This window comes from Actinoplanes regularis (assembly GCF_900188005.1).
Taxonomy (GTDB): Bacteria; Actinomycetota; Actinomycetes; order Mycobacteriales; family Micromonosporaceae; genus Actinoplanes; species Actinoplanes regularis.
Genome location: NZ_FZNR01000007.1, coordinates 57,672 through 113,343, shown reverse-complemented (window position 1 = coordinate 113,343; position 55,672 = coordinate 57,672). Strand labels below are relative to the sequence as shown.

The 55,672-nt window shown below is 71.8% G+C and carries 57 protein-coding genes (2 of these 57 only partly in view); 25 read left to right on the top strand and 32 right to left on the bottom strand.

The features are described from left to right. Positions 1-842, top strand: the final stretch of a protein-coding gene (locus tag CHC09_RS47680) for an ATP-binding cassette domain-containing protein (RefSeq protein ID WP_239138386.1). It extends 3,490 nt beyond the left edge of the window; only the last 842 of its 4,332 coding nucleotides appear in the window; its start codon lies beyond the left edge, outside the window; it ends in the stop codon at positions 840-842. 9 nt (positions 843-851) lie between these two features. After that, the gene (locus CHC09_RS20070) at positions 852-1,394 is read left to right on the top strand and encodes a TetR/AcrR family transcriptional regulator (RefSeq protein ID WP_089294689.1); all 543 of its coding nucleotides are present in this window, start codon (positions 852-854) and stop codon (positions 1,392-1,394) included. On the opposite strand, the gene CHC09_RS20065 is transcribed toward CHC09_RS20070, so the two are convergent. Both CHC09_RS20065 and CHC09_RS20060 read right to left on the bottom strand, forming a co-directional pair. Further along, positions 1,384-1,923: a GNAT family N-acetyltransferase gene (locus tag CHC09_RS20065; protein ID WP_179277197.1), complete on the bottom strand. Its 540-nt coding sequence runs from the start codon at positions 1,921-1,923 to the stop codon at positions 1,384-1,386. The two genes, CHC09_RS20070 and CHC09_RS20065, sit on opposite strands and share 11 nt — an antisense overlap. Positions 1,924-1,931: 8 nt before the next feature. Then, positions 1,932-2,471: a hypothetical protein gene (locus CHC09_RS20060; RefSeq protein WP_089294687.1), complete on the bottom strand. Its 540-nt coding sequence runs from the start codon at positions 2,469-2,471 to the stop codon at positions 1,932-1,934. 38 nt (positions 2,472-2,509) lie between these two features. On the opposite strand from CHC09_RS20060, the gene folP reads away from it, so the two are divergent. Together folP and CHC09_RS20050 are read left to right on the top strand one after the other, a co-directional pair. Next, entirely contained in the window at positions 2,510-3,376 is an 867-nt protein-coding gene (gene folP, locus CHC09_RS20055) for a dihydropteroate synthase (protein WP_089294686.1), read from the top strand. A gap of 156 nt (positions 3,377-3,532) precedes the next feature. After that, positions 3,533-4,492, top strand: coding sequence for a hypothetical protein (locus CHC09_RS20050; RefSeq protein ID WP_089294685.1), 960 nt, complete (start codon positions 3,533-3,535; stop codon positions 4,490-4,492). A 65-nt stretch (positions 4,493-4,557) separates the two neighbouring features. Here the strand turns inward: CHC09_RS20050 and CHC09_RS20045 are convergent, their stop codons facing one another. The 3 genes from CHC09_RS20045 to CHC09_RS20035 all read right to left on the bottom strand — a co-directional run bounded on the left by CHC09_RS20045 (position 4,558) and on the right by CHC09_RS20035 (position 6,891). Further along, entirely contained in the window at positions 4,558-5,199 is a 642-nt protein-coding gene (locus CHC09_RS20045; RefSeq protein ID WP_239138381.1) for a carbonic anhydrase, read from the bottom strand. 181 nt (positions 5,200-5,380) lie between these two features. After that, complete coding sequence (locus CHC09_RS20040) at positions 5,381-5,908, bottom strand: RICIN domain-containing protein (protein WP_089294683.1); 528 nt, start codon at positions 5,906-5,908, stop codon at positions 5,381-5,383. A gap of 416 nt (positions 5,909-6,324) precedes the next feature. Next, a complete protein-coding gene (locus CHC09_RS20035; protein ID WP_089294682.1) occupies positions 6,325-6,891 on the bottom strand; it encodes a TetR/AcrR family transcriptional regulator in 567 nt (188 codons plus the stop codon). A gap of 71 nt (positions 6,892-6,962) precedes the next feature. Between CHC09_RS20035 and CHC09_RS20030 the strand changes: the two genes are divergently transcribed. Then, positions 6,963-8,357 carry a DHA2 family efflux MFS transporter permease subunit gene (locus tag CHC09_RS20030; protein WP_089294681.1) on the top strand — a complete coding sequence of 465 codons (1,395 nt, stop codon included), beginning with the start codon at positions 6,963-6,965 and terminating at the stop codon, positions 8,355-8,357. 243 nt (positions 8,358-8,600) lie between these two features. Here the strand turns inward: CHC09_RS20030 and CHC09_RS20025 are convergent, their stop codons facing one another. Beyond that, a complete protein-coding gene (locus CHC09_RS20025) occupies positions 8,601-9,230 on the bottom strand; it encodes a DUF4241 domain-containing protein (RefSeq protein ID WP_089294680.1) in 630 nt (209 codons plus the stop codon). 29 nt (positions 9,231-9,259) lie between these two features. Further along, positions 9,260-11,056 (bottom strand): LamG-like jellyroll fold domain-containing protein, encoded by a 1,797-nt coding sequence (locus CHC09_RS20020; RefSeq protein WP_239138382.1) that lies wholly within the window; start codon positions 11,054-11,056, stop codon positions 9,260-9,262. Between the two features lie 110 nt (positions 11,057-11,166). Here CHC09_RS20020 and CHC09_RS20015 point away from each other — a divergent pair, with 110 nt between their 5' ends. Further along, entirely contained in the window at positions 11,167-11,598 is a 432-nt protein-coding gene (locus tag CHC09_RS20015; RefSeq protein ID WP_089294936.1) for a hypothetical protein, read from the top strand. A gap of 142 nt (positions 11,599-11,740) precedes the next feature. After that, positions 11,741-14,923: an FxSxx-COOH system tetratricopeptide repeat protein gene (gene fxsT / locus CHC09_RS20010; RefSeq protein WP_143232433.1), complete on the top strand. Its 3,183-nt coding sequence runs from the start codon at positions 11,741-11,743 to the stop codon at positions 14,921-14,923. On the opposite strand, the gene CHC09_RS20005 is transcribed toward fxsT (CHC09_RS20010), so the two are convergent. From CHC09_RS20005 to fxsT (CHC09_RS19990), 4 genes are all read right to left on the bottom strand, one after another. Continuing rightward, entirely contained in the window at positions 14,924-16,210 is a 1,287-nt protein-coding gene (locus CHC09_RS20005) for an HEXXH motif domain-containing protein (RefSeq protein ID WP_089294677.1), read from the bottom strand. It abuts the gene before it with no gap. Continuing rightward, positions 16,207-17,424 carry an FxsB family cyclophane-forming radical SAM/SPASM peptide maturase gene (locus CHC09_RS20000; RefSeq protein ID WP_239138383.1) on the bottom strand — a complete coding sequence of 406 codons (1,218 nt, stop codon included), beginning with the start codon at positions 17,422-17,424 and terminating at the stop codon, positions 16,207-16,209. The genes CHC09_RS20005 and CHC09_RS20000 overlap by 4 nt, the downstream gene beginning before the upstream one ends. After that, positions 17,424-17,627 (bottom strand): hypothetical protein, encoded by a 204-nt coding sequence (locus CHC09_RS19995; RefSeq protein WP_089294676.1) that lies wholly within the window; start codon positions 17,625-17,627, stop codon positions 17,424-17,426. The genes CHC09_RS20000 and CHC09_RS19995 overlap by 1 nt, the downstream gene beginning before the upstream one ends. 159 nt (positions 17,628-17,786) lie before the next feature. Next, positions 17,787-20,684: an FxSxx-COOH system tetratricopeptide repeat protein gene (gene fxsT / locus CHC09_RS19990; RefSeq protein ID WP_143232432.1), complete on the bottom strand. Its 2,898-nt coding sequence runs from the start codon at positions 20,682-20,684 to the stop codon at positions 17,787-17,789. A gap of 331 nt (positions 20,685-21,015) precedes the next feature. On the opposite strand from fxsT (CHC09_RS19990), the gene CHC09_RS46395 reads away from it, so the two are divergent. Both CHC09_RS46395 and CHC09_RS19985 read left to right on the top strand, forming a co-directional pair. Continuing rightward, complete coding sequence (locus tag CHC09_RS46395; protein WP_179277196.1) at positions 21,016-21,192, top strand: hypothetical protein; 177 nt, start codon at positions 21,016-21,018, stop codon at positions 21,190-21,192. 134 nt (positions 21,193-21,326) lie between these two features. Next, complete coding sequence (locus CHC09_RS19985; protein ID WP_089294674.1) at positions 21,327-22,115, top strand: LLM class F420-dependent oxidoreductase; 789 nt, start codon at positions 21,327-21,329, stop codon at positions 22,113-22,115. Positions 22,116-22,346: 231 nt separating this feature from the next. Here the strand turns inward: CHC09_RS19985 and CHC09_RS46390 are convergent, their stop codons facing one another. Continuing rightward, positions 22,347-22,505, bottom strand: a complete 159-nt coding sequence (locus tag CHC09_RS46390; RefSeq protein WP_179277195.1) for a hypothetical protein — start codon at positions 22,503-22,505, stop codon at positions 22,347-22,349. 710 nt (positions 22,506-23,215) lie between these two features. Here CHC09_RS46390 and CHC09_RS19980 point away from each other — a divergent pair. From CHC09_RS19980 to CHC09_RS19965, 4 genes are all read left to right on the top strand, one after another. Continuing rightward, complete coding sequence (locus tag CHC09_RS19980; RefSeq protein WP_089294673.1) at positions 23,216-23,740, top strand: hypothetical protein; 525 nt, start codon at positions 23,216-23,218, stop codon at positions 23,738-23,740. Positions 23,741-23,860: 120 nt separating this feature from the next. Continuing rightward, positions 23,861-24,610, top strand: a complete 750-nt coding sequence (locus CHC09_RS19975) for an SDR family NAD(P)-dependent oxidoreductase (RefSeq protein WP_089294672.1) — start codon at positions 23,861-23,863, stop codon at positions 24,608-24,610. Between the two features lie 195 nt (positions 24,611-24,805). Next, positions 24,806-25,528: a hypothetical protein gene (locus CHC09_RS19970; protein WP_143232431.1), complete on the top strand. Its 723-nt coding sequence runs from the start codon at positions 24,806-24,808 to the stop codon at positions 25,526-25,528. Positions 25,529-25,582: 54 nt separating this feature from the next. Then, positions 25,583-26,908 carry a serine/threonine-protein kinase gene (locus CHC09_RS19965; protein WP_089294670.1) on the top strand — a complete coding sequence of 442 codons (1,326 nt, stop codon included), beginning with the start codon at positions 25,583-25,585 and terminating at the stop codon, positions 26,906-26,908. Here CHC09_RS19965 and CHC09_RS19960 read toward each other — a convergent pair. After that, entirely contained in the window at positions 26,905-27,417 is a 513-nt protein-coding gene (locus tag CHC09_RS19960) for a hypothetical protein (protein ID WP_089294669.1), read from the bottom strand. The genes CHC09_RS19965 and CHC09_RS19960 overlap by 4 nt on opposite strands. After that, positions 27,402-27,968 carry an RNA polymerase sigma factor gene (locus CHC09_RS19955; RefSeq protein WP_089294668.1) on the bottom strand — a complete coding sequence of 189 codons (567 nt, stop codon included), beginning with the start codon at positions 27,966-27,968 and terminating at the stop codon, positions 27,402-27,404. The genes CHC09_RS19960 and CHC09_RS19955 overlap by 16 nt, the downstream gene beginning before the upstream one ends. Before the next feature lie 62 nt (positions 27,969-28,030). Here CHC09_RS19955 and CHC09_RS19950 point away from each other — a divergent pair, with 62 nt between their 5' ends. Further along, entirely contained in the window at positions 28,031-29,320 is a 1,290-nt protein-coding gene (locus CHC09_RS19950) for a hypothetical protein (protein WP_089294667.1), read from the top strand. A gap of 57 nt (positions 29,321-29,377) precedes the next feature. Here CHC09_RS19950 and CHC09_RS19945 read toward each other — a convergent pair whose 3' ends face one another. Genes CHC09_RS19945 through CHC09_RS19925 form a run of 5 tightly spaced genes read right to left on the bottom strand, consistent with a single transcriptional unit; the run spans position 29,378 to position 35,497 of the window. After that, positions 29,378-31,027, bottom strand: a complete 1,650-nt coding sequence (locus CHC09_RS19945) for an AMP-binding protein (protein WP_179277194.1) — start codon at positions 31,025-31,027, stop codon at positions 29,378-29,380. Between the two features lie 59 nt (positions 31,028-31,086). After that, positions 31,087-32,055: a phosphotransferase family protein gene (locus CHC09_RS19940; RefSeq protein WP_089294665.1), complete on the bottom strand. Its 969-nt coding sequence runs from the start codon at positions 32,053-32,055 to the stop codon at positions 31,087-31,089. Between the two features lie 9 nt (positions 32,056-32,064). Next, positions 32,065-33,264, bottom strand: a complete 1,200-nt coding sequence (locus tag CHC09_RS19935) for a BUD32 family EKC/KEOPS complex subunit (RefSeq protein ID WP_089294664.1) — start codon at positions 33,262-33,264, stop codon at positions 32,065-32,067. Next, positions 33,261-34,196: an inositol monophosphatase family protein gene (locus tag CHC09_RS19930; RefSeq protein ID WP_203833154.1), complete on the bottom strand. Its 936-nt coding sequence runs from the start codon at positions 34,194-34,196 to the stop codon at positions 33,261-33,263. The genes CHC09_RS19935 and CHC09_RS19930 overlap by 4 nt, the downstream gene beginning before the upstream one ends. Then, positions 34,193-35,497, bottom strand: a complete 1,305-nt coding sequence (locus tag CHC09_RS19925) for an aspartate aminotransferase family protein (RefSeq protein ID WP_089294663.1) — start codon at positions 35,495-35,497, stop codon at positions 34,193-34,195. The genes CHC09_RS19930 and CHC09_RS19925 overlap by 4 nt, the downstream gene beginning before the upstream one ends. Positions 35,498-35,617: 120 nt before the next feature. On the opposite strand from CHC09_RS19925, the gene CHC09_RS19920 reads away from it, so the two are divergent. Genes CHC09_RS19920 through CHC09_RS19910 form a run of 3 tightly spaced genes read left to right on the top strand, consistent with a single transcriptional unit; the run spans position 35,618 to position 38,141 of the window. Continuing rightward, positions 35,618-36,628 (top strand): glycosyltransferase family 2 protein, encoded by a 1,011-nt coding sequence (locus tag CHC09_RS19920; RefSeq protein ID WP_179277193.1) that lies wholly within the window; start codon positions 35,618-35,620, stop codon positions 36,626-36,628. Continuing rightward, positions 36,628-37,284 (top strand): HAD family hydrolase, encoded by a 657-nt coding sequence (locus tag CHC09_RS19915; RefSeq protein ID WP_089294661.1) that lies wholly within the window; start codon positions 36,628-36,630, stop codon positions 37,282-37,284. Before CHC09_RS19920 ends, CHC09_RS19915 begins: the two co-directional genes overlap by 1 nt. Further along, positions 37,281-38,141, top strand: a complete 861-nt coding sequence (locus CHC09_RS19910; protein ID WP_179277192.1) for a glycosyltransferase family 8 protein — start codon at positions 37,281-37,283, stop codon at positions 38,139-38,141. The genes CHC09_RS19915 and CHC09_RS19910 overlap by 4 nt, the downstream gene beginning before the upstream one ends. Positions 38,142-38,185: 44 nt before the next feature. Here the strand turns inward: CHC09_RS19910 and CHC09_RS19905 are convergent, their stop codons facing one another. After that, a complete protein-coding gene (locus CHC09_RS19905) occupies positions 38,186-38,617 on the bottom strand; it encodes a nitroreductase/quinone reductase family protein (RefSeq protein WP_179277191.1) in 432 nt (143 codons plus the stop codon). 31 nt (positions 38,618-38,648) lie between these two features. Next, the gene (locus CHC09_RS19900) at positions 38,649-39,629 is read right to left on the bottom strand and encodes an ROK family protein (RefSeq protein ID WP_089294659.1); all 981 of its coding nucleotides are present in this window, start codon (positions 39,627-39,629) and stop codon (positions 38,649-38,651) included. A gap of 50 nt (positions 39,630-39,679) precedes the next feature. Between CHC09_RS19900 and CHC09_RS19895 the strand changes: the two genes are divergently transcribed. From CHC09_RS19895 to CHC09_RS19885, 3 genes are all read left to right on the top strand, one after another. Continuing rightward, positions 39,680-41,401 carry a carbamoyltransferase family protein gene (locus CHC09_RS19895; protein ID WP_179277190.1) on the top strand — a complete coding sequence of 574 codons (1,722 nt, stop codon included), beginning with the start codon at positions 39,680-39,682 and terminating at the stop codon, positions 41,399-41,401. Then, the gene (locus CHC09_RS19890; protein ID WP_089294657.1) at positions 41,401-42,216 is read left to right on the top strand and encodes a PfkB family carbohydrate kinase; all 816 of its coding nucleotides are present in this window, start codon (positions 41,401-41,403) and stop codon (positions 42,214-42,216) included. The genes CHC09_RS19895 and CHC09_RS19890 overlap by 1 nt, the downstream gene beginning before the upstream one ends. Positions 42,217-42,379: 163 nt before the next feature. Beyond that, complete coding sequence (locus tag CHC09_RS19885) at positions 42,380-42,796, top strand: ImmA/IrrE family metallo-endopeptidase (protein ID WP_089294656.1); 417 nt, start codon at positions 42,380-42,382, stop codon at positions 42,794-42,796. Here CHC09_RS19885 and CHC09_RS19880 read toward each other — a convergent pair. The 4 genes from CHC09_RS19880 to CHC09_RS19865 are packed head-to-tail and all read right to left on the bottom strand — an operon-like array spanning position 42,793 to position 47,193. Further along, positions 42,793-43,659, bottom strand: a complete 867-nt coding sequence (locus tag CHC09_RS19880) for a glycosyltransferase family 2 protein (protein ID WP_089294655.1) — start codon at positions 43,657-43,659, stop codon at positions 42,793-42,795. The two genes, CHC09_RS19885 and CHC09_RS19880, sit on opposite strands and share 4 nt — an antisense overlap. Continuing rightward, a complete protein-coding gene (locus CHC09_RS19875) occupies positions 43,649-44,698 on the bottom strand; it encodes an ROK family protein (protein WP_089294654.1) in 1,050 nt (349 codons plus the stop codon). Before CHC09_RS19875 ends, CHC09_RS19880 begins: the two co-directional genes overlap by 11 nt. Beyond that, positions 44,695-46,134, bottom strand: a complete 1,440-nt coding sequence (locus CHC09_RS19870) for a beta-galactosidase (RefSeq protein ID WP_089294653.1) — start codon at positions 46,132-46,134, stop codon at positions 44,695-44,697. Before CHC09_RS19870 ends, CHC09_RS19875 begins: the two co-directional genes overlap by 4 nt. 33 nt (positions 46,135-46,167) lie before the next feature. Then, positions 46,168-47,193, bottom strand: a complete 1,026-nt coding sequence (locus CHC09_RS19865) for a zinc-dependent alcohol dehydrogenase (RefSeq protein WP_089294652.1) — start codon at positions 47,191-47,193, stop codon at positions 46,168-46,170. Between the two features lie 141 nt (positions 47,194-47,334). Here CHC09_RS19865 and CHC09_RS46385 point away from each other — a divergent pair, with 141 nt between their 5' ends. Continuing rightward, positions 47,335-47,496, top strand: a complete 162-nt coding sequence (locus CHC09_RS46385) for a hypothetical protein (RefSeq protein ID WP_179277189.1) — start codon at positions 47,335-47,337, stop codon at positions 47,494-47,496. Between the two features lie 20 nt (positions 47,497-47,516). Further along, entirely contained in the window at positions 47,517-47,642 is a 126-nt protein-coding gene (locus CHC09_RS48445; protein ID WP_275407877.1) for a hypothetical protein, read from the top strand. Positions 47,643-47,696: 54 nt separating this feature from the next. Here CHC09_RS48445 and CHC09_RS19860 read toward each other — a convergent pair whose 3' ends face one another. From CHC09_RS19860 to CHC09_RS19850, 3 genes are all read right to left on the bottom strand, one after another. Then, a complete protein-coding gene (locus CHC09_RS19860; protein ID WP_179277188.1) occupies positions 47,697-48,833 on the bottom strand; it encodes an SGNH/GDSL hydrolase family protein in 1,137 nt (378 codons plus the stop codon). A gap of 99 nt (positions 48,834-48,932) precedes the next feature. Then, a complete protein-coding gene (locus CHC09_RS19855) occupies positions 48,933-49,574 on the bottom strand; it encodes a response regulator (protein ID WP_089294932.1) in 642 nt (213 codons plus the stop codon). A 40-nt stretch (positions 49,575-49,614) separates the two neighbouring features. Continuing rightward, positions 49,615-50,796, bottom strand: a complete 1,182-nt coding sequence (locus CHC09_RS19850) for a sensor histidine kinase (RefSeq protein ID WP_089294650.1) — start codon at positions 50,794-50,796, stop codon at positions 49,615-49,617. A gap of 117 nt (positions 50,797-50,913) precedes the next feature. On the opposite strand from CHC09_RS19850, the gene CHC09_RS19845 reads away from it, so the two are divergent. After that, positions 50,914-51,609 (top strand): GAP family protein, encoded by a 696-nt coding sequence (locus CHC09_RS19845; protein ID WP_089294649.1) that lies wholly within the window; start codon positions 50,914-50,916, stop codon positions 51,607-51,609. Between the two features lie 8 nt (positions 51,610-51,617). Here CHC09_RS19845 and CHC09_RS19840 read toward each other — a convergent pair whose 3' ends face one another. Together CHC09_RS19840 and CHC09_RS19835 are read right to left on the bottom strand one after the other, a co-directional pair. Then, positions 51,618-52,223, bottom strand: coding sequence for an acyl-CoA-like ligand-binding transcription factor (locus CHC09_RS19840; protein WP_089294648.1), 606 nt, complete (start codon positions 52,221-52,223; stop codon positions 51,618-51,620). Beyond that, positions 52,220-53,731 (bottom strand): MFS transporter, encoded by a 1,512-nt coding sequence (locus CHC09_RS19835; protein WP_089294647.1) that lies wholly within the window; start codon positions 53,729-53,731, stop codon positions 52,220-52,222. The genes CHC09_RS19840 and CHC09_RS19835 overlap by 4 nt, the downstream gene beginning before the upstream one ends. Positions 53,732-53,862: 131 nt before the next feature. Here CHC09_RS19835 and CHC09_RS46380 point away from each other — a divergent pair, with 131 nt between their 5' ends. After that, entirely contained in the window at positions 53,863-54,021 is a 159-nt protein-coding gene (locus CHC09_RS46380) for a hypothetical protein (RefSeq protein ID WP_179277186.1), read from the top strand. 55 nt (positions 54,022-54,076) lie between these two features. Next, positions 54,077-54,289 (top strand): hypothetical protein, encoded by a 213-nt coding sequence (locus CHC09_RS19830; RefSeq protein WP_089294646.1) that lies wholly within the window; start codon positions 54,077-54,079, stop codon positions 54,287-54,289. A gap of 445 nt (positions 54,290-54,734) precedes the next feature. Here CHC09_RS19830 and CHC09_RS19825 read toward each other — a convergent pair whose 3' ends face one another. Beyond that, a complete protein-coding gene (locus CHC09_RS19825) occupies positions 54,735-55,442 on the bottom strand; it encodes a DUF4386 domain-containing protein (RefSeq protein WP_089294645.1) in 708 nt (235 codons plus the stop codon). 110 nt (positions 55,443-55,552) lie between these two features. Then, positions 55,553-55,672: the end of a helix-turn-helix transcriptional regulator gene (locus CHC09_RS48855; protein ID WP_373871919.1), read on the bottom strand. 207 nt of this gene lie beyond the right edge of the window; 120 of the gene's 327 nt are visible here — the last part of the coding sequence; its start codon lies off the right edge, out of view; its stop codon occupies positions 55,553-55,555.

The window sequence follows — 55,672 nt, the reverse complement described above, 5'->3', positions numbered from 1 at the left end:
GCGCGGTCCTGCTGCTCGGTGTGATCGCGCTGGGTGAGCCGGTGGTGGCCCTGCCGGAGGCGGCGATCGCTCGCCGCCGGGCAGCGGGCGCCGAACGCCGGGTCGCAGCCCTGACCGCGGATATGCCGGCCGCCGGACCGGCGACGCGGAGCACGGCGAGTCTCCCGGCAGTGGACGGGTCCGCCGCAGAGTGCGATCCCGGGTCGGTGGTGCTGTCCGGGCTGGTCGCGGGGTGGGATCCGGCGGCCGGACCGGCGCTCGACGGCGTCGACCTGGTGCTCCCGCCCGGGGCGAAGGTCGCGATCACCGGACGTTCCGGCTCGGGAAAGTCGACCCTGGGGGCGGTGCTCGGCGGCCTGCTTCCGGCGCGCGCCGGCGAGGTCCGGGTCGGCGGGAAGGCCGTGCTGGTCGGCGACGAAACCGGGCACGTCTTCGCTTCGACCGTACGGGAAAATCTCCGTCTCGCCGCACCGGCCTCGAGCGACCCGCAGCTTCTCGCCGCCCTGCGCCGCGTCGGTCTCGGGTCGTGGCTGGCCACGCTGCCGAGCGGCCTGGACTCCTGGCTGGGAACCGGCGGCGGCACGATGTCCGGCGGCCAGCGGCGACGGTTCGCGACCGCCCGGGCCCTACTGGCCGAGCCCGCGCTCCTGATTCTGGACGAGCCGACCGAGGGGATCGACGAGGCCGGAGCGCGGGACCTGATGGCGGATCTGCTGGACGCGGCTTCCGGGCGCACCGTGCTGATCTTCGCCCACCGGGTGGAGGGCCTCGACCTGGTCGACCAGGTCTACGAACTGTCCCGCGGACGCCTAAATGTCGGGTTGGACCGATCGGTCCTCTAGGCTGGGATCATGGCACGCACGCCGGTGACGGGGACCCCCGACACCATCCTGACCGCGGCCGCCGGGCTGTTCTACCAGTACGGCATCCACGCGGTCGGGATGGCGCAGGTCGCCGAGGTCGCCGGCTGCGGCAAGAACCTGCTCTACCGGCACTTCCCGAGCAAGGCGGAGCTGGTCACGGCCTATCTGCGGCTGGCCCGCCGGGAGCGGGAGCAGGCGACCGCGGAGGCGCTGCACTGGGCACGCGGGCCGACCGAGCAGCTGATCGCACTGGTCACCGAGATCGCCGAGTCGACCCGGCGGCCGGGGTACCGGGGCTGCACGTTCCGCAACTATCTGATCGAGTTCCCGGCCGCGGACGACGAGCCGGCGCGGATGGCGCGGGCCTACCTGACGGACAGCCGGGCCCTGGTGGACCGGCTGGTCGCCGAGCTCGGTGGCGACGAGCTGCTGGCGGACCGGATCTGGCTGATCGTGGACGGGCTGCACAGCGGGCCGCCGGAGCAGGCGCAGGTCGCCGTGGACTGGGTGACCGAGCTGGTCAGACGGTGACGCCGCGCAGGTCCAGGGCGTAGAACAGCTTGTCGTACCGGGCGGGCCCGCGCGCGACGAAGTTCTCCAGGGTGCCGTACCTGCGGAAGCCCAGCGACTCGTAGAGCGCCACGGCTCGCGCGTTGTCGCCGCGCAGGTCCAGGGTGAGCACCTCGATCGAGTGCTGGACCGCCGCCGCGATCAGCACGGTCGTCAGCGTCCTGCCCAGGCCCGCGCCCTGATGCTCCGGGGCGACGGCGATCTTCTCGAGGTCGGCGTTGACCCGGTGGGTCGGCCGCTCGTACCGCCGCCAGTATCCGAACCCGACCGGGGCCTCCTCCACGTACGCCACCGCCAGCGCCGCGTCGCCCGGCCCGATCCCGGCGGTCACGTCGGCGAGCAGCACCGCCACCTCGTCCGGTGCGGGTGGCGAGACCCAGCCCAGGGCCGCTCCCCCGGCGACCAGCCCGTGCAGCAGTTCAGCGACGGTCTCGGTCTCGGACCTGGTCAGGCCGCCCGTACCGATCAGCCGTACCTCGGAATACCCCACCGCGGAATTCAATCAGGTTCGGCGGACCGCGACTCCCGAACACGGAAGCCGTCCCGGGTGCATTCGAGGCTTTTCCGGGAGAACTCACCCCGGTCCCGCCGGTAGCGGGCGCGGCCGGACGGGGTGCGGAACGCCGACCGGGGCACCACGTACCGCCGCAGGACCGGTCCGCGCCGGACGAAAAGGAGCACCTCGTCGATGGCCGCCGCGGCCCGTGCCCCGTCCTCGGCCGCGAACCGGTCGGCGACCAGCATCCACTGCCCCGGGTCGAGCAGCTGGGAGGGCGTGACGCCGTCACCCCAGCGGAAAATCTCACCCGCCCGGGTGATCGGGCCGGGCTCGCCGGGGGTACGGAAGTCGTACTCCCGGCGCTGCCCGCAACCGGGGCAGTCCCAGGCGTACCGGACGGTGTTCTCCGCGCCGACGGCCAGCACCGAGGTGCTCCACGGCAGGCCGTGACCAGGGAAGGCACCGTCGCCGCAGGGGCACGGATGCAGCTCGAGAAAGAGGTTGGTCTCCGCGGCCGTCCGCGCGAGTGGGATGGGCATGACCGCAAGCTAACCAGCCGCTGTTAGGGTCGCCGGTTGTGAGCGAGTTCAGCGGCACCCGGATCATCGGCGGCCGGACCTTCGATTTCTCCCGCCAGGTCGCCGTGATGGCGATCGTGAACCGGACACCCGACTCGTTCCACGACAAGGGTCGCACCTTCGCCCTGGACAAGGCCGTCGAGGCGGTCCGCGCCGCGGCGTCCGAGGGCGCCGACTGGATCGACATCGGCGGGGTACCGTTCGCACCCGGTCCCGAGGTGTCCGCCGCCGAGGAGCTTGACCGGGTCCTCCCGGTCGTCGAGGCCGCCCGGGACCTGGCCGTCATCTCGGTCGACACGTTCCGTCCCGAGGTCGCCGCCGAGGTGATCCGGCACGGTGCCGCCGTCATCAACGACACGTCCGGCCTGCGGGACCCGGCGATGGCCGACGCGGTCGCGGGCACCGACGCTCAGCTGGTGATCTGTCACAGCCTGGCCGCCCCGCGCACGCTCTACCCCAGCCCTCAGTACCGGGACGTGACCATCGAGGTCGCCGACTTCCTGCGGGAGAAGGTCGCGCTGGCCCTCTCCCGCGGCGTGCGCCACGATCAAATCATCATCGATCCCGGTCACGACCTGAACAAGAACACCCTGCACTCGCTGGAGCTGACCCGCCGCCTGGACGAGATCGCCGCGATCGGCTATCCGCTGCTCGCGGCGCTGAGCAACAAGGATTTCATCGGCGAGACGCTGGACCGCCCGCAGCAGGAGCGCCTGGCCGGCACCCTGGCCACGGTCGTCTTCAGCATGCTGCGCGGCGCCCGGATCATGCGCGTCCACGACGTCCGCGCCGCGTACGACGCGATCCGGATGACCGAGGCCATGCTCGGCTGGCGCGAGCCCGCCTATCTCAAGCACAACATCTGACCGGGACGGCGCGGGCTTTCCGGGCCCGCTCAATTCAAGATCAAATCCGCTTGCCGGTACGGCCCGAGCCCGCGCCTGACAGCGCATCCGGCAGGCCGGCGACATCGAGCGATCAATGATCTTGTCGATCGAGGTCGATACCGGCATGCTCAGGTCGTGGAGTGGACCGACGACCTGAGTGTGCGCCTGGCTCGCGGAACGACGACGCGCTCGCTTGTCCTGTTCCTACGAGCAGCGGACAGCGAGGGGACGAGCCGCCGCGACGTCCTGACTGTTCTGACCGAGCGGTTCGCGCTGCCGTTCGATGACGCGCGGCTCGCGATGGACCGGGTCACGGGCGGAGTCGTTCGCGCCGCTTCCGGCATCCCCGAGAACGAGCCGGACCCCGTCAAGGATCCGGTCGCCTGGACGTCGTACCGGCTCGAACTCGGACTGCCCACCGCTGACGAGGCGCCCGGACCCTCGCCCGAGGAACGGGCGGCCGCGGCGGCGCTCCTGGCGGGCGCACGGCCCGGCGAGCCCAGCCGGGGCACCGAGGACGTCGCCGTGGCACTCGAGGTCGCACGTCTGGCGGTCGCCTCGCGGGAGCGGGATTCGGCGCGCTCCCGCCTGCTGGTCCAGGCCGCGACGTCACTGTCGGTGGCGGCCGAAGCGTGCATCGCGCGGTTGGGAGAGCAGCCTTGTGCCCCGGAGGGCTCCCAGGAGTGGGTCGACGGCGTCGCGCTCGCCGCGGCCGCCCGGCAGGTCACCGCGGGGTTCGCCGATCTGCCCGACCCGCAGCTCGAGGAGCGGGGTCTCGGGCTGGTAGGTCGCATCGTCACGCGGCTGCTGGGCCAATGTCACGCCTTCGTCGGCCGAGCGATGATCGAATCGGCCCGGTGCATCCAGCGCAACGGCGATCCCAGCCAGGCCGCCGGTCATGCCGAGGCGGTCCTGGCCGACTTCAAGGTTCTGCTCGATCAGTTCGAGTCCGAGGATCCGGCCGACGAGTACGTCATCGCCCTGGAGTACCTGCTGGCCGCCATCGAGCTGCTCATCGAGGTGAGAGGCGGTTCCGCCGAGCTGACCGCCCTCGCCGACCGGACCAAGGGAGTGCTCGCCCGCTCATTGAACTGAGGCCGGCGATGCCGCGGATTCCGTGCCCTTCTCGGCGCTTGATCTCCGACGAACGCTCGCGGGAACTACAGCATCTCGATGTGACCGCTTTCCAGTCGGTAGAACCCGCCGACGACGTCGATTCGGCGGGCCGCAAGCGCCTCTTTCAGGTAGTCGGCCTGTCTGAGAGTGGCCACCGTCCGGCGGATGTGGCTGCGCGTGGCCGCATCGAGGCTGTGGTCGGCCGATCCGGCCGTCGGGATCGCGGGCGCGATCTGGTCGATCAGGAACCGGCGGGCGCCGGCGGGCCGGCGTCCGGTGCGGACCGCCTCGTCCGCGGCCGCCACCGCACGGCAGTCGTCGTGGCCGAGCACGACCACCAGCGACACCCGCAGGTCGGTGACCGCGAACTCGACCGAACCCGTCACGGCACGGTCCAGTACGTGACCGGCGGAACGGACGACACAGATCGCTCCGACGCCCTGCCCGAAGACCGCTTCCACCGGCACCCGGGCGTCGATGCAGCCGACGACGACCGCGAAGGGCCGCGAGTCGACGCCACCGCGCGGGGCACCGCCGGGATCCGGGGTGCCTGAGGTGAATCGGGCGTTGCCCGCGCGCAGGCGGGCCAGCGCCTCGACCGGGTCCGGCCGGCCGAGGAACCACGCCACCCGCTGCGACGGGATCGGCGCAGCTGTCGGATCGGAGAACAATCGTCCCGGCTCCACAGGAGGAGGATGACACGCCATCCCATGGTCGGGGAATCGGCCGGAGACGTTACGGCATCACGACGTTCCGCGATGGCTGTCAGGCCGTGATCGGCGAGTGGCCACCGGAATGCCGCGAACCCGGGACGATGTTCGCGGCATTGCGGTGGCTGGTGAGCGTTTCTCGTCAGGAACGGGGTTGTCAGAAGTAGAGGGTGCGCCACGACTGCTGCGACTGGGAGTTGCAGTCCCAGAGTTGGACGACGGTGCCGTTGCGGCCGATGGTGTTCAGATCGGCGTCGACGCAGCGTCCGCTGTAGTTGCTGAGGACGCGGTGGGACGAGGCGGTGCTGGGGCCCGTGATCGTCCACTTCTGCTGCAGAGAGCCGTTGCATTTCCAGAGCTGGACGCGGGTGCCGTTGCCGCCGATGGTGCCGGTGTCGGCGTCGAGGCACCGGCCACTCCTGCTGCTGCGGATCGTCCCGTCCGAATACCTGCGCCAGTTCTGCTGGGACTGGTGGTTGCACCCCCAGAGCTGAACCCGGGTGCCGTTGCCGCCGATCGTGTTGAGATCGGCGTCGACACAGCCACTGCTGCGGAGGCTGATCCAGACGAACGTGCCCTGACTGGTGGCGGCCGCCGCGGGGGAAGCCCAGCCGGCGACGAGGACGCCGGCCGTCGCGAGGGTTACTGCCGCCGCTTTCGCGAGTCCGCGTTTTCCGGTAACCACGAGAGTCCCTGCCTCCGATCTACCGCTGCCCGCCGGGACAGCGTGCTGTCACCGATACGACGAATGCCCTAAATCTTCACAATGGCGACTCGTTCGGCGAAACCCCCTTTTGCTCCAGCACTTCGAGTCAGGAGGGTGGTCAGCCAAGGATGATCGACTTAACCCGGTAGCAGTACGCTTGGCACCTTTTGCGGCCGATCGCCGGGAGGCGCGCCGCGGCCCGGGCTCGGCCGCGGCGTCGCGCGCGAGTCTCACGGGGCTCGGCCGGGCTCGGCCGCGGCGTCGCGCGCGAGTCTCACGGGGCTCGGCCGGGCTCGGCCGCGGCGTCGCGCGCGAGTCTCACGGGGCTCGGCCGCGAGGCCTGGGCACGGGGCTCCATCGGTCGTACCGCCGAAGAATTTGATCGGGTTTTGGCCTTACGCCGGACCGGCGGCGTCCGGGTGGTCGTGGAAGGTGTTGAGCAGGGACGTCATCCAGGGCTGCGGGGGTACGGGGTCGGGGCCGAGGACGCGCATGGCGCCGAGGACGGTGATCAGCATGCCCATCGCGAAGAAGTCGCGGGCCTCTTCGGGGCTGGCGCCGGTCAGGTCCCGGACGGTCTGGTAGAGGTTCCCGTAGCAGGCGCGGACCGCGTCGCCGACGACCGGATCCTCGCTGGCGGCGAAGCCGTGCAGCAGGACGACGAGCAGTTCACGCTCGGCGAGCAGGTCCTTGTACGCGGCGCCGAGGCTGGCGAGGGTCGGCTCGCGTTCGGCGGCGACCCGCCACAGGGCCTGGACGCGGTCGCCCGCGTAGCGGACGGTCGCCAGGAAGAGTTCCTGCTTCGAGCCGAAGATCCGGATGACGTACGGCTGTGACACACCGGACAGCCGGGCCACCTGGTCGGTGCTCGTGCCGGCGTATCCGCCCTGCGCAAAGGCGATCAGGGCGGCGCCGACGATCTGTTCCTGGCGTTCCGTGGCGGTGAGGCGGGTCCGAGTCACGTTGACAGGTTATCAGTTGATGCTTACCTTCCTTAGTTATCAGCGGATAACAACTTACGGCAGGGGAAGTCGTGACCACTCTCGTCTCGGAAAGGCCCGTAACCAGGGCTACCAGGCCGCTCGCGGCCGTGCTCGCCGCCGTCGGCATCCCGACCTTCATGGTCGCGCTGGACAACCTGGTGGTCAGCACCGCGCTGCCGGTGATCCGCACCGAACTGCACGCCTCGATCGCCGACCTGCAGTGGTTCGTCAACGCGTACACGCTGCCGTTCGCGGCGTTCCTGCTCACCGCCGCCGCCCTCGGTGACCGGCTCGGCCGGCGGCGGATGTTCCTGGGCGGCATCATCGTCTTCACGCTCGCCTCCGCGGCGGCCGCGCTCGCCACCGAGGCCTGGCAGCTCACCACCGCCCGCGCGGTGCAGGGCCTGGGCGGCGCCGCGATCACCCCACTGGCGCTGACCCTGCTGGCCCGGGCGGTGCCGCCACGACTGCGCAACGCGGCGGTCGGCATCTGGGGTGGCATCACCGGCCTCGGCGTCGCGGTCGGACCGGTCGTCGGCGGCGCGGTCGTCGACGGTCTGCACTGGTCCTGGATCTTCTGGCTGAACGTGCCGGTCGGCGTGCTCGCGGTGGTCCTGGCGGCCACGGCGCTCGACGAGTCCCGCGGCGACGGCCGCCGCCTCGACCCGCTCGGCCTGGTGCTCTCCGCCGGCGGGATGCTGCTGCTGGTCTGGGGTGTCGTGGACGGCCCGGAGCACGGCTGGACCAGCGGCCGGGTGCCGGCCATGCTGGGCACGGGGGTCGCGCTGCTCGCCGCGTTCGTCCTGTGGCAGGCCCGCAACCGCACGCCGATGCTGCCGCTGCACCTGTTCCGCAGCCGCGGCTTCAGCCTGGTGAACGTGGTGACCCTGACGTTCTCGGCCGGCGCGTTCGGCTCGGTGTTCCTGCTCGCCCAGTTCTTCCAGGTGGTGCAGGGGCTCAGCCCGCTGCAGTCGGGCCTGCGCACCCTCCCGTGGACCGCGGCCCCGATGGTGGTCGCCCCGCTCGCCGGCCTGCTCGCCGGCCGGATCGGTCAGCGCACACTGATCGTCGCCGGTCAGGTGTTCCTGGCCGCCGGCCTGCTCTGGATGGCACTGCGCCTCTCGGTCACGGCGTCGTACCCGTCGCTGATCGGCGCGTTCATCCTGGCCGGAATCGGCATGGGCCTGACCTTCGCCCCGGTCAGCACGATGGTCCTGGCCAGCGTGGACACCGACGCGCAGGGCGTGGCGTCCGGGACGAACAACACGATCCGGGAGTTCGGGGTGGCGGCGGGGGTGGCGGCGCTCTCCTCGATCTTCAGCTCGCTCGGCGGTTTCGGCAGCCTGGACGCGTTCATCGACGGCACCCGTCCGGCGGTGCTGACCGGCTCGGCGATCCTCGCCGTGGGCGCGGTCGTCGCGCTGTGGCTGCCGCGCCGAGCCTGAGCGGCCGCTCCGGGTTCTTCCGGACCTGCCGAAACAATCCGATGTGAACTGTTGCACTCACGCAACATGACTGCAACGATGACCTTCAATTCCGGGCCCCACGGTCCCCGCGCGGAGGCCGGCTTCGTCCTGCCGGTCCAACCCCACCTCGCGGACGCCACAACCCGGAGCAACCGCCCGTCGGCCCCCGGCGGAGCGAAGACAGCGTGTGCCGGACCTCCGACCGGCACACGCTGTGCCGTTTCAAGGAACGACGAGGAAGTCGGTGACGAAGCAGGCCGGCTCGCCGGACTCGGTCCGCCCGACGTAGGTCGGGTAGTAGCCGTCGCCCCAGCCCGACTCGACCATGATCAGGTTTGCCCCGGAGTCCTCGTCGATGACCTGGCCGAAGTGGCCGGGGACCGGCGTCTCCGGGAACTCGTCGGCGTCGAAGACCTCCTCGAAGTCCTCCGAGTCCCAGCGCGCCAGGATCTGCGACACGCTCAGGTCGGCGAAGGCGCCGGCTCCGGTGTCGACGCCGTACCCGAAGAATTCGCCCTCCTCGAGCTGACCCGGGTCGTCGCTGTCGACCAGCGCCAGCTCCCACGACGCGACCGGCTCGTCGCGGACCACCAGCTGCAGGGCGGCGACCCGCCGCTGCCACTCCCGCTCCTCCTTCTCCAGCACCGCGACCCAGGCGGTGACCGGGTAGGCGCCCGGGGCGAGGGCGATCGAGAACGGCTCGTCCTCCTCGTCGGTGACGCCCGGGTCGAAGGCGGCCAGCTGCCCGGTCGGCAGGGTCAGGGCGCCGAGCGGGTGTGGCTCGACGATGTAGGTCACGTCGTCCTGGACGTAACGGGAACCGGCCCGCAGGAGGCGGTCGAGATCAGGCATGCGGGCAAGGTACCGGACCCGGATGACGCCTATCCGATGTACACCCACACGTCGTCGAGGGTCCCGTGGAACTGGTCGTTGTTCGTCCCCGCGCCCTTGGCGCCGACCGTGAGCGGCTCAACGGTGTCGACCCCGAGCGTGAGCGGCACCGCCACGGCGCCCTGCAGCACACCGTCGACCAGGATCGACAGGGTCGGGCCCAGGCGCCGGCACTCCAGGCTGTGCCAGTTGCCGTCGGCGATCGACACGCGGCTGTGGGCGAGATAGACGACATCGTCGCCGAATCCGCAGCTGGGCCTGCCGGAGTCGCCGTCGACCTGGAGCTTGTACTGGCCGCCGCCGGTCGAGTAGCCCTTCTGCAGGATGTTCTCGCCGCTGTCGGTCTGCGTCGGGGAGAGCAGCACGCCCGCGCCGTACCGGATGGGCCGGGTTCCGGGGTTGAGGTCCGGGGTGTTCCCGCCCTGCAGCACCACACGCGGGCACTTCACGCCGGTGCATTTCGGCGGGAACCGCAGCGCGTAACCGTTGCCGTGCGGCACCAGCTCCGGTATCCCACCGTTGCGCGTCACCATCCGCAGCAGGTGTCCGAGCCCGGACCCGTCGTCGAACATGCCGTCCGCGACCGTGGTGTCGAAGTTGTACGACGCCACGTACTCCGGGAGCACCGGCGCCCGCTCGGCCTTCTCGGAGATCGCGTCGAACTCCGCGTAACGCTTGCGCGGCAGCCCGCCGACCGTGGTGAAGTCACCGACCGCGCTGATCGACCCGAATTCCGGGTTCGCGGCCAGCGATCGGGTCCCGGCGACCCCGTTGGCCTGCGGCGCCCAGTCGAGCAGGTTGCCCTGCGGGTCCACGGCGGCCAGCTTGCCACGGATCACCGACCCGTCCGTGCAGGCGCCCTTGACCCCGTTGTTCGTGGTGGTGCAGGCCCGGTCGAAATGTCCGCCGACGTAGACGGTCCCGCCCAGCACGGTGATCGCCTGGGCGTCCCCGTCGAACACCCGGGTCCAGCGGGTCGCGCCCTCCCGGGTGTACGAGACGGCCCGCCCGCCCTGCCCGCCGAGCGCCGCGTACACCCCGTCCTCGGCCTCGACCAGCGCGAACACCTGGGAGACCGGCTTCGGCAGGAACTTCGGGTCGAGCGTCCCGGTGACCGGGTCCACCGCGGACAGCCGCAGCGTCGACCGGGTCTCGTTCGTACGGTGGAACCTGCCGCCCAGGTAGACCCGGTCCTCCCCGGCGGCGAGGGCGTTCACGGTGTCGTCGGTGGTCGGCGCCCAGGGGTCGAGCGCCCCGGTGGCCGCGTCGAAGGCGGCCAGGTTGCCCCGGGGCGCCTCGTCGACCGCGGTGATCCTGCCCCCGATGTAGACCTTGCCGTGCCCGGCGGCGAGCGCGTTCACCTGCCCGAGGATGGTGTGCCGCAGCGGGGTGAGGACGCCGTCGCTGGCGCCCAGGCCGGCGATCGAGTCCCGGGGTTCGCCGTCGACGTGGTCGAAGTCCCCGGCGGCGTAGACGGTGTCGCGGTCGACGGCGAGGGCCCGGACGTTGGCGTCGGCGCCGGGCTTCCAGTCGAGCAGGGCTCCGGTGCGCGAGTCGAAGGCGGCGAGCCGGGTGCGTTCGACGGAACGGCTGCCGGTGATGACCCGGGTGAAGTTGCCACCGACGTAGACGGTGCTGCCGCGGTGGGCGACCGCGTAGACCGAGCCGTTGAAGGAGGGAGAGCTCACCGGGCTGGGCGAGACGACCTCGGCGAACGCGGCGCCTCCGGCCGCGAGCAACGCCATCACGATTCCGGCGATCAGGGCGTTTTTGGGAAATCTTGCCACGTATGTAGCTAACTTCCTGAGCCGGTAAAGGTCGCGCACGAGGTGGGCGGTCCTCGGCAGGGCGAACTATGCTGCCGCGTACGGAATTGAGAAAGGGGAATGCCGTGCCGATGCGCCGCCGCACAGCCGTGCCGCTCGCCCTGCTCGCCACCGCGGCCCTGGCCGCCGGTTGCGAGATCGAGGTGAGCCCCGGCTCGCTGCCGACGCCGTTCAGCGTCGCGCCGATCCCCTCCGCCTCGGCGGGCCAGCCGAAGTATGTCTGCACCGCGGTCTACAAGATCCTCACCGACGGTGCAATCAAACTCGCGGCGTACGCGACCGGCGACAGCGACACCGCCAAGGAGGGTCTCCGGACGACCTTCACCGGCATGGCCACCGAGGTCACCGCGGCCGGAGCGAAGAGCGACGACGCCTCCCAGCGCGCGGCCGTCGACGAGGTGGCCGCCGCCCTGAGCGGAGCCGGGCAGTCGAGCGATCCCAAGGCGTTCCTTGATGGAGAGTTCACCACGATCGGGCAGCGGATCGACGACACCTGTCCCTAGGGCCGCCGATCCGGTAAGGACAGTTATCGACAACAGGCGAAATCGACAGCGCGTGAATACATGTTCACGGACTGTCCAATAGCGCGGGACATCCGTTACGATTCGGAGCCTGACGTTCCGTTCGCGTGGGAATGAGTGCCCCGTGTCGAATACCGCCTTGGTCGAGGTGTTGCTGCAGGTCCCCGCTCTGGCGGATGCGAATGTGCGCGATGCCGTGGTCGACGAGACAACCGCCGTCCTCCGGCGCAAGTTCACCCCCCGGCGCACGCCGCAGCCACACGCCGATCTGGTCGCCCTGGTGGACTCCTACGGGTCGCTCACCGGTGGCCTGGTCGCGTTCACCCGCATCGTCGCGCAGCGTCACCCCGGGGCGGAGGCGACCCGAGCGGCGGAGCTGGCCCGCGAGCTGCAGGGGCAGTTGCTGCTCTCCGATGCCGACCGGCACGAGCTGTGCCGGGTCCTCGGCGAGGCCGGCACCCAGTCCGTGTTCGGGGCGCTCGGTGACCTGTCCGACCTGCCCGAGCTGCGTGACGTCCGGATCTGGTTCGACTGGGCCGCGGTCGTCCAGGTGATGGAGCGCCAGCCCACGCCCACCGGCGGCGTGCCTCCCCTGCTGGGTTTCGTCGTGCGTCTCGCCGCGCTGATCAGGGCCGACCTCGGCGGTGCGCTGCGGCGCTGGGCAGCCGACATCTCCGGCGGGGTCGGCGTGCCGGGCGCGGCGCTCACCGCGTTGCAACTCGACAGTCGCGACGACGAGCAGTCCCCGACGCGCCGGCGTGCCGGCGTCCGGGTGATCCGGAGCCGTGTCCCGATCCGCAACTACAACTTCACCGGCCGTGAGGAGCTGCTCGAGCGGCTGGCCACGACGCTCGCCTCGGGTTCCAAGGCGGCGGTCCTGCCGCAGGCCGTTCTGCCGCAGGCCGTCCACGGGATGGGTGGTGTCGGCAAGACCCAGCTGGTGGTGGAGTACATCCACCAGCACCTCGAGGACTACGACCTGGTGTGGTGGGTCCCCGCCGACTCGGTCTCCGGGGTGCTCGCGTCGCTGGAGCAGCTCGCCGAGCAGCTGGAGATCCGCCCCGGTGAGAACTGGGAGCAGACCGCCCGGCTGGTGCTCGACACGCTGGCCTCGGTGCGGCTGCGCTGGCTGCTCGTCTTCGACAACGCCAACGACCTCGACTCGATCGGCGACTACGTGCCCTCCACCGGCGGGGACGTGGTCGTCACCACCCGTAACCGGGAATGGGCCGACGTCGGCACCTCGATCGAGGTGGAGGTCTTCAAACGGTTCGAGAGCATCAACCTGCTCCGTGGCCGGACCAAGAACAGTATCGGCACCGCCGACGCCGACCGGCTCGCCGACCGGCTGGGTGACCTGCCGCTGGCGCTGGAGCAGGCGGCGGCCTGGCACCTCGCCACGAAGATGCCGGTCAGCCAGTACCTGGACCTGCTCGACAAGCACCGCAAGGAGCTGTTGTCGGAGGGCAAGCCGGCCGGCTACTCCGACTCGGTCGTGGCGTTCGTGACCCTGGCGACCGCGAAGCTGCGGACGGAGAACCCGGCCACCGCTCAGTTGCTGGAGTTGTTCGCGTTCCTCGGCGGTGAGCCGGTTCCGGTGTCGCTGCTGCGGTACGGGAAGGACGCCGACGTGGTGCAGCCGCTGCGTTCCCTCCTGGGCGACACCATCAAGATCAATCTGGCGGTACGCGATCTCAGCCAGTACGGCCTGGTCAAGGTGGACGACGCCCAGCGCCTCCAGGTGCACCGTCTGGTACAGGACGTACTGCGCGACACCCTGGACCCGGTGCACGCCGACGAGCTTCGGCGCAGCATCCAGAACCTGCTCGCCAAGGCCGGCCCGGGCGACCCCGACGAGAACACCGAGCCCGCCGAGGTGGAACGCCAGCGTGAGGTCGGCCCCCACCTGGAACGGGCCGGGATGATCGAGGCCGACCGGCTGGAGGCGAAACAGGCGGTCCTGCACCACATCCGGTTCCTCTACAACACGGGCGACTACGAGAACAGCCGCCGGATCGCGAAAGACGCCGTCGAGTGCTGGCGGGAGAACCGCGACGATCCGCGCCTCGGCCCCGACGGCGAATTGACGCTGCAGGCCCGGTCGCACATCACCAACGCGAGCCGTGCGCTGGGCGAAAGCGCGTCCTCCGATGAAGAGACCAACCAGACGTACGAGTTGATGCGGCGTTACCTGGGTGAGGAAGCGAAATCGACGCTCGTTCTCGGTAACCAGGTCGGCCAGGCGATCCGAATCCGCGGGGAGTACGCGGAATCGCTCGCATTCGCCAAATCATCACTGGAACGTCATCGCCGCGCGTTCAATTCGCCGGAGCCGTACGTGTTGCGGGCCCAGTCGAACCTGGCGGTGGCCTACCGGATGGTCGGCGAGTTCGCCGAGGCGGCCAAGCTGGACCAGGCGATCGTGGACTACTGGGAGACCAAGAGCCCGCAGGTCACCAGCTTCAGCGCGCTCGAGGCCTACATGAACATCGCCCGCGACTACTACGGACTGGGCGCCTACCGGGCCGGGCTCGCGGTCCTGGAGGGCTGGCGCGGCGTGCTGATGGACCGGCGCAGCCGCGGGCACCGGATCGTGGTGCTCTCCGGCCGCACCCACGGCATCACCCTGCGCAAGGCCGGCCAGTTGCCGGAGGCGCTCGACGTGCTGAGCGAGAACCTGGACGAGACGTTGAACCGGTTCGGCCTCTACCACGAGTACACGGTCGCGGCCCTGTGCAGCAAGGGCAACGCCCTGCGCCAGCTCGGCGACACGGCCGGCGCGCTCGACGACATCACCGAGGCGGTGGTCCGCTATCGGAAGTACTTCGGTCAGGAGCACCCGCTGACCCTGGTCGCGCTGGTGAACGAGGCGATCGCGCGGCGGGCGGCGGGCGACGTCGAGACCGCCGGAACACTGGACGAGCAGGCGTACGGCAGCCTGACCCAGGCACTCGGGCCGAACCATCCGTACACGCTCTGCGCCGGCACGTCTCTCGCCACCGACCATGCCCTGCGCGGCGATCACGACGAGGCCCTCGCGCTGTCGAGCGAGATGCTGGAGCGCAGCCGGATCACCTCGGGCGGGCCGCACGAGGTGCGCGGCGACGCCGACCACCCCTATCACCTGGCCCGCGCGATCAACTACGCGCACGACCTGCGGGCCACCGGCGACACCGAGCAGGCCGAGACGCTGCTGGTGGACTCGATCGCGGGCCTGCGTCAGTCGCTCGGGGAGACGCATCCCGAGGTGCTGGCCGCCGAGCGTGGCGAGCGCCTCGAGGGTGACATCGAGGCGCCGCCGACCTGATCACCGGGCGGTCGTCGCGGCCGACCAGCGCTCGAGCAGTTCACGGTGCCGTTGCTCGGCCCGCCGGGCCACCGGTTCGGGCAGCGGCACGGCCAGCAGCGAGTCGACGAACCGCCGCAGCCGGGTGGCGAACCGCTCGCCGTCCGGGGTCAGCGCGCCCGACGCCTGAAGCGTCGCGAGGCTGCGATCGACCTGCAGCCGGGCGTCGGCGAACCGTGACTCGGCCGAGTCACGCCGCGCGTGTGTGTCCCGCAGCGCCCGCCACGTGTCGGCCACCCCGGCAAAGGCGTAGACGCCCTGCAGCAGCCCGGCCAGCGGTCGCGGGTCGGTCCGCCACGGCGCGAAGTAGCGCCGCCCGTCGTCCGGATCGGTGAGCTGGACGACGTCGAGCAGCGCGCTGAGCTTCGCGTGCTGGTACTCGTGCACCAGGGTGACGGCGAAGTCCGCGGCGTCGGCCGGCCGGGTCAGCCCGAAGACGCCGAACACGTGCCGGATGGTCGCGCTGCGGGCGGACCGGCCGTCCCCGGTCAACGGCACGAGCGTGTGCAGGCCGGCGGCGATCTCGGCGGCCCGCTCCGGCGCACACTCGGTGAGCAGCCGCCACGCCTCGGTGAACAGCTCCTGCCAGCGGTCGAACTCGGCCTGCGAGAGGCGGGGCTCGGGCGGTGCGTGGTATCCGTGCCGGTACGGGTCGACGTCGTCGAGAGCGATCTCGACGCCGATCCCGCCGGAGGTCGCACGCAGTCTCCGGACCGGCAGCCAGTGCCCGGTCTCCCGATTGCCGGGTATCGCCACCGGCCCGTGCCCGGCGTCGATCGTGAGGGTGCTGTCGATGACGGCGATCCGGGCGGTGGCCGCGTCGCCGGTGATCGCCCGGCCCAGCCCGGGAAGGGCGACGGCGCCGTCGCGGGCCCCGACGGTGAGCTCGACGTCGACGCCCGCGGCCGCGCAGGTGATCACGGCCACCGCGGCGAGGTGCGCCAGATCGGCGCGCTCGGCACGCCCGCGCTCGGCCGCGCGCCCGGCGATCGCGGCCCACGCACCGACCATGGGCGTGCCGAGAGCCCGGGCGGCGGCCTCCGGCGCGGCGGCCCGGGCGGCCTGGATCGCGCCGGCGAGGCGGTCACGTTCGGCGGCCGGGCCGGGCCACTCCCGCAGCAGGCCGGCGATCAGCAGCAGATGCTTGCTCACCTGCGCCTCGGCGAGCGCCCGGGACAGGCCGGGGCCGCCACGGCTGTCGGCCAGGCCGTCGAGCAGCGCCTCCGGACACCGGTGGTACTCGGTCATGCGGTCACCATCCCGGTCGTCGCGCCCACCAGGTCGCGGGTGTCAGCGCGCACCCGCCCTCGCACGTGTTCGATGAACAGCCGCAGGTCCGCGCAGTACACCGACGGATTGCGGAACCCGGTGCCGGGTCGGTAGCGGTGTGCGTAGTGCCCGCCGCCGCAGACGCGGTGCAGCGGGCAGTCGAGGCACGCCTCGGCGAGCGCGGCCGTGCCGATCTGGCGGGCCACCACGCCCGGATGGGTGAGCGCGGCGTCGAGGTCGTCGCGGTCCACGTTCAGGCCGGTCGCACAGGCACCCGGGTAGGTCGACTTCAGCGCGTCGATCTGTTCGATGGCGCCGTCGGACTCGACCACCAGGATGGGCGCCGGGCTCAGACCGACCTGTTCGGAGCGGGACGCCCCGCCGAGGATCAGGTCGACGACGCTCTCGAAGAGCCGTACCGGCACCGGGTCCGGGTCGTCGTACCAGGCGTCGAACGCCTCGATCAACCATCGGCCGTACGCGGTGGGGTCACCGTCCGGACGCGGCGGCGGCGCGCTCCAGTTCGCGTGCGGTAACAGGAAGTCGATCGCGGGCGGCTGGAAATCGCGCAGGCGCCGGTAACACCCGGCCGGGTCGGTGTCGGGTGCGACGGTGCAGAGCAGCCCGCCGAATCCTTCCCGGTACGCCGGCCGGGCGAGCAGTTCCAGCGCCCGGCTGACCGCGGTGAACGTGCCCCGGCCGGCGTGGGTCACCCGGTACCGGTCGTGGTCGGCGGCCACCCCGTCGACGCTGACCGCGACGGTGATGTCGTGGCGGCGCAGTTCGCGCAGCGCGGGCTCGTCGAGCAGGACCCCGTTGGTCTGCATGCCGACCCGTACCGTGCAGGTCTCCGGAACCGCGGCGCGCAGCCCGGCGGCGAGCCGGCCCAGGCGCCCGGCACCGAGCAGCATCGGCTCCCCGCCGTGCAGGACCACCCGGACCCGGCGCAGATCGTGCCCGCGCACGTGCCGGCCGAGCCGGTGGGTGACCGCGGTGAAGACCTCGGGCGGCATCACCGCCGGACGCTCCCGCCAGCTCTGGTCCGGGTGCTGATAGACGTAGCAGTACGTACACGCCAGATTGCAGCGCTGGTGGACCTTGAGAATCACCTCGTGGATCGGCGTGGGCCGCCAGCCCCCGGCGAGCAGGGCCGCCACGTCCAGGCCCAGATAGGGCCAGGCCGCGGGCATCATCAGGGCTCGTCGATGAAAGAGCTGAACGCCGACAGTACGCCGTTGGGGTCGTCCAGATTCCGCCTCAGCCGCGCGATCGAGCGGGACACCGGTGAGTCGCCGTGCGCGGCGACCAGTTCGGTCAACGAGACATGCGAGACGTCGACGAGATCGCCCGGCTTATGCTGATCATCGCCCGCGATCGATTCAGGAACGTCGCCCACCGGTCGGCCTCCACACTGAAGTCAATGCCCCAGGATTCACGATGACACCGCCACGGCGACCCGGGACAGACCCTTGGCAGGGCCCCAACAACAACACACGACAGGTTTTTTCAGAACTCCAGCCGCCCCAGCGTGGTTGACAAAAATAGCCACCATCGGTCAGGGCATCGGCGGTTCTAGAACGCAGTCGATCCGCACACCGCGAGCCGCCATAGCCGTGATTGGATGGTCCGGGTTGTAGATTCCGCGCAGATGCTGGATCGCCTGCCGATGTTTGACCGCCGCGGACGGCTCACCCGCCGCGCCGAGATCCAGGGCCAGGTTGGCCTCCGCGGCGACCACGTTCGGATGATCGGTGGGGTGCACCTGCTTCGCCAGCTCCATCGCCCGCCGGGAGGCGGCGAGCCGGTGCGGGTGCGAGTCCAGGGCGTAGTCCGAGGCGAGGTTCACCTCCGCGGCGACCGCGAAGGGGTGATCACGGCCGACGGTCTCGCGGAGGGCCTCGCTGCTGACCCGGTCGATGTTCAGCGCCGCGGCGTGCTCGCCCCGGGCCCGCAGCACGTTGGCCAGGTTGATCCCGGCGGCCACGGTGAGCGGGTTCGCGGCTCCGAACATGTCACGGTAGTCGTTGTGGACCTGCTGCATCTCACGGCTCGAGTCCTCGGTCCGGCCCAGCAGGTGCAGGGTGTTGGCGTGACTCATGCGCAGCGCGAGGGCGTGCGGGTTGTCCTCGCCGAACAGGTCCACGCACTCGGCGTGGACAGCCTCCAGCCGGGCGAGCGCCTCGCCGAACCGGCCGATGCCCCGCAGGGCCAGGGCGATGGCCCGTTGCGCGAGGATTAGGCCCCGATCCATCCGGGTCCGCCGGCGGCCCTCGGCCCGGTCCCGCTGCTCGATCCTGGTGACCAGCGGTTCCACCTCACTGAGCACGTCCCGGTAACGGCCCTGTCCGTTGAGGTCCTCGGCGAGCGCGTTGATCGACAGCAGGGTCCGCCAGTTGTCGTCGCCGAAGGCCTTCTCGTGCCGGCGCAGCGCGACCCGATCCTCCTTCTCCGCCTCCCGGAAATCGCCGGAGAGCCGGAGACTGATGGCGAGATTGTGCCCGCTCATGGTGGTGCGCGGATGATCCTGGGGAAAGGCGCTGTAGCAGCGCTGAAGGGTCTCCCGGTCGATCCTGAGCGCCCGCTGGTAATCCCCCGCGATTCGCAGGTCGGCGGCCTGGCTGCTGGCCATGGCCAGGGTGTACGGGTGGTTCTCCCCGTAATCGGGATCCAGTCGCAACTGGCTGATCGCGCCGAGGGTGAGCTCCCGGGCCTCGTCGTAGCGTCCCAGGGCGCGCAGCGCGTTCGCCCACTCCTGCGAGGTGCGCAGCACGAGATGATCGTCGGCTGCCAGGCTGCCGTTGTCACGCCACCGCTGGTCAGCCTGTTCGCCCAGCTCGCACGCGGTCGCGTTGTCCCCCGCCAGGTAGTGGAAACGGATCTGGTGATACACCGCCAAACGTGCGCCGGGGTGGCGGGAGTCGACCAGGCCGGTGGACCGGACATGGGCCGAGATCTCCCGGTAGAGGTCCGTCTGCTTCTGATCATCGGGCCAGCCGGGGTCGGCCGCGGCCAGCAGCGCGTGGGCGTAGGCGCGGGCCCGGGAAAGCTCCTCACCCGACATCGCGCGCCGGGCGACGATCCGCGCCGGCGGCAGCACCTCGATCCGGTCGTCGTCGCCGGTGAGCCGGGCCATGCCGTGCCGGCAGAGCTCGACGAGAGCCATGTTCATCGCGACCGGGTCGCCCGGCACCTCCGGCCCGGCGATGCTCGCGCCGGCGGCGAGATCCCGGACGAGCAACTCCTTCGAGACCGGCACCGGGGCGAAGCAGGCGAGCGTGTTGAGCAGCAGCAGCGCCGACCGGCTCGCGGCCTCCAGCCGGTCCATGGTGAACAGCACGGCCCAGGCGGCACTGCTGTGGTAGCCCTCCACCGGGACGGTCGTCAGGCGATCGATCGGGTCGGCTCCGGCCGCCGCGGCGAGCGGTGCGCCGGTCGCCCGCGACCAGGCGACGACCTGGGCGAGCGCCAGCGGGGAACGCCCGTACGTGCTGAGGATGTCCGTGATCGCCTCGGCGGCCGCGTCCGGTTCGTGCTGGCGCAGCAGCCGGCCGGCGTCGTCGGAGTCCAGATCGGTGACCTCGATGCCGAGGCTGGACCCGTCGTGGCCCAGGGCCGGGTCGCGGGTGGTGATGACGACGTGGCCGCCGTTGGGCACCAGACTCGCCAGGTCCGGCGCGCTGAGATCGTCGAAGACCAGCAGGTGTGGGATCCGCCCGGATTCCGCCAGGTCAAGGACCCGGCGCACGATACGCTCGACCCGGTGGTGCGGTTCGAGCCCGAGCTCCACCGCTAGCTCGAGCAGCGAGGCCCGGGCCGACTCGGCGGTGCCCGCCGGCACCCACCAGACCGGGGTGCCGTCGGCGTGCCGCTCGAGGTATCGCAGGACCGCCTGGGTCTTCCCGGCGCCGACCGGCCCGTACAGCACCAGGCGAACGTCCGGCCCGGTGCTCAGCGCCGTGTGCATCGCCTCGATCAGCGTCTCCCGGCCGGCGAACTCCGGGACGGCGGCCGGCCGGACGCCAGAGGCCGGACGACGGTGCACCGGCGGCAGAACGACCGGGCCGGGCACCGGATCGTGCGGCGGCGGCCGGCTCGAAACGACGTCGGCCGGGACGCCGGTCTCGCCCGCCTGGGTGGCGCGCCTGGCCTGCTGCCACAGTTCGATCATCCGCTGATCGAGGTCGCGGGGGTCGTAGCCGGACGGGGCCCGGCCGGCCAGCACGTGGACTATCGACCGGACCTTCTCCCAGGAGGGCACGTTGCTGGCTCGCAGGGTGGCGCTCACCGTCTCGTGGGAGACCGTCTCGAAGCCGTGGGGAAGCCGATGCGTGTCCCTCGAGATCACCCGGGCGGCGGGCTGACCCGCGGCGTCATAACGATCGTGCAGAGCCTCGACGAAACTACGGACGGGACCTACCGGTAACTTGTCCAGACCGGGCAGAGGAATGGCCACGTGAGTGCGCTCCGGACGAGATCGCGTTTGTCAAATTTTTTCAAGTTCCACACTCTCACGGTCCATCAATGTCGACAACGGGCCCGCTGGCTGGATTATGGCATTTTCGGCGATTCAATCGGAATGGTGAGTCAAGCGCGCGTGGGTGACATCGGGCCGTCTTTTTTGGATCAGCGACCGATGGCGCGATCTGTCAGCTGACATCGACCCTGACGGCGCGGCCTCCGCGACCCCGTCAAGACATCACGACCTCCTATCCGGAACACTTCCGTTGACATGGCCCACCCGTCAGCTTTGAGGCATATCCGACCGGACACGCCGAGGAGCCGCCATGTCACACCTGTTCGACCCGATCATCCTTTTAGCACTGGGCGCCCTCGTCGAGGGCGCCGGCATCACCCTCGCCGTCGCCGTCGGCCTCTGGTCGCGCAACCCGGCCCGGCGCGAGACCGCCCTCAGACTGATTCGCGCGATCCGGCGAGCGGAGGACTCCGGAGAGCGTGAGTAGCGTGGACGATGGCCACGCGGCCATCCGTACCCGCTGGGGCCACCTGCGACGATGGCGGTGCCGACACTCCCCCAGGGGCGAGTTCACCGCCATCGGCCAGGAACTGGACGGCACTTGCAACTAGGCTCATCCACATGATCGATAGGCCGGTTCGCATCGGACTGCAGTTGCAGCCGCAACACATGGACTACGCCACCATCCGCCGCACCGCGGCGGAGGCCGAGGAGGCGGGGGTCGACGTCCTGTTCAACTGGGACCACTTCTACCCGTTGAGCGGCGAACCGGACGGTCTGCACTTCGAGTGCTGGACCATGCTCGCAGCCTGGGCCGAGGCCACCTCCCGCGTCGAGATCGGCGCCCTGGTCTCCTGCAACAGCTACCGCAACCCCGAGCTGCTCGCCGACATGGCCCGCACCGTCGACCACATCAGCTCCTCCGGCCAGTCTGGCACCGGCCGGCTCATCCTTGGCATCGGCTCCGGCTGGTTCGAACGCGACTACACCGAATACGGCTACGCGTTCGGCACCGCCGGCGGCCGCCTCGACGACCTCGCCGAAGCACTCCCCCGCATCGAATCCCGGTGGGGCAAACTCAACCCGCCGCCCACCCGCAAGATCCCGGTCCTGATCGGCGGCGGCGGCGAGAAGAAGACGCTGCGCCTCACCGCGAAATACGCCGACATCTGGCACAGCTTCTCCGACCCCGAAACCCTCCAACGCAAACTCGGCATCCTCGCCGGTCACTGCGCCGACTTCGGCCGCGACCCCGCCGAGATCGAGGTCTCGGTCCTGGCCACCACCGACAACCGCGACAAGATGTACGAACTCGGCGCACGCCTGTTCACCATCCACGTCGGAGGCCCGAAACCCGACCTCACCGCCCTGCGCGAATTCATCACCTGGCGCGACAAACTCAACGCCTGACATCACGGCAGCGGGGGCGGAATCTCGTTGAGGATCTGCCCCCTGCCTGGTCAATCGGCGTACCGGATCCGTGGACGCTGTTCGAGGGCGAGAAAGCTCGTCCAGTCCACCGTGGCATCGGCCAGTTGCCTCAGGTGCGGTGCCGGCGATCCACAGGCCCGTTCAGCGTCGAGGGCGGCGCATGCGACCGCGAACGCCCGCAGCGCTTCCGGAGAGGCTGTCCGCCAGGCTTCACCCGCTGCGCCCATTGTGCTGCTTCGGCCGGAGAATGGCGGCGCGGATGAAGCAGACGATCATCAGGGCGGTATCGAGCCAGTCCGCGCCACGCCGCGGGATCGCCCAGTCCACGACCGCGACAGTCCCGCCGTGGATCAAGAAGTTCTGCGGCATGCGGCCAGGGTGGCCGCACACCGCACGCGAGGCGATCAACCGCGGGTCGGGCTGTCGTGTCACACCCCGCGGGGCACTGGTTGCGGTCGCCGGCCCGGCGCTGACCGGCCACAGGGCCGGGTCGACCCCGGTACCTGGCAACCCGGATCGCAAGGACGGTCGCGTTCAGTACCGGCAGAAGGAGCAGCGTCGCCGCGAAGGCAGCGGCCCCTTCAGCACCGCGGGGAAGGGGTTGCTGCCACTCGCCCAATCCAGCAGGCCGCCGATCACGCCGAGAACATGGCTGAAAAAGATCATGAGAGCGAGCCAGAGGGCCCGGGTCGGCTGGTTCGGTGCGGCACAGGACCAAGATGGCCTGTACGGTCGCGCGGCGTGGCAGCAGAGCCGCTCTGCCGGGCTGCCCTACCGCTGGTTCCGCTCGATGCCATTCAGAACCGGGCTGTTCCTGCTTGCCGGCCCCGCCAGCAGTCCGGCCTGGTCGCAGGGGTGCGCCAGCGGTCAGGCCACACCGGTATCAGCTCGATGCTGAGCGACATTGACCGCGATCGCGCTGAGCATCCTCGTTCTGCGCCGCATCGAGAGCGGAGCGTTGCGGAGGATAAAAATGATCAAGGGTCGATATGAGTAGGCGTTGGCGGGTTTGACATTCCGCTCCATTCTCCTAGGGTGGCCGGCAACCGCATGGCCGCCCTCAGTGGAGAGGATCATTCGTGTCCGGCTTACAGGTGAGCGTCGTCGGATTGATCGTGGCGGTGGCCGCATTCTGGGCCACCTTCTGGCAGGGAACGCTGTTACGCAGGCAGATCGCGCAGAACGCGAAGATCAATAGCGCTCACTTCTATCAGAACATCACGGTGCGCTGGCTGGAGTTCGACAAGTTCCTGGTCGAGCGGGCGGATCTCTGGCCCTACTTCCACGCCGACCTGCCGGTGCCGGACGACTCGAAGACGTGTGCGGAGCTGGCGTGTATGTCGGTGATGATGGCCAACATGGCGGAAATGTGTGTCACCAGCGAGGATGTCCTCGGTGAATACGCGGGCGACTGGGACAGCTACTTCGCGTACGTCTATGAGCACAGCCCGTATTTCCAAACATTCTGGATGCAGTACGGATCGATGTGGTCGGCGCGGGTGAACCAGAGCTTTGTCAGGAATCCACCAAATTTCGGTGATCAGGCGCTTAAGGAAATCTTTCTCCGCCCTGCGGCGCTGAAGGCCGACAACGCCGGAAGGTAGCCATCGCGATACATTTCACGACGGGTTCCCGGTCCTCGGGGACCCGTCGGGTGGCTGGCTGCGGCCGCAGAACAACCTGGGTTTCCACACCTGCCGCTGTCCGGCGTGGAGCATGGAACGATGTCCGCCACTGCGCCGCCGTCGTACGTCGTCACCGGAGCCGGCCGAGGGATCGGCTGGGCCGTCGCCGAACGTCTCTCCGTCGAAGGCCACGTGGTCGTTCTCGACGTCGTGGAGCGGCTCGACCGGCGGCACGACCGCATCACCCTGGTCACCGGCGACGCCGCCGATCCGGACGTCGCCCGGCGGGCCGCGGAGATCGCCGAGTCCGCCGGGCCGCTGGCCGGATGGGTCAACAACGCGGCGACCTTTCCGGACGCCGGCCTGGCCGGCACCAGCGCGCCGGAGGTTCTCGGCCTGATCAGCGCCAACCTGGCGCTCGCGGTGACCGGCTGTCACACCGCCGTCAACCACTTCCTCGGGTACGACCGGCCCGGCGCCATCGTCAACGTCTCGTCGCACCAGGCTCAGCGGCCGGTCCGCGGCGCCCTCGCCTACGCTACCGCCAAGGCCGCCATCGAGGGGTTGACCAGGGCTGTCGCTGTCGACCACGGTCCGTCCGGCATCCGTACAAACGCCGTGGCCCTGGGGTCGATCACCACTGCCCGCTACGAGCGGTACCGGGCCGTACATCCGGAGGTCGACGCGCAGATGGCGGCGCTGCACCCGTTGGGCCGCGTCGGCACGCCGCGGGAGGTCGCCGACGCGGTGGCGTTCCTGCTCTCGCCCGCCGCCTCGTTCATCAACGGAGCGGTCCTGCCCGTCGACGGTGGCCGCTCGGTCAACGGCCCTGACCCGGAGGCCACGTGACCGGCCGCACCATCCGCCCCGCTCCAGGGTTCCGGTCGCCGGCACTGTGAAATACGTACTCCCCACGGCCGTCGACCTTGTCGATCGGTGCGACTTTCGATCGCGGGCAAAGAAATCGTCGGTGACGGTGAACGAAAGCGGGTCGCGGTGGGACGGATGAGAGGACAGTCCCCCGAAGAAGGAGTGAACGCCGTCATGCGCATCTCTTGGTATCGCCACCGGCTCGGCACTGCCGTGCTGCTCGGACTCACGCTGCTGCTGGCCGACACCACCGGCGCCGCCACGGCGGCGGCCGGGTCACCATCCATCGCGACGAGCGCCGCCCGAGCGGTGGCCACCGCGACAAGCGCCGCCCGGGCGGCGGCCACCGCGACGAGCGCCACCGCCTGCGAGGGCGCGGTGGTCCATGAGGTCGACGCCGCGCAGCCCGGCGCGCTGCCGCCGCTGTGCATCGCGGTCGGCGGGGTCGTACGCGTCGTCAACACCGGGCCCGGGTCGCTGGTCGCGCGGCCCGCCACCATGGTCGACTGCTTCTACGCGGCGGGCACCTACCAGTGCCGCCTGATCCGTACCGGAACCGTCCGCCTCACGCTGGCGACGGGCGCGCGCGAGTTGCTGGTCCGGGTGCCCGCGACCGCACCCGGGCAGCCGTCGACCGCCTGCTCACCGGCGGGCAGCGTGGTGAATCTGGACACCGCCGAGGAGTTGCCCTGGTGGTCGCCGTGCCTGCGACTGGGCGCGACGCTGCGGGTGGTGAACCTCGGGCCCGGCCTGCTGTCGGCGACCCCCGCGGACGCCGTGACCTGTCACTACGAGGCCGGCGTCCACGCCTGCCGGTTCCGCCGGCCGGCCAGTGTGGTCTTCACGGCCACCTCGGACGCGACGACCCGCTCCGTGACGGCCGTCGTGGTCCGTTAGCCGTCCGCCGATCGGCGTCTATGGTCGAGCCGTGACCGGTGAAGCTGCAGCATCATGACCGGCCCGCGGCAGATCGGCGCGTACCGCATCGAACGGTTGCTCGGCGCCGGGTCGTTCGCCACGGTGTGGCTCGGCCACGATCCGGCGCTCGACGCCCACGTGGCGATCAAGGTGCTGGCCGAGAACTGGTCCCACGACCTGCGGGTGCGGGAGCGATTTCAGCAGGAGGCGCGGCTGCTGTGGCGGCTGGCCGACGAGCGGGTGGTACGGGTGTACGCCGTCGGCGAGTTGCCGGACGGCCGCCCGTACTCGGTCATGGAGTTCGCCGCGGGCGGCAGCCTCCGTGACCGGCTCGAACGGGGTGAGCTACCGCCCGCGGGAGCGCTACGGGTGCTGCGGGAGATCGCCGCAGGTGTCGCGGTGCTGCACCGGCACCGGATCGTGCATCGCGATCTCACCCCGGGCAACATCCTGTTCCAGGCGGCGCCGTCGGGGCCGGAGCGGGTGCTGATCGCCGACCTGGGACTGGCGAAGGCGCTCGCGGCCGCGTCGGGGCTGACCGCGCGCGCCGGCACACCCGGCTACATGGCCCCGGAGCAGGACGACCCGCTCTCCACCGTGGACACCAGCGCCGACGTCTACGGGCTGGGACGGCTCGGCACCCGGCTGCTGAGTGCGCAACAGGGCGCCGGGCGGCCGCGACTGCGTCCGGGCGTACCCGCCGGGGTCGCCGCGCTCCTCCGCCGGGCGACGGCGCGTAACCCGCGGGATCGTCCTCCGGACGCCGCCGCCTTCGCGGCGGCGCTCAACCGGGCTGTCCGCGACCGGTCCACGTTCACCCCGCCCCGGCGTGCGACGACCCTGGTCGCGGCCGTCCTGGTCCTGGTTTGCGTTTCGGCCGACACCGCCCTCCCCGAGGGCAGGCGCACAGCGAGCGACGGTACGGGACGGCTGACGGTCACGCTGCCCACCGGATGGCGAGCCGCGGGGTCCGGCTGGGCCGGCCGCCTCGACGGGGACGGCCGCCTGGAACCCGCCCTGGTGATCTCCCCGGATCCAGCGCGCTGGCAGACCGATCCCGGCGTGCCCGGCGCGTTCATCGGGCTGTCGCGCGGTGCCGCGGCGCGCACGACCGCGGCCGGTTTCGTCGCGGAGCACCCGCACGCCCGCTGCGCCGCGGCCCCGGTACGGCACAGCGGGCGCGCCGGTGCCGACTGGGTGGTGGCGCGCTTCACCTGCACCGGAGCCAAGCCGGTGATCATCGAGGCGGCTCGGCCGGACACCCGTTCGGCCGCTCTGGTGTACGTCCAGATCGCCCCCGCACCGCAGACGAGCGACCAGGAGGTCGACGTGCTGCTCGCCGGCGTCGGCACGGATTAGCGGACCACCACCGTGATGTCGTAGGTCGTGCCGCCCTGTGGGATCGCCACGACGACGGTGCCCTTGCGCACGAAACGCACCTCGACGACGCCGGCCTCGTAATGCTGCGCGACCAGGTCCGGTGAGTCGGTGGTGACCTCGCCCGGCCCGATGTTCTCGACGCGCAGCACCGCACCGACCGCCAGGCACATCGCGGGAACCAGGGCCAGTTCTTCGGCGGTCGCGTCGATGGTGCGGACGATCGCGCCCTCACACGAGGACGAGGACGAGGGCGACGACGGCCGGGTGGGCGTACGGCTCGAAGGCGGGGTGCCGACCGGCGGCCGGCGTGACGGCGGCGAAGCGGACGCGGGCCGGGACGGCGACGGGCTCGGGGTGACGCTCACCGACCCGACCGGTGCCGCGCCGACGGCGGCCTCGGTCGGTAGCGGTGAGACCGGCGACTCCCCCGCGCATCCCGCCATGATCAGCGACACGGTGAGGACCCCGGCCGTCAGCCGGCCGCGCATCCCGGCTCATCGGCCGGCACCAGCCGCGGGCGCAGCTGCGCCCGGCCCTGGTGGATGCGGGATTTCACGGTGCCCTCCGGCACCGCCGTCAGCGCGGCGATCTCCCGATAGCTGAGGTCGAGCAGATCCCGCAGGACGACCGCCTCGGCGAGATCGGGTCGGAGCCGCTCCAGCGCGTCGAGCAGATCGAGCCGGGTCCCGGCCGTCACGCTGGTCCTGCGGGGGTCGGGACGATCGGGCAGCGGCACGCCGCCCGATTCGGCCAGGAAGCGGCCGCGCAGGTTCTGGTAGGTCGACCTGGCACGGTTCGCGGTCAGCCGGTACAGCCAGGTACGGAACGACGATCGGCCCTCGAAGCCGCCGATCGACCGGGTGAGCGCGAGCAGCGCGTCCTGGCACGCGTCCTCGGCGTCCTCACGGTTCGGCAGGAACCGGGCGCAGATCCGGAGCACGTCCGGCCGCAGCACGGTCAGCAGCGTGTGCAGCGCGGCCGTGTCGCCGGCGGCGGCCGTCCGCGCCAGTTCCTCGACCTCGACGGCTCGACTCTCCACCAGCCCAACCTAGCCACGCCGCGCCAACTGCCGTTTTGGGGTGGTGGGGCATACTCGGCGGCGTGCGGTCGCCGTTGGATACCTTCGCCGGGCTGCTCGACCGGTCCGTACAGGAGATCGAAGTCCTGGTGGCGGATGCCCGCGCCTTCGACGCTTCCCGCATCCGCGATCTCGCCGACATCTGGGACAACAACACGATGCCGCTGGCGAGGGTGGCGTGCGCCGGCCGGCCGTTCCGGGCTCGGCGCGCCCGTACCGGTCTGCTGTGGATGGCCGGGCTCGGGGCTGCCCGCAGGGCGCTGATGGTCGGCCTGGACCCGGCTCTGGACCGCGAGTTGCCCGCGGCGGCACCCGGCCCTCCGGCGTACCGCGACTTTCAGGCACGCGTCCACCCGGGCTCGTTGCCCCTGACCGCGCAGATCATTGCCGATCTACTCACCGATTACGACCTGGCGTGCGCCGGCGTGCGCTCGCTCGTCGTCCTGCCGTCGAGAACGGGCCTGCGAGTCGACCTGACGGTCGCCGCCCCGCGGCGGTTCGTGCCCGGCACCGGGCGTGCGACGCGAGACGGAGCCGAAAGACCGTGGCCGGCCGCTCCGCTGCGGTTCACCTTCACCGACGTCGACGACCTGCGCTTCGACGCCGCCGACCGCCTCGGCATCGGTGTCTCCGCCGGGGAGGCCGGGCTCACCGTCGAGATCGGGCAGGGCGGGATCCTGCGGGCCGCCACCGCTTCGGTCTGGCCCGACGACCCATTGTGGTACGAATCCACGGCCGGCCGCGCCGCCGACGCGGTGACGCCGTTCGGCCGCCCCGACCGGCCGAAGGCCGTACCCACCTCGTCATTGACGTCGCGGCAAGAGGACGCCGCCCTGGCCCTGCACGACCTGATGATCCGGGTCCGGCTGGCCGGCTCCTATCCCGCGTTCGCCGCCATCATCCCGATCCGGGAGATCTGCTCCGCCCTGGCAGGCGCCGGCAGTGCGATCCGTGCGGCCGGCGCGAAGCGTGGAACCGCTCGCGAGGAGGCTTTCACCGACCTCGTCCGCCGTTGGCAGCCCATCCCGCGTGCGGCCGGCACACCGGTCCCCTCCGGGCCGGCCCTGCTGCGCTACCTGCGTTACAGCGAGCCGTACGACGACGATGACGTCCATCGCGAGGGCGCCGTCGTCCTAGTGGCGGCGGTGCCGGGCACGGACCCCACAGCACCGTGGAGACTCGCGAGCGAAGAGCTGCCGCACCCGGCGACCTTCCGCGTCACCACGGCCGCGTTCGACCGGGTTCAGGACGTCCGCCGCGAAGCCGGCACTCTCACGATGAACGAAGCGCTCGTCATCCAGGAGACCCGATGAGGGGCCGCGGAAGGGTGGGTCCGGCCCGGCCCACCCTCGGATCTCCGCCGGGAGAGTTCAGCCCCGGAGCCCCTCGCGCAGCTCCCGCTTCAGGACCTTGCCGCTGAGGTTGCGGGGCAGCACCGGCATCAGCTCGAGCCTGGTCGGCTGGTAGAACTCGGTCATTCCGACACCGTCGAGGTAGGCGCGCAGGCCGGCGAGCGTGGGCGGTTCGCCGGCCGGTACGACGACCGCGCACGGCGCGTCGTGCCCGTGCTCGTCCTCGTAGCCGACGACGGCGACGTCCGCGACCGCCGGATGCCGCATCAGCTCGGCCTCGACGTCGAGCACCGGGACCATCAGGATTCCACCGATCCGGTCGGCGGCCCGCCCGGCCAGGCGGATGCCGCCGTGACCGTCCGGCAGGACCAGGTCCCCGGTGTCGAACCAGCCGCCGTCGTGCTCGGCGAGCACGTGGACCGTGCCGGTGTCCCGCCCGACGAGCGCGATGCAGAGCGCGGCGCCGCGGACGAACAGCCGGGCCGGGTTCTCCCTGGAGATCGTGCCCTCGACGCGCAGGTCGAGCTCCAGGGACGCCGCGGGTCGCCCGTCGCTGATGGTGGCGTGGTCGGCCGGGTCGTCGGAGCGGGTGAAGGTGCCCAGCGGCACCTCGGTCATGCCCCAGCCGGCCCGCAGCGGTACGCCGAGCTTCGCGTGGATCTCCCTGACCAGCTTCGGCGGCACCGGAGCGGCCCCGCAGCACACCATGCGCAGCGAGGAGAGGTCGTCCGCCACCCTGAAGACGGCTTCGAGGAAGATCGCGGCGCCCGAGAAGACCGTCACCCGCGTGTCCCGGATGATCTGGGCCGCCCGCGCCGGTGACCAGGTGTCGAGCAGGACCGCCGAGCCGCCGCTGAGCAGCGGGAAGGCGAGGCCGGTGGTGATTCCGAAGATGTGCGTGAGGTTGTGCGGGTTGTAGCTGACGTCGCCGGCCCCGAGCTTGTCCTCGTTCACCACGGGCGCGGCGCCGGCCAGCAGGGTGTTGGCCGTGTGCAGGACGGCCTTGGGCTCGCCGGTCGTGCCGGAGGTGAAGAGGACCACGGCGACGTTGTCCGGGTCGGCGGCGCTGTCCGCCAGCGGCGCCGGGAAGTCGGCGGTCCAGTCCGTGTTCCGGAAGTGGGCGTCGAAATCGAACTCGTCGGCCGACTTCGAGCCGAGCACGACCCGGTGCCGCAGGTGCGGCAGGCGGTCGGCCATCCCGGCGAGGGAGGACGCGTGGTCGAAGCCGGCCCACTCGCCGACCGTCACCACGACCGTGGCGCGCAGCTGGACGAGCATCTTCTCGAGCTCGCGTCCGCGGAGGGCGGTGACCAGCGGTGCCAGGATCGCGCCGGTGTGCATGACGGCGAGCATCAGCGCGGCGGTCTCCCACCGGTTCGGCATCTGGACGGCGACGACCTGCCCGGGGCCGACGCCGAGCGCGCGCAGGGCCGAGGCGTACCTCTCCACTTCCGCGGCGTACCGCGACCAGGACACCACGTCGGCCGGGCCCTCGGCGTGGAAGCCGAGGAGCGCGGTGGCGTCCGGCCGCTGCCGTCGATGCCGTTCCAGGTGGGTCAGCAGGTGCTCGTCGTGCCAGAGCCCGAGGCGGCGGTAGCCGTCGATGACGGTGTCGGCCGGACGGATCGCCCCGGGCAGCCAGACCTGCACGTCCTCAAAAGTCTTCATGGCCGTCATGACGGACGCTCCGGACGCCTCTTTCGGCGATGTGACAGGCGCAATAGGGCTCAGCAGTGTCGCAGGCGCCGGCGCAGGCCGTCGGTGAGCTGCCGGACCGTCCGGGTGTAACGGCCGGACCGCCGGTCCTCGGCGTCCCCGATCCGGGTGCGGAAGTACAGGCAGGAGATGAATCGCTGGTACACCTCGAAGGCGTCCCGCCGTACCCGCAGATCCTCCAGCGATCCGGCGGCCTCACCGGCCGCCGCGACGTACGCCCGCAGCAGCAGTTCGATCCGCTCCGCCGGCAGATCCAGATGCCACGGCGCGGCGGCGATGCTCCCACCCAGGTGGGCCAGGTCTCGTGCCGGATCGCCGATCCGCCCCCACTCCCAGTCCACGTACCGGGGTGTCCCCCGGTCGACCACGATGTTCGGCACGGCCAGGTCGCCGTGCACCAGGGCGAGCCGGTCCAGCCGGGCGAACACGGGCGCCGCCGCGGCGGCGTGCCGTTCGACGAGCCCGGTGAGCCGGGTCGTCTCCGGGTCGTCGAGGACTCGCGGGTGGAACCGCCGCCAGTTCTCGAGACTCTCGGCGAGCTTGGCGGTCAGCGAGGGCGGCGGGTTCCCGGTCGGATGCGGTTCGGCGTGCAGGACGGCCATCTGCCGGGCGTGCGCGGCGAGCAGGTCGTCGGTCCAGCCGGCGGGGCCGACCGGACGACCGGGCACATATCCGGTGACCATGAAGGGGGCGCCGAGCGGGCCGGGTGACTCCTCCAGCAGCACCGGCCTCGGGCCGAGGCCGGGCGGTACGAGCGCCATGGCGGCGAACTCGTCGGCCATCGGGCGGGCCATCCCACCGGCCGCCCGGCGGGCGATCCGGATGACCAGTGGTTCGGCGCCCGGCACCCGGACCCGCCAGGCGGCGTAGCTCTCGCCGGCGCCGATCAGGCCGACCCGCGCCGTGTCCGCGGCACGCAGGCCGAGTCGTCCGGCGTTGGCGACGACCCACGATCCGATCCGCTCCGCCCCGGTGACCATGACCGTGGATCAGGGCGTCGGGAGGGTGCCGGCGACGAGGGCGAGGTGGCTGCCGGCGTCCACGTCCCCGGCGCTGCCGGCCAGGTCGTTCAGGAGCAGCGTGCCGAGCAGGAAGTGGCACAGGGCCAGCTCCTCCGGGGCGATCGGCCGGCCCGCCGGGTCGTGCCGGGGCTTGCGGTCGGAGAGCCGGCACGGTGCCTCGGCGAGCGTGTGCAGGGCGTGCGCCCAGAGCAGCCGGTCCACCCAGTGTGGGTCGTCGCCGAAGAGCGCGGCCAGCGCCGGCATCGCCCGCAGCCGGTCGATGAAGAGGCGGGCGGCCGCGGCGTAGCCGGGGTAGACGGGTTGCCGGAACCCGGCGAGCCAGCCGCCGCCGTCACGGCGCACGTGCGCGCCGAGCCGCAGCGCCGGATCCCACACGGTGAGGCTGAACAGCGTCTTGGCCAGGTCGTAGACCGGATCCCACCAGGCCGTCGCGCCGCGCGGGTCGATCAGCCGGAAGCCGTCCGCGCCGACCAGCACGTTGCGGGTGTTGAGGTCGCCGTGGGCGGGGAACATCAGCCGGGGCGGGGCGAGCCGGGTCCACCACGGTCGCGGGAGGTCCGTGAGCCCGGCCAGCATGCGCTTCGGGTTGACGCAGGGCACGCCGTTGACGACGAGCGGGTCGGCGTCGAGCACCTCGGCCGGCAGCGCCGCCCGCAGCACCGGCCACCGGCGGGGGATCCGGTCGACCATCGCCGACGTCAGGAAGTCGGGGCCGACCGGTGCGACGGCCTGGCCGTAGCCGTACACGATGAGGTCTTTGACCAGGCCGGCCTGCAGGTCGAAGAACGCGCCGCAGTCGGGGCCGAGGCGCAGCGAGGCGGCGCTGTCGACCGACTCGTAGAACGGTGTCGTGTACGCCGCCCACCCGGGGCCGCGGACCGCGTGCAGCACGGGCAGGCAGCGGGCCGCGAGGGTCTCGTCGCCGGCCCGGATCCAGGACAGTTGCCGCAGCTTGCCGAGGAACGAGTCGAGGTCGTGGCCGTCGACGAGCCCGGCGTCCGCGGTCAGCACCTTCAGCGCCACGTCGGCTCCGTCCGTGCCGGTGGCCCGGAAGACCCGGGCGGCGGACCCGCCGTCGAGGATCTCGTCCCCGACGGTGAGTCCGAGCCGCCGCGCCGCGTCCCACTGGGTGTCCCGCGACATCAGGTGCACGGTCGCTGCGGTCACCAGCGGATCCCGCGCAGCAGGGCGTCGTGCAGTTTCGGCGTGCTGGCCGCGATGCAGGAACGCTGGTTGGCGGGGCTGATGTCGAGCAGCAGAGTGCCGCCGAGCGACGCGCCGTAGCCGTCCGTGACGGTGACACCGGCCCGTTCGGCCAGGTAGACGGCGGCCGCGATGTCGTAGGGGAACAGGTGCAGGATGCTGCCGTGGCCGACCCGGCGGAAGTCGTCCTCGGTCTCCGGGCGGTCCTTGAGCAGGCGGTTGCCGACGTCGGCGTACGCGTCCATCTGTCCGGTGATGATCCGGGAGAGGGAGAAGGAGGCGCTGTTGAAGACGTAGACCGCGCCCCGGTTGGCGGAGGCGTCGACCAGGTGGCCGTAGGCCCGGCGCATCAACTCCATCGGGTGGCCGTTGAACTCGATCGACCAGAACATCCGCTCGAGCTCGACGGTGTCGGTCAGCGCCGGGACGGGATCGGGGTAGCCGCCGGTCAGGATGCCGTCGGTGTGCGCGTCGGCGTACAGCCAATTTCCGGTTTTGACCTCTTTGAGCAGCGCGTATTCGACGTCGCCGAGCGTGGGGCGGGCGGTGTTGCGGGCCGCGGCGATGGAGACGCAGGCCATCTCCAGGTTTGCCGCGGCGCCGCGGGTGCCGTCGATCGGGTCGACCACCAGCAGGTATTCGGGATCGTCGCCGTGCCGCCGCAGCCCGTGGCTCTCGGTGTAGAGCGCGACCGGGACCGGCTGGGCGGTGATGTACGCCCAGGCCGCGTCCTCGGCGAGCACGTCGACCGGGAACTCCGCGTCGCCCCCGGCGGCGACTCCGCTGATGTACCGGCCGGCGACCCGGCCCCGGTCGGTGTCGAGCACCTGCCAGATCCGGTCGCCGAGGCCGCGGACCAGATCCCGGATCTCCGTGTTGATCAATGAGGTGCTCATACCTGCTCCCGGTCGACGGTGACGAACAGTTCCTCGATCCGGTCGCACATCTCCTCGGCCTCGGCCCGCTGCAGGATCAGCGCGGGACGCACCTTGAGCACGTTGCCGAAGCCGTAGAGGGAGGTGCGCATCAGCAGGCCGCGCCGCTGCGCGACGTCGGCGAGGTGCCCGGTCAGCTCGGCGGACGGGCGCCCGGCGCGGTCCACCACCTCGATGCCGATCATCAGGCCGACCCCGCGTACGTCGGTGATGCAGCGGACCCGCCCGGCCAGATCGCGCAGCCGTTCCATGATGTAAGCGCCGGTCTCCCGGACGTTCTCCAGGAACCCGGGCCGGCCGATGATCTCGATGGTCTTCGCGGCCACGGCGGAGGCGAGCACGTTGCCGCCGAACGTGGAGTTGATGTGGTGCCCGGCCAGCCCGGTCATCCGTTCCCGGGTGAGCAGCCCGGCGATCGGCAGGCCGGAGCCACCGAGCCCCTTGCCGAAGGTGAGCACGTCCGGGGTGACACCGAAGTGCTCGGCGGCGAACATCCGGCCGGTGCGCCCGAACCCGGTCTGGATCTCGTCGAAGATCAGCACGATGTCGCGCTCGTCGCAGAGCTGCCGCAGCCTCGCCAGGTAGCCCTCCGGGGCGACGATGTTGCCGCCGTTGCCGGAGATCGGCTCGACGATGACCGCGGCCACCTTGCCGGAGCTGGCGAAGTCGATGAAGTCGTTGATCCGCTCCACGCAGAGCAGGCCGCAGGTGTCCCGACTCTGCCGGTAGAAGCAGCGTCCGCAGTAGGGGTCCGGGACGTGCACGACGCCGGTGGAGGCGAACGAGAACGGCGCCCGCCGGAACGCGGCGCCGGAGGCGCCGATCATCGAGATGGTCTGGCCCAGGTGCCCGCGGAACAACGACACCACGTCGGTACGCCCGGTGTGGTGCTGCGCCATCTTGATCGCCGCCTCGTTCGCGTCCGACCCGCTCGACGACTTCAGGTGCACCCGGTTGAGTCCCTCCGGGGCGATCCCGACCAGCCGCCGCACCAGCTCGTTGCCGGGCGCGGTCTGGAATTTGGAGGTCACGTGGACCAGTTCGCCGGCCCGTTCCCGGATGGTGGCGACGATCTCGGGGTGCGAGTAGCCGAGCGACAGGTTGAACGTGCCGGCCGAGCAGTCGAGGTAGCGGCGGCCGTCCTCGTCGTACAGGTAGACGCCCTCACCGCGCGCCGCGCGCATGTCGTCCGGCGGGTAGTAGTAGTGCCCGGTGACGTCGTCCGTCCCGGGCTCCGGGGCAGCCGCTGCAAGAATGGTCATGACCTGGAGATATAGGAATCGAACGACGGGCCGTGGGCATTGTGGAGATTCGGGACCGGATAGTGTGATCTTTCCGGGGACTCCTCGGGAGCGGTCCGCCGCCGCTGATATCCCCAACTGGTGACCACCGATCAGCTGGCGTCGCGCGGTAACGACCACCGTCCCCGGCAGCGTGCCTTCCAGGAGCGCACCGGTCTGCCCTGGCACGCGCCGACGCCGGCGGCCACCGGCGGATCGCCGCTCTCGGTGATCATTCCGGCGTACGACCGGGCGTACAGCCTGCCCACCGTGCTGGACGCGCTCGCCGCCCAGGCCGTGGACGTGCCGGTCGAGGTCATCGTGGTGGACGACCGGTCCGGCGACGGCACCGACGAGATCGCGGCCGGGCATCCGGTCGTGGACCGGGCTGTCCGGCTGGCCGAGCGCAGCGGCGCGGCCGCGGCCCGCAACGTCGGTGTCGCGCTCGCCCGGTCGGAGACGCTGGTCTTCCTGGACGCGGACGTCGTGCCGCTGCCGCACGTGCTGGCCGACTTCGCCGCCCGCGCTGCCGACGACCTGGTGCTGCTGGGCTTCCGTGAGCCGGTCGGGCACCGGCCGGCCCCGCACGGGCGCGCCGATCTGCCGCCGCGGCCGCCGCGGCTGATCGCCGACCACCGGGTGCGCTGGCGGGCCTCGGTCGGCTATCCGGCGGTGCACTCCGGCCGGGTGTACGCCCGCCCGGAGGTCGCCTGGCCGCTGGACAGCTCGGCAGACCTGGCCGAGCTGGGCTTCGGTGCCGAGCGGGAGGGCTGGGACCTGCCGCTGATGGTGGTCACCGCGCTGATGGCCGCGTCCCGGCGCCGGGTGTCCGCGGTCGGCGGGTTCGGCACCGCGTTCGGGCTCGGCTGGGGTTCGGAGGACACCTATCTCGGCGCCCGGCTGATCGCGTCCGGCTGTCTGGTGGTGCCGCTGCGACAGGCGCTGGCCTTCCACATCGATCCGCCGGACCCGGCCGCGGACTGGGCGGAGAAGCTGGTCACCGCCCGGGAACGGGCGGTTCGCGGGCGCGGCCTGCTGGCCGCCGCGGGCGATCCGGCCGGCACCGACGCACGGGTCGCCGAACTGCTCGCCGGAGCACAGAGGCTGCGCTGATGGACCGGATCGAGGCGGTGCTCTTCGACTTCGACGGGACGCTGTGGGACTGCGAGCCGTTCATCTTCCAGGCGTACGACGAGTGCTTCCGGCGGCACGGCCACCGCCTGTCGGACGCCACGTGGCTGGGCATGATGGGCACCGCCGGGCTGTCGCCGTGGGGGCATCTGGAGGAACTCACCGGCGGCCCGGTCGACCGGGCCGCCGCCGAACGGCTGTTCCGGCGCCGCAAGACCGAACTGCTGGCCACCGCGCGGGCCCGGGCCGGCATCCGCCGATTGCTGGACGAGATCGACCGGGACGGGCTGCGCCGGGCGATCGTCAGCAACAGCGACCACGTGTGGATCACCCGCTACGCCGCCCAGTGCGGCATCGCCGACGGCTGGGCGTTCATCGAGTGCGCCGACGGCGACCTGGTCCGCGCGAAGCCCGCGCCCGATCTCTACCGGACCGCCCTGACCCGGCTCGGCCTGGAACCCGAGCAGGCGGTCGCGATCGAGGACTCCCCCACCGGGATCCGCGCCGCGCAGCGGGCCGGCCTGCGCTGCATCGCGGTGCGCACCCTCGCGGCCGCCGTCGACGGCGCCGACGCGATGATCGAATCGTTCGACCGGCACGATCTGAACTCCCTGCTCAGCTGCGTCGAGCCGCGGTGACCGGCGCCCTCCCGCCGCTCGTCTGCTGCGTCGACGACGGGTTCACCGAGCCGCTGCTGGTGGTGCTGCGCTCCCTGGCCGAGGCCCATTCCGGTTGCCGGTCCCGGCTGCGGGTCCATGTGCTGCACAACGGCCTCACCCCGGCGAACCTCGGCCGGATCCACCGGCAGGCCGACGCGGTGCGATTGGCGGTACGGACGGTGGCCGTACGCCTCCCGCCGGGTCGTTACCCGCTGACCGGGCGGGCCACCGACGCCACCTACCTGCGCCTGGAGATCCCCGAGCACGTACCCGCCGGCCGGGTGCTCTATCTGGACGCGGACACCCTGGTCGTCGGTGATCTGCGCGAGTTGCTGGCGACCGACCTGGCGGGCCACCCGGTCGCGGCGGTCCGCGACCCGCAGAACCCGATCCTGCGGCACGGCATCGGCCTGCCCGGCTGGGAACGGCTCGGGGTGCCCGGCGACCGCGAGTACTTCAACTCCGGCGTGCTGCTGCTGGATCTGGACGCGTGCGCGCGGGAGCGGCTGTTCGAGCGCTGCGCGCACTTCCTCACCACCCACCGCGACCACGTGCGGTTCTGGGATCAGGACGCGCTGAACTGGGCAGTCGACGACAACTGGCTGCGCCTGCCCCGGCGGTGGAACACGTTCCCGATGTCGGCGATCCTGCGGCTGCCCGGCGACCAGTACACGGCCGAGCACATCGTGCCGGTGGCCGAGCTGATCGCGGAGGAGCCGGACGCACGAATCCTGCACTTCGCCGGCCGGGGCAAACCGTGGCTGGGCCGGCTGCCGGACGGCGAGATCAACCGGCGATACGCGGCGGTGCACGCCCGTGCGCTACTCACCGGCTAGTGCGGGAGGGTGCTCGGGGTACGCGTCGCGGCTAGCGCGGCCGCTCAGGACAGCGGGCGAAGCAGGACCAGCGGAATCTCGCGTTCGGTGCGCTTCTGGTAGCCCGCGTAGTTACGGAAGTCGGCGGTTATCCGGGGCCACAGAGTGGCCCGCTCCTCCGGTGTGGCGACGGTGGCGAGCATCGGCCGGCGAGGTCCGCCCTGGATGGCGACCTGCACCTGCGGCTCGTCACGAAGGTTCAGGAACCACGCCGGATGCCGGTCGTCCCCGCCGCGGGAGGCGACCACGACGTACGCCTCACCGTCGCGAATCGGCGAGGTGAGCATCACCGCCCGGGGCGTGCCGCTGCGGCGGCCGGTGGTGACCAGCTCGAGAACGGGCATGCCGGCGGCCCGGTACCCGATCCGCCCGCCGGTGACCCGCAGGAGCGCTCGATGCGCGGTGTTCATGGACTTGAGGAAGAAGTCTGACGGCACGGCGCCATGGTACGGCGAATTGCCGGCCGTTTCAGAAACCGGCGCCGACTCCGGCCGGCATGGTCTCGGCGGCTTCGTCCATCGCGCACAGCGCCGCCCCGATCGCACCGGCGTCGACCCCGCAGCCGGCCAGGCACACCCGCGCCGGGGCGCGCCGGGCCCGGAACGGCCAGCCCACGGTGAGCCGGTCCCGCAACGCCGGCAGCAGGTGCCCGGCCGCCGCGTGCGCCAGACCACCGCCGAGCATCACCACGTCCGGGTCGATCGCCGGGGCCAGCATCAGTACGGCCGCGCCGAGCCGCTCGCCCGCCTCCGCCAGCAGCCGGCGGGCCGTGGGATCGCCACGGTCGGCGGCGGCGACCACGTCCCGGCTGGTGCGACCGGCACCGGCCAGGCGGCCGAGTGCCGTACCGCTGGCGTAGAGCTCCAGGCAGCCGGTCGCGCCGCAACCGCAACCGGCGCCGTCGGTGCCGACCGGCAGATGTCCCAGTTCGGCGGCGGCACCGGCCGCGCCGCGCAGGACCTGACCGTCGACCACGATGCCGCCGCCGATGCCGGTGCCCAGGGTCAGCAGCACCAGGCAGCGGGCGCCGGCACCGGCACCGACCCGGTGTTCGGCCAGGGCGGCGGCGTTGGCGTCGTTCTCCAGCACCACCGGACGCCCGAGTCGTTCCCGCAGGTCGGCGCGGAGTGGACGGTCGGCGAAGCCGAGGTTGAGGGCGGCCAGCACGCGTTCCCGGTCGCGGTCCAGCGGTCCGGCCACGGCGAGGCCGACCACCGGGGCGTATCCGAGGGTGTCGCACTCGCGGACCGCGCCGGTGATCGCGTCCAGCACCGCCGGATAGTCGCGGGCGTGGTGCTCGCGGTGGTGCCGGTGCCGGATCCGCCCGTCCGGACCGATCAGGACGGTGGCCAGTTTGGTGCCGCCGAGGTCGAGTCCGATGGCGAGCGCGGTGTCCGGGGTCATCCCGCGGGTGGCAGTCGCGCGATGCACCACAGATGACGCAGTCATTTTTGCAATATATCCATTATGTGGAGTTTGGCGGCGGGGAAGGGAACACCATGGCGCTGATCCTGGGGCTCGGCGGAGGGTATCGGCACGACTCGTCGGCCTGCCTGGTCCAAGACGGGCGGATCGTCGCGTTCGCCGAGGAGGAACGCTTCCGGCGGGTCAAGCACAACCGCGGATCACGATCCTGCTCGCTGTCGGCCGCCTGGTGCCTGAGCCGGGCCGGAGCACGCCTGCGCGATGTGGACGCGGTGGTCATCGCCTTCAACCCACGCTGGCCGGAGCCGGCCCCCGACGCCATCGACGACCCGCACCTGACCGCCGCCCACCTGGACCCCGGCCACTTCGGCGGCGACCGCCCGGAACGTCTGCACCTCGTCGAGCACCACCTGGCCCACGCCGCGTCCGCGTTCTACTGCTCCGGGTTCGACGAGAGCGCCGTGCTCGTCGTCGACGGCTACGGCGACGGCGTCACCACCAGCATCGGGCGCGGCGGGCCGGATGGCATCACGTTCACCCGGCAGTATCCGTACCACCAGTCGCTCGGCTGGTTCTACGAAGCGGTCACCCAGCACGTCGGGCTGGGCGACTTCACCAGCGCCGGCAAGACGATGGGCCTGGCCGGCTACGGCGAGCCCCGCTACGACCTGGACTTCCTCCGGACCACCGCGGACGGCTACGAGATCGATCTGAGCCGCTACGGCCTGCGGTCCACGCTGACCGGTGGCGGGCTCGCCGAGTTCTACGCCCGCTACCTGCGGGCCTGTTCGGCGGCGCTCACCGCGATCACCGGTCCGGCCCACCGCGCCGACCTGCGGTACGACCCGGCCACCGGGCGGATGAGCGGCCCGCCCGGCTTCACCCGGACGCAGGCCGACCTCGCCGCGTCCGCGCAGCTCGCACTCGAACGCGGCCTGAGCGCCCTGGCCCGGGAGGCGCTGGCCGGGTCGCCGTCGCGGCGGCTCTGCGTGGCCGGCGGGGTCGGCCTGAACTGCTCGGCCAACGGCGTGCTGTGGCGGACCGCCGGCGCCACCGACATGTTCGTCCAGCCCGCCGCCGGGGACGCGGGCTGCGCGATCGGCGCCGCGCTGGAGCACGCCCGGCGCATCGGTGACCTGCCGGCCGGGCGGACCCGCCTGACCGGCGCGGGGCTCGGCCCCGCCTTCGACGACGCCGCGATCCGGGACACCCTCGACGCGTACGGCATCACCGCCGCGGACCATGGCGACGACATCACCGGCCCGGTCGCCAAACACCTGGCCGCCGGACACACGGTCGGCTGGTTCCAGGACGGCATGGAGGGTGGCCCCCGCGCGCTCGGCCACCGCAGCATCCTCGCCGACCCGCGCACCACCGCGAGCCGCGACCGGATCAACAGTGTCGTCAAGCGCCGGGAGATGTGGCGGCCGCTGGCCCCGAGCATGCTCGCGGACGCGGCCGGCGAGTACATCGACGGCCCGGCCGGACCCGCCGACTTCATGATCGTCGCCTACCGGGCGTCGGCCGCGGCACGCTCGCGCATCCCGGCGACCGTGCACGTCGACGGCACGCTGCGGCCCCAACTCGTCGAGGAGGCGAGCGAACCGCGGTACGCCCGCCTGCTCGCCGGGTTCGCCGCCGAGACCGGGGTCCCGGTGCTGCTCAACACCAGCTTCAACCACGAGGCCGAGCCGATCGTCTGCACCCCGACCGACGCGCTGCGCACGTTCTTCGCCGGCCCGCTGGACGTCCTGGCCCTCGGCGGCCACCTGATCAGCAAGTCCGGTCGGCTCTGATGGGCCTGCGCGTCGCGGTCGTCGGCCACGTCGAATGGACCACGATCGTGCGGGTCACCCGGCTGCCGACGGCCGGCGAGATCTGCCCGACCGACCGCGTCTGGGAGGGGCCGGCCGGCGGGGGCGCGGTCGCGGCGGTGCGGATCGCCGCCCTCACCGGCGGATGCGACTTCTTCACCCGGCTCGGCGACGACGCCGAGGGCCACCAGACCCGCAAAACCCTTCAGAGGTACGGCGTACGCCTGCACACCGCGCCGCCGGCCCCGTCGACCGCCCGGGCCCTGAGCGTGGTCGACGAGTCCGGCGAGCGCACCACCCTGACCATCGGTGACCGGCCCCAGCCGACCGGAGCCGAGCCACTGCCCTGGACCGACCTGGACGACTTCGACGCGGCCTATTTCACCGCCGGCGACCCGGAGGCGCTCAAGCAGGCGCGCCGGGCCCGGGTGCTGGTGGTGACCCTGCGGGAGCTGGCCACCGTGGCCGCCGCCGGCATCGGGGTGGACGCGCTGGTGGGCAGCGCCTGCGACCCGGCCGAGCAGTACCGGCCACCGGCCGTGCCGCCCCGGCTGCTGGTCCGCACCGACGGGGCGCGCGGCGGCTCCTACCTGCGCGACTGCGGAACGACGGGCCGCTATCCGGTGGTGGCGCCGCCCGGTCCGCCGGTCGACACGTACGGGATCGGTGACAATTTCGTGGCGTCGCTGACCGTCGCGCTCGGCAGTGGCTCGGACCCGGACACGGCGTTGCGGGCGGCCGCCGCGGACGGGGCCGCCTGCCTCGCGACCCGTGGCCCGTACCGGAAAGTGTTCTGACCTCGCCTTCGAGCCGGCCGGATGTCTCGCTCTGCGCCGAGGCCCGCGGAGAACCCGGTTGCCGCGCATGGTCCGGCTGCCGAACACTGCCGGCGTGAGCCGAAGCCTCAGAACAGATCCCCGGCCTCGCCAGGCACTCCGTCGCGCCACCCCGCTCGAGCGGGTGCGGATCCACGTTCACGCACCCCGCCCCGGATTCGCGCACCCGGCAAGCGGACGAGACGTCCGTGCGGTCCTGGACGCCGTCGGGGCCTCGGCGTGGTACGGCTTGCGCGTCGTCGAACTGCGGCAGACCGAGGACTTCGATCCCCGGTCGCTCGTCTACGGCAGGACCAGGGCGCCGGGCGAGATCTTCCTCTACGAGCAACGGGAACACGAGGCTGCGGCGCTGCGGGACTTCATGCGGTTCGACGTCCTGCTGCACGAGCTCGGACATCACGTGCTCCAGCACCGTGTTCGGAAGGTCGGCAGCGTGCAACGCACGTCGGACCATGAACGGTTCGCCGAAGCGTTCGCGGACCGCTGGAAGCCGGCGGTCCAGGCCGCGCTCGACCCACCCGCCTGCCAGGAACCGGACTAGAGGTAGAGAACCCGGTGCCGGGCGCTGCCGGCGACCCGGCCGCAGCACATCGCCGCGCGGGTCACCCACACCGCCCGGGCCCGGCGCGAACCGGGCAGGCCCGGCAGCGCGGCGGCGAGGCCGAGCCAGCTGCGCCCGCCCGACCGCCACCGCGACGACGGCATGCCGGCCGCCCCAAACGCGCGGAACAGCATCGGATGGCTGCGCCCGTAGTCGTAGTACTGGCGGGCCATCCGCGGCAGATCCGGCCGCAGCCGGTAGTGCATCACCGCGTCCGGTACGTAGCCGAGGGCGAACCCGGACAGCTGCGCCCGCCAGAAGAACTCGACGTCGTCGGAGCCGTACCGGAAGGCCTCGTCGAAGCCGCCCAGCCGGTCCCAGACCGCGCGGTGCACGGCACAGTTCGCGGTCAGCGGGTACGGCAGGAACCCGAACCCGCCGTCGCGCAGACCGGCCCGCTGCGGCCGCGTGGCCACCACCCGCGGGTCGTTCAGCGACTCCCGCTCCAGGAACCCGCCCACCGCGGGGTGCTCGTCGAGTCCCCGCGCCAGCGCCGCCAGCCAGCCCGGATCGGCGATGTCGTCGTGATCGCAGAACGCGATCCGGTCACCGGCGGCCAGCCGGCAACCGGCGTTGCGGGCGTGGTTCGCGCCCCGCCCCCCGGGCTCGGCGTGCATGCGCAGGCGCGGCAGCCGGTCACGCCACCGCTCGGCGAGGCGCCGGGTGCCGTCGGTGGAGCCGTTGTCGACGAGCACCAGCTCCCAGGCGCCGCGGAACGTCTGCGCGGCGAGCGCGGCCAGCTGGCTGTCCAGGGTTGCCGCCCCGTTGCGGACCGGCAGCACCACCGACACGTCAACCGGCATCGGCGGCCTCGGCGAGCGCGGCCGGGGCTTCGGTAAGCGCGGCCGGGGCTTGGTTGAGCCCGGCCGGGGCTTCGTTGAGCGTGGCCGGGGCTTCGGTAAGTGCGGCCGCGGCTTCGTTGAGCGCCGTCCCGGCGAGCAGGGCCGCTCCGATCGCGCCGGCGTCGCCGCCCAGCCGGGCGGGGCGGATCTGTACCTCGGGGCGGTGGGCGGCGGCGTACAACCGCTTGCGGAACTCGGCCCGGGCCGGCTCCAGCAGCAGCTCCCCGGCCTCGCCGGCGCCGCCGCCGACCACCAGCACGCCGGGGTCGAGCAGGTTCGCCACCGCGGCCAGGCCCCGCCCCAGCAGCATCCCGGTGCGGGCCAGGATGCCGGCCGCGACCGGGTTGCCGGCCCGGGCGGCCCGGGTGACCACCTCGCCGGTGAGCTGCTCCTGGGTGGACACTCCCCAGAAGTCGAGGGGCTCACCGGCCCGGCGGGCCCGCTGGGTGATCGCCCAGCCGGTGGCCTCGATGCCGAAGCAGCCGCGCTCCCCACACCCGCACGGCTCGCCACCGGGCTCCACGATCAGGTGGCTGACCTCGGCGGCGTAGCCGTGCGCGCCGCGCAGCAGCCGGTCCTGCGCGACCATCCCGCAGCCCAGCCCGGTGCCGACGGTGACCAGCGCGGTGGTGTCGCCACCCCCGGCGCCCAGCCGGTGCTCCGCCCAGGCGGCCGCGTTGGCGTCGTTGTCGCAGCACACCGGCAGGCCGAACGCCGTCCGCAGGCTGGCGCCGACCTCGGCCGGTCCGAACGGGAAGGTGGGCGCGTAGGTCAGCGTCCCGGTGGCGGTGTGCACCAGCCCGGGCAGGCCGACACCGATCGCGGTGACCGTGCCGTCGGCCACCGCGCCGATGATGTCCGCCAGCCCGGCCAGCAGCTCCTCCCCGGTCGACGCCCGGGTGGGCCGGCGGACCCGGGCCAGCACCCGGCCACCGGCGTCGAGGCGCACGGCCAGAGTCTTCGTACCGCCGACGTCGACGCCGACCGTGGTCGCGCTCATGCGAAGCTCACCTCGTCGGCCGGGTCCCCGGTGTGCCGGATCTCGGGCCGGCCGGCCCGATGGACCAGGGCGAGATCGCACGGTCCGGCCGTCGTCAGCCGCGACCCGGCGACCTCGATCTCCACCGGCGCGTGCCGCCCGCCCCGCTCGTCGACGCCTTTGCAGTACGCCGACAGCAGGCGACCCCCGTCCGCTCGCAGCACCGCCACCCCGTAGCCCGCCAGCCGCACCGTGAACGGCCCGCTGCACACGCGGCGCGGCTCGGGGCTCCGGTTGAACAGGAAGTGGAACGGGCCGCGGCGCGCGTCGATCAGGTCCACCCCGGCCACCGGCCCGGTGCCCGTCGCCGTCGCCAGGGCCGCCCCCTCGGCGGCGAGGAAGTGGGTGAGCACCCGCAACGCGGCGAAGGCCGGCCCCGGAGTCGCGTCGGTGCCGATCGGGGCGTCCGCGCCGTAGGGGGCCTCGACGCCGGGGACCACGAGATGCGGCTCCCCGATCCCGGTCGCGCAGGCCGTGTAGACGGTCAGTCCGGTCGCGCCGCAGGCCAGGCCGAGCAGACCGTTGAAGATGGGCGTGGCCGGGTTGCACCAGCCGGGGTACGCCCAGCCCAGCGACCAGTTCTCCTCCAGGTTCGGGCCACGGGCGCGGGTGGCGGCCAGCAGGTACCGGTCCAGCGCGCCGTCGTCGGTGGCGGTGTCACCGGCCCAGTTGGTGAAGCCGTAGTGCGGGTGACCGGGCAGGCCACGGGCGCGCCAGGCCGCGTACCGGCCGGGGGCCGGTGGGGACAGGTTCGCGAAGGCGGGCACGTCCAGGCCGAGGGCGTCGGCGAAACGCGCGAGGTCGGGGCCGAGTTCGCGATCCGGGTCGTACTCGTCGAGGGCCAGCGCGGTCTCGCCGTACAGGCCCTCGTTGCCGGCCTGCACCGCCACCAGCGGTCCGTTCGGGAACCGCCACTGCTTGAGGGCGTCACCGGCCGCCGCCAGCCAGCGGTCCACCTCCGCGGCGAACGCCGGGTCCGACAGCGACGGCAGGGCCCGGCCGTGGCTGCGCAGCGGGGCGCCGCCGGGGCCACGGGCCGGACGCAACCGCGGGTCCTGATCCGGGCCGAGGCGGTCGGGCAGGCCACCGAGCGGCAGTTCGGCGTGCACGTGCGGGCCCGGTTTGGCGAGCGCGAACAGGCCCGCGTCGGCGACCGCCCCGAGAAAACCGGTCAGGTCCCGGCTGCCCGGCCCGTCGAAGACGAACCGGCCGTCCAGCTCGTGATGCCGCCACGGCACGTAGAAGCTGACCGTGGTGAGACCCGCGGCCCGGATCGCGGCGAGCTTCCCCGGCCAGCACCGCGGCTCGTCCCGGTAGTACGGATAGTCCCCGGCCAGCAGCAACGACGGCCGGCCGGCCAGTTGCAGCACCCCGTCCCGGACGGTCACTTCACTCATCGCCGACCCCTCCGCTCCGCTCGTCGAGCGAACTCATGCCGTGCCGTCGGGGGTGAGCAGCACCTTTCCCGCCCGATACCCCTCGCCGCCGATGCCGAGCAGGGCGAACGCCTCGACCATCCGGGACAGCGGCACCTCGTGGGTGATCAACCGCTCCAGTGGCAGCGTCTCGGCGAGCCGGACGGCGACCTCGAACAGCCGGGGCGGGTACGGCCCGGCGCCGGCCACCCGGATGCCGCGGGTCGCGATCGACCGCGCGCCCAGCGTGGCGGTGGCCGCCTCCCGTTCACCCATCACCACGACGGTGCCACCCGGGGCGACCACCCGCACCGCCTCGGCGAGCAGCACGCCGGTGGTGTCGACGACCACGTCGGGGCGCTCGGTGTCCAGGGTGGCCGTGTGCACGACCCGTACCTCCGGAAGGACCTCGGCCGCGAGCCGGACCCGGACCGGATCGCGCTCGGCCAGCCAGGGCCGATGTCCCCGGGCGGCCAGCACCAGCGCGGCCAGCATGCCGATCGGCCCGCCACCGGCCACCAGGACCGTGTCGTCCCAGCCCGGCGCGGCCACCTCCAGATTGGCCAGCACGCACGCCAGCGGCTCGATGAGCACCGCCCGCCGGTAGGACATGCCCGCCGGCAGCGGGTGCAGGAAGCGCTGGTCCACCGTCACGAACTCGGCCATCGTGCCGGGACAGTCGATGCCCAGTTCCCGGCCGTCCTTGTGCGGGCAGTAGCGGGCCCGCTCGGTGCGGCACTCCGGGCACTCACCGCAGTAATAGGTCGGGTTGATCACGACCCGGTCGCCGGGCCGGACCCGCCCGGTGCCCTCCCCCGTCGCGACCACCTCGCCGACGGACTCGTGGCCGAGGACGACGCCCGGCACGGCGGGGAACTCGCCGAGCAGGATCGCCCGATCGGTACCGCAGATGCCGGTGGCCCGGACGCGGACGAGCGCCGACCGGGGCTCGCCCAGCTCGGGCAGGGGCACGGTGGCGAGGACCGGGCCGGCCCCGTCGAAGACCACGCCCCGCATGGTCCGCGCCGCCAGAATCGTCATATAAGCACTATAACGACGGATAGCCCTCAAACCAGGAGGAAAATCCGCATCACGCGGGGCGCCGGCCTTGAACCTCGCGGTGCTCGAGAGGAAGCGGGAGTCCTTGTCGGGCAGGTTGAAAACCCAGAGGTCCTTGCCGGCGTGGCCTCGGTCGGCTGGGCACTGGCCCACCTCGGCCGGCTGGCCACCCGGGCCGACGACCCGGCGGCCGTCGGGGACGCGCTGAGCACGCTCGCGTTCTTCGAGGCCGCACGGAGCACGCCGCCGAGCTGCTGGCCGTTGCCCTGCACCAGGGCGAGCTGATCGGCTTCTCGCCGACCCTGATGGATCCGGTCGATCTCGGCCGCTACGTCAGCGAGATGACCGAGCGGCTCGACGACGTGGTAGCGGCCCGGGGCGCCGCACTGGACCATCCGCGGATCGCTCTCCTCGTGCACGACATCGGTTGACCCGGCAGCGATGGGACGGTCCCCCTCGGACCGTCCCATCGCGGGTTGCGGCAATCAGCCGGCGCTGGTCGCGATCCAGCTCAGCACGTTGTAGAGCTGGTTGCTCCACTCCTGGTGCCCGGCGGCGTTCGGGTGCATCGTCCCGCTGGCGTCCTGCTGGGCCACCAGGCTCATCTCCAGGTTGTTGATGTACCGCTTCGTGGCGGCGCAGTAGCCGTTGCGGGTGAAGTCCGGCGCCGCGATCAGCTTCCAGACCGGCTTGTGGCCGGCGGTGGGGCGGGCGTTCGCCTCGGTGACCGCCCGGGCGAGGAAGGTGTTGAGCTGCTGGAGATATCCGCGCATCACTCCGTTCTCCGCCGTCGTGAACCCCTCGACGAAGGCGCCGCCGGTGCTGTTGCAGGTGACAGCGTTGGCGTCGTTGAACAGATCCGGGTACGCCGTGAGGTACACGTAGCTCGCGTTGCCCGCCAGAGTCCGCCCGTTGCCGTTCGCGTCCCCCTGGATCGCTGTGATCAGGTCACGGAGGCTCGCCTGCAGTCGCGGGGCGTCCCAGTCGAACATCTTGCGGGTCGGGCTGTCCCACGGGACGCAGTTGCCGAACGAGCAGTCCTTCAGGATGTCGGCGTAGCTCAGGTCGTTGCCGCCGATCGAGATGCTCAACGCGTCGATCTTGCGACTGCCGTACCGTGCGTTGATCTGGGAGATCTGCGAGGGCTGGCCCGAGGAGGTCTGCCCGGTCAGGATCCCGCCGTCCCGCGGCGTCCCGTCGAGCTTCGGTCCCTGGTTCAACGTCGCCCCGCTGCAGGCGTAGCTGGTGTAGAGGATGTTGCCGGCGAACTGGTTGTGCTGCGCGAGGCGCTTGGCGGCGCGGATCGGCGCCGACAGCGCGGACCGGTGGCATTTCTCGTTGGTCCACGGCAGCATCGCGTCGGGGGCGCCCTCACCCGAGCCGAAGGAGTCGCCAAGCGCGACGTAGAGCGGCTCGTAGCCGCCGGGCCGCGAGGGCTTGTCGACGGGCAGCGGATCGTCGGCGGGATCGCCGCAGTTGGTCCGGCAGGGTAGTGCCGACGCCGGCTGCGCGATCGCCAGCTCCACACCCATCAGCAGGGTTGTCGACACCAGACCGATCCCGATCAGTCGACGGAGCCTGCCCCCACCGGCTGCGGCCCGGGCCAAGGTGTTGCGCTTCATCTGGATGCTTCCTTCGGTAGAACTCTCTTGCGGTTCGAAGAAGAGCATCCGGATGCCGCTGGCGATCCGCTGGTGACTCGCTGGTGGTCCGGCCACCGGTCAGGCGAGCCCGGCCTCCTTGGCGAGGATCGCCGCCTGCACCCGTGACGTGCACCCGAGTTTGCCCAGCACCCGCGACACGTGCGTCTTGGCCGTGGCCTCGGTGATCGCCAGCTCGGCGGCGAGATCCGCGTTGGACAACCCCCGGCCCAGCGCGGCGAACACCTCCCGTTCCCGTTCGGTGAGGCCCTCGATCACCGGTGGCGCCGGCACCGGCACGGGTGCCGCGACGAACGCGGTCAGCAGCCGCCGGGTCACCTCCGGCGCCAGGAAACCGTCCCCGGCCGCGACCCTGCGTACCGCTTCGATCAGGGCCGCCGGCTCGACCGATTTGAGCAGGAAGCCGGCCGCCCCGGCGCGCAGCGCCCCGAACAGGTAGTCGTCGAAGTCGAACGTGGTCAGGATCAGCACGTCGCAGACGCCGGCCGAGGTGATCGCGCGGGTGGCAGTGATCCCGTCGGTTCCGGGCATCCGGATGTCCATCAGTACGACGTCCGGCCGCAGCGCCGCGGCCTGGCGGATCGCGACCGCGCCGTCGGCGGCCTCACCGACGACCGTGATGTCGGGCGCCTGCTCCAGCATCAGGCGCATCCCGGCCCGGATCGCCGCGTGATCGTCGGCCAGCAGCACACTGATCACGATGCCCACCCGGGGGCCGGCGGGGAGACCGACGTGCCGCTGTTCACGACACCCCACCCGGCCCGCGCAGCGGCAGCACCGCCCGTACCAGGAAATGCTCCCCCTCCCGCGCCGCGGTCAGCGACCCACCCAGCACCACCGCCCGCTCCCGGATCGAGACGATCCCGGTCCCCGCGCTCAGCGCGTGGTGATCGACGGCCTCCTCGCGGGTCAGCGTGTTGGTGACGCTCACGATCACCGCCTCCCCCGCGCGGTGCACCTCGAGCCGCACCTCCGAGTCCGGCGCGTGCTTGCCCGCGTTCGTCAGCGCCTCCCGCACGATCCGGTAGACGGTGTGCGACACCACGGCGGGGATGTCGGGGAGGTCGCGGATCCGGGTCTCGATCCGCAGCCCGCCGGACGCCGCCCGGACGAGCTCGGGCAGCCGGTCCAGCCCACCCGGCAGGGTCGGGTCCGCCGCCGCGGGATCGCCCGCGCGCAACAGCATGATCATGGAACGCATCTCCTCCAGGGCGGCCAGGCTGCTTCTGCGTACTTCCTGGAGCACCGCCCGGTCGCGGGTGGTGTCCGGCGGGCGGGCCAGGGCCGCACCGGAGTGGATCGCGGTGGTGGACAGGTGGGCGGCGATGACGTCGTGCAGGTCCCGGGCCATCGCCGACCGTTCGGCGAGGACCGCCTCGCGGGCCGTCCGCTCGGCGTCGAGCAGGCCGAGCTGCCTCTGCTGGCGGATGTTGGCCGCCCACCACAACGGCACCAGCAGCAGCGGGGTCATCTGCAGGACGATGAAGACGGCGACGCGGAACTCGCCGGCGGCGATCCATCCGGCCACACTCGCCGCGGCGATGGCCACGTAGATCGCGGTGGTGACCGCGGTCCGGCCCCGGGTGGTGGCGAACAGGCCGGCCGAGAAGATCAGGTCGAACAGGACCAGGACCAGGCCGAAGCTCCCACCGAGCAGCACGTCGGCGGCGGTCACGACGCTGCCGGCGGCGAGGGCGGGCACCGGGTGGCGGCGCTTGACGAGCATGGCGAGGCAGCCGGCGGCCAGCAGCACGGTCTGCGACCAGCCGGGCAGACCGGCCAGAGCGCCGGGCACCGGAACGGGCCCGGACCAGATACCGGTCAGGCCGAGGAGGTTGAGGACGAGACCCGCCACGAACGTCGCCGCGGCGGCCCCGGCGTCTTGCAGCCGGGTACTGCCGCGCCACCGCGTTTGGAGCGTCACGCCGTCATCCCATCATGGATCTTGGGAATCGGCGTACATCGAAAGATGCATGCCGGTCGGCGCCGGACATCCTTCGGCCGACGCGCGGGCCGGCCGCCCGGCGGCACGGTGTCACCCATGAACCTCCCGCTCCTCGGCTCGCTGGCCGCTCTCGCGTTGATCGATTCGACCAGTTTCGGAACCCTGCTGATCCCGATCTGGCTGCTGCTGGACCCGGGCCGGGTGCGGCCCGGCCGGATCCTGATCTTTCTGGGTACGGTCGGGGCCTTCTACTTCGCCGTCGGCGTCACCATCGCGCTGGTCGCCGGCCCGTTCCTGCCGCAGATCAGCCGCGCGGCGCACCACCCAGCCACCACCTGGGCCCAGCTCTTCGTCGGCATCGGCCTGTTCCTCTGGAGTCTCCACCTGGACCGCCGGCACCGGTCGGGCGACGCCGGTGGCCGGATGGTCCGCTGGCGGGAGCGGGCCCTGTCCGGGGAGACCAACATCGCCAGGCTGGCGCTGGTGGCCGCGGCCGCCGAGGTGACGACGATGCTGCCGTACCTGGCCGCGATCGGTCTGCTGACCACCGCGACGTTGCCGGCCGGCCGGCTCACGCTGGCGATGGCCGGCTACTGCCTGCTGATGATCGTGCCCGCCCTGCTGCTGCTCGCGGCACGGCTCGCCGCGGGTGACCGGGTCGCCAAGCCGTTGACCCGGTTCAACGACTGGTTCGTGAACAGCAACAGCGCGTCGTGGGTCGTCGGCGTCATCGGCTTCCTGCTTGCCTACAACGCCGTCGCCAAGCTCGGCGTGCCCCACCTGAACGGCTGACGGCGGGCTCAGGCGAGGGGCAGGCCCCGCTGGAGCAGGTCCAGCCCCTCCTGGAGCCGCTCGAAGTCCCGGGCCTCGATCGACGCCTCGCCGGTCATCCGCCCCGGCGGCAGCACCGCCATCACCACTCCGGTGATCGCACCGCCCATGGCCCGGATCCGGAGGTCGTCGGCCGGCAGCCCGGTCCGTTCGGCGAGCACCGCGGTGATCATGTCGAGGGCCTCGCTCAACTGGTGCATGGCCCGCGCCCGCAGCTCCGGAACCTGGGCGAGCAGACTCTGGCGACGCCGCTCGGCCTCCCAGATCTCCGGCGTGAAACTGTCGAACACCTCTTTCATCCCCCGCCGGATCGCCTCGATCGGGGACATCTCCGGGGGCTGGGCGCGGACCGCGGCGATGATCACCGGGTCGTAGTCGTCGACCAGGATCACGTCCTCCTTGGTCGGGAAGTAGCGGAAGAAGGTGCTCGGCGAGACCTCGGCCGCCTCCGCGATCTGGTCCACGGTGGTCGACGCGTACCCCTGCTCCTCGAACAACCGCATCGCGTGCTCGCGGAGGGCGGCCCGGGTCTTCGCCTTCTTGCGTTCGCGCAGGCTGGTGGGGGTCGCTGTCATACCCCCGATTCTGCCAGCACGCTCTCGGGCGCGGTGGTGGCCGGGCGTCGGGTGTGCCGGGGCAGGATGAGCACGAGCAGCACCCCGGCCGCAGCGACCGCCCCGGTGGTGACCAGCGCGAGGTCCATGCCGTGGGTGAACGCCTCGCGGACGGTGCCGAGCATCCCGGCGTCGCCGGCCCGCTGCGCGATCACGACCCCCGAGGCGGCGCTGTCCTGGACGGTCGCGGGCAGCCCGGCGGCGGAGACCTGATCGCGGTATCCGGTGTTGAGCACGGTGCCCAGCACCGCGACGCCGATCGCGCTGCCGACCTGGCGCATCGCCTGGATCAGGCCGTTGCCGACGCCGCTGCGTTCCGGGGTGAGCGCGCCGAGGGCGGCGTTCATCGACGGGGGCATGGTGAAGCCGAGGCCGATCCCGGCGAAGGTGATCCACAGGGCCGTGTAGCCGTAGCCGGTGTCCGGGCCGCTGCGGGCGCCGGCGAACAGCGCGGCCGCCATCAGTGCCAGGCCGGCGCCGACGAGGATCCGCGCGCCGAGGCGTTCGACCAGCCGGTCGGCGAGCCGCGCGCCGATCAACAGACCGCCGATCACCGGGAGCAGGCGAAGCCCGGTGCCGAGCGCGTCGTGGCCGCCGACCGCCTGGAAGAGCTGCGGCAGCGCGAAGAGCAGCCCGAAGAACGCGAAACTGGCGATCGTGGCGAGCGCCGTGCCGCCGGTGAAGCCGCGGGAGCGGAACAGGTCGAGGTCGATCAGCGGCGTCGCCGCGCGTCGCTGCCAGATCGCCAGGGCGATCAGAGCGACGACACCGCCGACGATGGTCAGGATCGACTGCGGGTCGCGGAGGCCGTTCTCCCCGGCTTCGATGATTCCGTACGTCACACCGACCAGCCCGGCGGCGGAGAGCAGAACGCCCGGCAGGTCCAGTCGGCGCCCACGGTCGCCGTGTGACTCGGGCACCCAGGCGGTGACGGCGAGCAGGCCGAACACCACGATCGGCAGGTTGATCAGGAAGACCGAGCCCCACCAGAAGTGGTCGAGCAGCCAGCCGCCGAGCAGCGGGCCGAGCGGGATGCCGAGCGCGTTCGCGGTCACCCAGATGGAGAGCGCGCGCGGCCGGGTCTCCTCGTCGAAGACGACCGTCAGGACCGCACCGATCAGCGCCATGATCACCGCGGAGGCGAACCCGAGGGCGGCGCGGGCCGCGATCAGTTGGCCCGCGCTGCTCGCCCAGGCGCACCAGGCGGACGCGGCACCGAACAGCACCAGCGCCCCGAGCAGGAACCGCTTGCGCCCGAACCGGTCGCCGAGCATGCCGGCCGGCAGCAGGGCCGCGGCCAGGACCAGTAGGTAGGAGGTGGTGAACCACTGCAGGTCACCGGTGGTGGCGTCGAGGTCGTGGGCCAGGGTGGGCAGCGCGACGCTGAGCACCGTGCCGTCGAGACCGACCGCGAGCGTGCAGAACGCCAGTGCGGCGAGCGCGAACCAGCGCGCTTTGGAAGTAGCCATGAAATGAGAGTAACTATCAAAAACTAGAGGCTTCCAGTTTCCTCAGAGTCCTCTCAGGTTCGGGCGTGCCTTCCCGCCATCACCTCGGGTTGTGTGAGGATCATGGATGGGAAGGTGGGGGTGGAGACGGCATGAAGAAGATCCTCGGCTGGGTGCTGGTGTTCCTGCTGGTCTTCTGGATCGGCACGAATCCGGGGCCGGCCGCTGACGTGGCCCGAAGCATCGGCGACGGCATCGCGCAAATCTTCACGAATATCGGCACATTCTTCGTCAACCTCACCAACGACTAGCCCCGCGACCACACAGATTCCCCGGGATCGATCTTCACGTTGCTAGTCTCGGCGAATGCTGGAGGCGTGGGGTCTGGCACTGACCGAGGACATCGCGCTGCAGGTCAGGCAGTGGCGGGCGGACGACTACTCCTACCGCGCGATCGCGGCCCGCGCCGATGAGACCTGGGGTACCGACTCGCGGGGCAACCAGTGTTTCGGCATAGATCTCTGCCTGGAGAGCGCACGGATGCTCGGCGAGAACCCGGACAACGATCCGTGGAATTGAGCAGCGTTCCGAAGGCGCCCACGGGTCACCACCAAAGACCTCGACGTCCAGAGCGGGTCCCACGCGAAGCGGGCCTTCGGCCGAGCCCGTGACGAGATGATGCGCAAAGGGTATTGCCGGGTCTCGGACGCGGGCAGTGCGGCGCGCCGCTCGGGAAAGGGCAGACGTTCCTGCACGCGGTGTTGTTCCATCCCGACGGTGAACAGATCGTCTACCTGTTGAACGGCGAGACCCGGCTGCTGGATCCGCTGAGCGGGCGACAACGCCGCCTTGCCGCGTACCGCGAAGGGAAAGACGCGGCCTTCAACCCGTTCCGCGTCCATCCGGCATGGAACCGAAACCGCACCTGGCTCCTTGTCTTCGACGCCGGGACCATGGTGCGAGTCCTCGACGCCGACGGGTCGCCGCCGTGGGAGGTGTGCGCCGGCCGGGCGACGGCGACGCTTCAGCTCGCCAGCGGTGCGGGCGTGTGGACGGTCGGCGGGAGCTCGTCCAGTGCCTGCCGGCGCACACCGCGGATGAGCAGGTAGCCGATCATCCAGAACTCACCCACGGAGGCGGGATACGCCATCGCGTCGAAGAGGACCTGGGCGTCGTCGGCGAGGTACAGGACGAACGGGCTGAGTACATAACCGACGCCGCCGGCCACGAGGATCCAGCCCAGCGCGCGGGGCATCCAGCCCGAGCGCAGGACGCACCAGCCCATGGGGAGGAGCCACAGGCCGAAGAACAGTGCCCCGACGCCCCACATGTTGTAGCTGACCAGGTAGAGCACCTGGACGGTGGTCGCCGCGTCGCCGAACGGGTCGGCCGAGACCTGAATCGCCGTGCCCAGCATCGCCGCGCCGACCAGGCCCACCACCGCATTGACCAGGCCGAAGGCGGCGATCCCGCCGGCGGCGAAGGAATTCACGGTACGGAACAGTCGATAGAACCAGGCGGCGGTGAACGCCTGGGCGACGACCATGGCCAGCTCCAGGGCGACGCCCGCGCGGGCGAGCGAACCGTGGGTGACCAGATTGGCCAGCGTCCCGCTGGGGTCGTCGGCCACGAAGATCTGCGGGCGGATGAGGAGGAAGCCGAGTGCGGCGGTGATGGCCATGCCGAGGTAGAAAAGCCCGGTCATGCGGGCGGTACGGGTGAGCGTGTGCATCGTGACCCCTTCTCGGTCGTGAACTTCGCCTGGCGCTCCGCGATTGATTTCGGGTGTGCGGAACCGGGCCGCGAGGCGGTTGCCTCGCGTGCCGTGCCTGTTCGTGGGGGTTACCGGTCGGTGTCGGGGTATCCGAAGACGTCGTCGAGGGGCACCTCGAAGACCCGCGCGATCTGGAAGGCCATCTCCAGGGACGGGGAATAGCGGCCCTGTTCGATCGCGATGACGGT

Bases quoted from the DNA above. Each gene is read 5' to 3' on its own strand.
- CHC09_RS20070 (WP_089294689.1), top strand. From the start codon at position 852: ATGGCACGCACGCCGGTGACGGGGACCCCCGACACCATCCTGACCGCG.
- CHC09_RS20060 (WP_089294687.1), bottom strand. From the start codon at position 2,471: ATGCCCATCCCACTCGCGCGGACGGCCGCGGAGACCAACCTCTTTCTC.
- CHC09_RS20025 (WP_089294680.1), bottom strand. From the start codon at position 9,230: ATGCCTGATCTCGACCGCCTCCTGCGGGCCGGTTCCCGTTACGTCCAG.
- CHC09_RS20015 (WP_089294936.1), top strand. From the start codon at position 11,167: ATGCGCCGCCGCACAGCCGTGCCGCTCGCCCTGCTCGCCACCGCGGCC.
- CHC09_RS20005 (WP_089294677.1), bottom strand. From the start codon at position 16,210: ATGACCGAGTACCACCGGTGTCCGGAGGCGCTGCTCGACGGCCTGGCC.
- CHC09_RS20000 (WP_239138383.1), bottom strand. From the start codon at position 17,424: ATGATGCCCGCGGCCTGGCCCTATCTGGGCCTGGACGTGGCGGCCCTG.
- CHC09_RS46395 (WP_179277196.1), top strand. From the start codon at position 21,016: ATGTCACACCTGTTCGACCCGATCATCCTTTTAGCACTGGGCGCCCTC.
- CHC09_RS19985 (WP_089294674.1), top strand. From the start codon at position 21,327: ATGATCGATAGGCCGGTTCGCATCGGACTGCAGTTGCAGCCGCAACAC.
- CHC09_RS46390 (WP_179277195.1), bottom strand. From the start codon at position 22,505: ATGCCGCAGAACTTCTTGATCCACGGCGGGACTGTCGCGGTCGTGGAC.
- CHC09_RS19975 (WP_089294672.1), top strand. From the start codon at position 23,861: ATGTCCGCCACTGCGCCGCCGTCGTACGTCGTCACCGGAGCCGGCCGA.
- CHC09_RS19970 (WP_143232431.1), top strand. From the start codon at position 24,806: ATGCGCATCTCTTGGTATCGCCACCGGCTCGGCACTGCCGTGCTGCTC.
- CHC09_RS19965 (WP_089294670.1), top strand. From the start codon at position 25,583: ATGACCGGCCCGCGGCAGATCGGCGCGTACCGCATCGAACGGTTGCTC.
- CHC09_RS19960 (WP_089294669.1), bottom strand. From the start codon at position 27,417: ATGCGCGGCCGGCTGACGGCCGGGGTCCTCACCGTGTCGCTGATCATG.
- CHC09_RS19945 (WP_179277194.1), bottom strand. From the start codon at position 31,027: ATGAAGACTTTTGAGGACGTGCAGGTCTGGCTGCCCGGGGCGATCCGT.
- CHC09_RS19940 (WP_089294665.1), bottom strand. From the start codon at position 32,055: ATGGTCACCGGGGCGGAGCGGATCGGATCGTGGGTCGTCGCCAACGCC.
- CHC09_RS19930 (WP_203833154.1), bottom strand. From the start codon at position 34,196: ATGAGCACCTCATTGATCAACACGGAGATCCGGGATCTGGTCCGCGGC.
- CHC09_RS19925 (WP_089294663.1), bottom strand. From the start codon at position 35,497: ATGACCATTCTTGCAGCGGCTGCCCCGGAGCCCGGGACGGACGACGTC.
- CHC09_RS19915 (WP_089294661.1), top strand. From the start codon at position 36,628: ATGGACCGGATCGAGGCGGTGCTCTTCGACTTCGACGGGACGCTGTGG.
- CHC09_RS19900 (WP_089294659.1), bottom strand. From the start codon at position 39,629: ATGACTGCGTCATCTGTGGTGCATCGCGCGACTGCCACCCGCGGGATG.
- CHC09_RS19895 (WP_179277190.1), top strand. From the start codon at position 39,680: ATGGCGCTGATCCTGGGGCTCGGCGGAGGGTATCGGCACGACTCGTCG.
- CHC09_RS19890 (WP_089294657.1), top strand. From the start codon at position 41,401: ATGGGCCTGCGCGTCGCGGTCGTCGGCCACGTCGAATGGACCACGATC.
- CHC09_RS19880 (WP_089294655.1), bottom strand. From the start codon at position 43,659: ATGCCGGTTGACGTGTCGGTGGTGCTGCCGGTCCGCAACGGGGCGGCA.
- CHC09_RS19875 (WP_089294654.1), bottom strand. From the start codon at position 44,698: ATGAGCGCGACCACGGTCGGCGTCGACGTCGGCGGTACGAAGACTCTG.
- CHC09_RS19870 (WP_089294653.1), bottom strand. From the start codon at position 46,134: ATGAGTGAAGTGACCGTCCGGGACGGGGTGCTGCAACTGGCCGGCCGG.
- CHC09_RS19865 (WP_089294652.1), bottom strand. From the start codon at position 47,193: ATGACGATTCTGGCGGCGCGGACCATGCGGGGCGTGGTCTTCGACGGG.
- CHC09_RS48445 (WP_275407877.1), top strand. From the start codon at position 47,517: ATGGATCCGGTCGATCTCGGCCGCTACGTCAGCGAGATGACCGAGCGG.
- CHC09_RS19860 (WP_179277188.1), bottom strand. From the start codon at position 48,833: ATGAAGCGCAACACCTTGGCCCGGGCCGCAGCCGGTGGGGGCAGGCTC.
- CHC09_RS19845 (WP_089294649.1), top strand. From the start codon at position 50,914: ATGAACCTCCCGCTCCTCGGCTCGCTGGCCGCTCTCGCGTTGATCGAT.
- CHC09_RS19840 (WP_089294648.1), bottom strand. From the start codon at position 52,223: ATGACAGCGACCCCCACCAGCCTGCGCGAACGCAAGAAGGCGAAGACC.
- CHC09_RS19835 (WP_089294647.1), bottom strand. From the start codon at position 53,731: ATGGCTACTTCCAAAGCGCGCTGGTTCGCGCTCGCCGCACTGGCGTTC.
- CHC09_RS46380 (WP_179277186.1), top strand. From the start codon at position 53,863: ATGAAGAAGATCCTCGGCTGGGTGCTGGTGTTCCTGCTGGTCTTCTGG.
- CHC09_RS19830 (WP_089294646.1), top strand. From the start codon at position 54,077: ATGCTGGAGGCGTGGGGTCTGGCACTGACCGAGGACATCGCGCTGCAG.
- CHC09_RS19825 (WP_089294645.1), bottom strand. From the start codon at position 55,442: ATGCACACGCTCACCCGTACCGCCCGCATGACCGGGCTTTTCTACCTC.